This window comes from Marinactinospora rubrisoli (assembly GCF_042664915.1).
GTDB lineage: Bacteria > Actinomycetota > Actinomycetes > Streptosporangiales > Streptosporangiaceae > Marinitenerispora > Marinitenerispora rubrisoli.
The window spans coordinates 283,215-338,283 of record NZ_JBHTBH010000001.1; the positions used below are offsets into that span (position 1 = coordinate 283,215).

The following is a 55,069-nucleotide window of genomic DNA, read 5'->3' on the forward strand; positions in this document are numbered from 1 at the left end:
ACGGCGCACCGTAACCACTGCCCGAACTGCCTGTGGAGCCGGCATGTCGACGAGCGGGTCCCCGGTGACCGCGCTTCGGAGTGCGCGGCACGGATGGAACCCGTCTCGATCGCCGTCCGCAGTGACGGCGAGTGGTCGATCGTCCACCGGTGCACCGGATGCGGCGCGCTGAACGTCAACCGGATCGCCGGCGACGACAATCCGCTGCCGTTGCTCCGGCTGGCCGTTCGGCCGCTGGCCAATCCGCCGTTCCCGCTGGAACGGCTCGCCGCCTGGTAGCGGCGCCGGGTGGTGCTCCGGGCTCCGGCCCGTGGGCACCACCCCGCGCGTCCGGCCGGAAGGCCGGACGGGGCCCGCCGGACCTCGCCGCCCCCGCCGTGCTCAATCGCGCCGCAGGAACTCCACCAGCCCGGCCGTGACCCCGTCGGCGGCGCGGTCCCGCCACGCCTCGTCGGTGAGACGTTCCGCGTCGTCCGGGTCGCCCATGTTGCCGACCTCCAGGAACACCTTGGGGACCGTCGACTTGTTCAGACCGCCCAGGTCCGTGCGGACGTCGATGCCGTCGTCGCCCGCGTAGCCGGCCGGCGGCTGGCCGGCGTGCTCCGCGAAGTGGTCGCGGACCGCCTCGGCGAGCCGCATCGACGGTTCCACGATCTCCTCGGTGTAGCCGGGCACCTCGCCGGGCGCGATGACGTGGAAGCCGCGGTGCCCTGCGGGCGCGCCGTCGGCGTGCAGGGAGATGGCGGCATCCGCCTCGGCGTCGTTGCCGATCTCGGCGCGCTCGTCGACGCACGGCCCCACACCGGAGTCGTCGGTGCGGGTGAGGACCACCCGGGCCCCCTCGGTCTCCAGCCGGTCCTGAACACGCCGCGCCAGGTCCCAGGTGAACGCGTGCTCCGGGTAGCCGTCGGCCGTCTCGGCCCCCACGGTGTCGCAGGCCTTGCTCCCGGGTCCGGCGGGGACCTGGCGGTTGATCTCTTCGGACGCGTCGGCGTTCCCCCCGTTGTGGCCGGGATCGACGACGACCGTCAGCCCGGCGAGCGGCCCGGTGGGCGGCGCGTCGTCGGCCTGGGGGGACCGGGCGTCGTCACCGGGCGCGTCCGGTCCGGGGAGCGGCAGCGTGGCCGTGGCGCCCGGGACGGGGACGCCACCGAGGGAACCGGCGCATCCGGTGGCCAGCAGCACGACCGTCGCCATGGCGAACAGGCCGGCGCTCCGGGGGCGCCCCGGGCGGTCGGGGTCGTGGCCGCGCGTCATGTGGATGGCTCCCCCAAATAGGTCGGCCGGCGGAGGGACGGGTCGCCCCACAACCTACGGCACGCGCGCCGGTCATGACATTGCGGCAGGTGGGCCTGGTGCGGCGCGTGATGCCGGAAAGACCCGGAACTTCGGCGGTGTGGGGAAAGCCGCGGAATGCCGGAAGCGGTGAGTGGGAACAACCTGAGGCGGAGACGCGTCATATCTCAAAACGCGGCCCCCGTCCCATCGACACATGCCGAGGTGAAGAGAATGCGCAAGTCCAACCGCGTGGCCGCCGGCGCCGCGGCCTGGAAGGTCGTGCAGGACAGCAGCAAGCCCGGTCGGCCCGGTATCTGGGAGCGCGCGGCCGCGGTCCCCCGGCTGCTCGGCGCGCGTCTGCGCGGGCGTTACACGCAACTGTCGGCGTCCAAGGTCGCGCTGTTCGCCCTGGCGGCCGTCTACATCCTTTCGCCGATCGACCTCGTCCCCGAGTTCTTCGCCCCGATCCTCGGTCTCGCCGACGACGTCGGAGTCGCGGTCTGGCTCGCCGCCAGCCTGCTGACGGAGACCGAACGGTTCATGGAGTGGGAGGCGCGGGGGCCCGAGTACGTCCAGGGGAACGTGGTCTCCTGAGCGGAGCCGTCCCGGCCGGCGAAGTCCGGGGCGGACGACGGCGGACCGGGGCTGCTCGCCCCGGTCCGCCGCGCTGCTCCGGCGCGGTCGGACGGGTCCGCCGGCAGGGGACTCGCGATCGGGAACGGGATTCCGATGGCGCCGCCGACGGTCCGCCGCGGCTGTGCCACGGCTCCGGCCGCATCAGGGTGGTGGCCAGGACCGGGTCCGCGGCCCCACAGGGGGTGTTCCGCGGACGGAACCGGCGGGGATGATCCGGTGCCTCGGCGCTGGGAACGGCGCTGTCGGCGGCGGTCACGACTCCGGTCCGCGTGCTGGTCCTGTTCGTCTGCCTTGTCGTTGTCCGGCCCTCTCCCTCCGGACACCGGTACAAGCGCTGTCTTCGGCTCTGCCGGGCGAACCCCGGGCGGATCGTCGCCGACGACCCTGCCATCCCAGGGCGGGCAGGCGGTCCCCCCTGTCCTTTCCCCCCGGATACGGCACGAGCCTGGAGGGTTACTCCGCGCGCTGGTTGGGGATGCCGGCGAGCAGCGCGCGAACTTCGGTCTCCCGGTAGCGGCGGTGGCCACCCAGCGTCCGGATCGAGGTCAGCTTGCCCGCCTTCGCCCAGCGCGTGACGGTCTTGGGGTCCACGCGGAACATGGTGGCAACCTCGGCAGGGGTCAACAGGGGCTCCGCCTCGGGCGTGCGAGTTGACATGTGTACGGCCTCTCCTCCTGGATCTGTGTACCGATCCTGAGCCTTATCCTGGCACTTGGCCCGGATGTCCAATATTGCCCTCTAGGTCTATATTGGCATCACCCGAGGTGATTACGCGACCACTTAACGCGACTTTGTTGGATGGGGCATCTCAAAGTCGCCAATGCGGTGCGTCACGCTGAGTGATTCTAGCGACACGTTTAGTGGCATGTGGCGTATTCGGTCAAAACTTCGTTCTCCGGCCCTGTTTTTCGCGATCCGGCGGGCCGAAAGTGCTAGGGCACTGGGGGGCCGAAACGGGACCGGTGGGTCTGGCGAGGGGTGCTACGAGTACGTTTACCAGCTCTTTCGTGCATCCGACCACCCTGGGTGGCCGCGTCGTGGCTCACAGTCGGCGACCCTCGTCTGCCGGCGGAAACGGCGTAGTGGTGCGGGTTTCCGGTTACTGAGCGTGCGCTTGGCGCCGTGTGGCCTGTGCGGCGGCGAGAGTCATATCGGGTGGTATGCCCAATTTTGGCAATGTTGACGCCAAGTGCGTCACTCGTCCTGCGGTATCCCACGTGTACCCGATAGGGATTAAGAATCACGTCAACAGAAACCTGGTACACCAGGTTGCGCGCGGTGTGGCGTACGGCGGAACGTGACGGGTTCTCGCGTTCCCTCGCGGGTCGGCACAGGTCAGCGGTCCGGGCCGGGTGCGCTGCGAGATCGGTCACGCGGCCGGGCCGCCCGGTCGCACCGCGTCAGTTCGCGTGTTCGAGCGCCTGCACCGCGCGCCAACGCCGGGTCAAGCGGTGGTACATCGCCATCGCCAGTCCCTCCTGGCCGTTCTCCAGGCTGGTGACCGCCGCGGCGACCTCGGCGACCGACTCGTCCGCGCGTAGTCCGGCGTCATCGAGAAGGTGCACCAGGCCGCCGTAGTCCAGTTCGAGCAGCCCGCGCGGGTGGGCGACCGCGGACAGCCAGTCCTCCAGCTGCTCGGCCGCGGTCAGCAGCACGCCCTCGCCCACGGTTCCGCGGAGCACGGCGATCGCGCGGGCCAGCCGCCGGCGGGACTCCGCGACCTCGGCGACGTACAGCATCGCCCGGGTCGCCGCGTGCGGACCGGATTCGCCCCACTTACCGGCGGGAAGCGCCGGTCCGGTGGCCGTCCCCCACTGCGACGGGCCGGAGTCGTCGCGCGCCGCCGTCTGCCCCGGGGCCGCGTCGAGCACCAGGCAGCGCTCCGTCGGTGCGAAGGGGACGAACCAGCTCAGCGGGACGGTCCACGTGCTGGTGAGGATCCGGGTGCGCACCGGCTCGCCGCGCTCCTGCCAGCGCTCGAAACCGGACTCCGCGGCCCGAGCGACCGTCTCGGGGACGAACGCCGCGCTGAGATGGGCGGGCGTGGCGGTCCGGAACTCCCGGAAGGCCAGCCAGGAGCGCAGCCGGGTCTGCCACGGACAGATGTAGAGATCCCGGCCCATCCGGCGCACGTAGGCGTCTCCGCTCTCGTGCTCGGGGACCACGATCGGCGGTGTGGCGACGATCCGCCGGAGGCTCTCGGCGTGCTCCACGGCCACGGACTCCACCCGTCGCGGCCGGTCGGGGGAGTCCGCGTACGCCCGCCAGTAAGCCTGGTCCCGGCTCGAAAATGCGGCAATGGGCTGGTAGACGCGGAGATAGGCGGTGTAGGGCAGCACGCTCGCATCGTGGCACATATCGTGGCCGGTGGCACTCCACCGGTTGAACATGCGGCGGGTGGGAATGCTGCCTGGGGACGGACCGGGCCCACCGCGGTATGCGTCGCGGGCGCCCGCCGGTCCGTCGGCGTCCCGCCCCAGCGCGGCGGGCGCGGGCATACGGGGGTGTCAGGCTGCGGCGACGCGCCGACGAGGGCGCGCCGGAGCGGCACGTCCGCTTATCAGCGGGCGGCGTAGGCAGGTTGGTTCCAAACCGGGTACGGTTGTATCCGTACGTAAGCTGGCGCCTGTCGTCAGTGCGGTGACGGCCGTCAGCCCGGCATTGCGGTTTTGCTAGTGATCTGGGGTTTGGGAAAACCCAAATCGTTGAGGGGGTCGAGCCAATGGGGCGCGGCCGAGCCAAGGCCAAGCAGCAGAGGGTCGCCCGGCGGTTGAAGTACAAAGCCGGTGGTACCGACCTTGACCGGCTGCGGGCAGAGCTGGGTGTCGCTGAGGACAACGAGTCGTCCGAGGAGCCTGCGGGCGCGTCGGACGGCGCGTACGAAGACCCTTACGACGACCTGGTCGACCGTTATGCGGACTTTGCCGACAAGTACGCGGGCGGTAACGACGCCATGGGGGACACGGGGGACGACTCCGAGCGATCGGACCGTCTTCGCTAGCTTGTGGGGTTGAGCCGTCGGCGGCAGGGGGCATCCGCCTAACCGGGTCCGCGGACAACAGGCAGACATGGCCGGTGCGATCCACCCAGAGGGATCGGGCCGGCCCGTCTGTGTCCGCACCATGTCCGGTGTACCCGCCGTGCCGCTCACGGCGGGACGCGCGCCGGGGCGGCCGGGCAGATCAGGCATGGTCACCCGTGACACGCACCTCTCCGGTCCCCGATGTGACCGATCCCATGATCCACGCCGGCAGGCCGCGCTCAGTGAGCAGCGCCAGCGCGCGCTCCACCGAGTCCGGGGCGACGACCGCCACCATGCCCACCCCCATGTTGAAGGTGCCCTCCAGGTCGGCGCGGGACAGCTTCCCGTACTCGGCGAGGAAGCCGAACACCGGCGGCGGGGTCCAGGTCGAGCGCTCCAGGACGGCGTCCACGCTCTTCGGGAGCGACCGCGCCAGGTTGGCGGCCAGCCCGCCCCCGGTGATGTGGGCGAAAGCGTGCACCTCCACCTCGGCGGCCAGCGTCAGGCAGTCCTTGGCGTACACCCGGGTGGGGGTCAGCAGCACCTCGCCGAGCGGTCCGCCCAGTTCCGGTACCTCGCTCCGGAGGTCCAGCCCCGCACGGTCGACCACGTGCCGGATCAGTGAGTACCCGTTGGAGTGCGGTCCGGAGGAGGCCAGCCCGATGACGACGTCGCCCGGGCGGACCCGGTCCGGGCCGAGGATGGCGTCGGCCTCGACGATCCCCGTCCCGGCGCCGGCCAGGTCGTACTCGTCGGGGCGCATGGCTCCGGGGTGCTCCGCGGTCTCGCCGCCGATGAGGGCACAGCCCGCCTGCCGGCAGCCCTCGGCGATGCCGCCGACGATCTCGGCCACCCGCTCCGGGACGACCGAGCCGCAGGCGATGTAGTCGGTCATGAAGAGCGGCTCGGCCCCGCTCACGACGAGGTCGTCGACCACCATGCCCACCAGGTCGATGCCGATGGTGTCGTGCCGGTCGAGAGCCTGGGCGAGCATCACCTTGGTGCCCACCCCATCGGTCGAGGTGGCGAGCACGGGCGCGCGGTACTTGGCGGTGTCCAGCCGGAACAGCCCGGCGAAGCCGCTGGCGTCGGTCATGAGCTCGGGACGGCGGGTGCGCGCCACATGCTGCTTCATCAGGTCGACCGCACGCTCGCCGGCGGCGATGTCGACTCCGGCGGCGGCGTAGGCCGGTGTGGTGTTGGCACCCTCTGCCACGGAAAGAACCTCTCAAGCGGATCGTCGGCGCCACCGCGACCGAGACCGGTCGGCGGGGCGGGCCGCGGGACGCGCGGTCCGGCGGTGTGGGAAACGGTACGTGGGCGGGCCGTCAGCGCCGGGTCGCGGCGAGAGTGTCGCGCGGCGTCCCGCAGGGCTTCTCCAGCAGGTACTTGCCGCGGGAGTCCTCGTCGACGTCGATGGGGTAGACACCGTCGAAGCAGGCTCTGCACAGCCGGTTCTTGGGCACCTCGGTGGCGGCGACGAGTTCGTCCAGGCTGATGAAGCCCAGCGAGTCGGCGCCGATGGAGGCGCGGATCTCCTCGTTGGAGAGGTTGCCCGCGATGAGCTCCGCCCGGCTGGCGAAGTCGATGCCGTAGTAGCACGGCCACATGACCGGCGGGCTGGAGATGCGCACGTGCACCTCGGCGGCGCCCGCCTCGCGCAGCATCCGCACCAGCGCCCGCTGGGTGTTGCCGCGCACGATCGAGTCGTCGACGACGACCAGGCGCTTGCCCGCGATCACGTCGCGCAGCGGGTTCAGCTTGAGCCGGATGCCGAGCTGGCGCAGCGTCTGGCTGGGCTGGATGAAGGTCCGCCCGACGTAGGAGTTCTTGACCAGCCCCTGGGCGAACGGGATGCCGCTGCCCTCGGCGTACCCCACCGCCGCGGGGGTGCCGGACTCGGGGACGGGGATGACGATGTCGGCCTCGGCGGGGTGCTGGCGGGCGAGCCGGCGGCCGACCTCCACCCGGGTGCTGTTGACGTTGCGGCCGGCGATGGTGGTGTCGGGCCGGGCCAGGTACACGTACTCGAACAGGCAGCCCTTGGGCGCCGCCGCCGCGAACCGGCGGGTGCGCACACCGCGCTCGTCGATGGTGATCAGCTCGCCGGGCTCCACCTCGCGCACCACGGTGGCGCCCACGGTGTCCAGGGCGGCCGTCTCGCTGGCGACCACCCAGCCGTTGTCCAGGCGCCCCAGGACGAGCGGGCGGATGCCCTGCGGATCGCGGGCGGCGTAGAGGGTGCGCTCGTCCATGAAGACCAGTGAGAAGGCGCCGCGGACCTGGGGCAGCAGCCGGACGGCGGCCTCCTCGACGCTCTGGTCGGGGTCGGAGGCGAGCAGGCTGGTGAGGACCTCGGTGTCGGTGGTCGCGGTCAGCCGGCCGGGAGGCAGCATCGCGGCGAGTTCCGGGGTGTTGACCAGGTTGCCGTTGTGGCCGAGGGCGAGGCCGCCCTCGCGGGAGGAGTAGAACGTCGGCTGGGCGTTCTCCCACACGGGGGACCCGGTGGTGGAGTAGCGGCAGTGGCCGATGGCCAGGTGCCCCTTGAGGGAGTCCAGGGTCGCCTCGTTGAAGACCTGGGGGACCAGTCCCATGTCCTTGTAGACGACGATGCGTTCGCCGTCGCTGAGAGCGATACCGGCGGACTCCTGCCCCCGGTGCTGCAGGGCGTAGAGACCGAAGTAGGTGAGCTTGCTGACTTCTTCGCCGGGAGCCCAGACCCCGAACACTCCACAGGCGTCCTGCGGTCCGCGTTCGAGTGGATCGATGTCCATGCTGAGCCGGCCGTCGGGATGCGACACGCTCCCCAGCTTAGTGGCTGATCACCTGCGGCGTGTCAAGCGGGGCTCACCTCGCCTTGACCTGGCCCGGCTCCTCGCCAGAGCGGGAGCAGTGGGGCCAGATCGGCGCGCACCCCGCTGGCGGCGACCGAGCGCCCGGCCACCGCGTCCTCCCAGGTGCGGTCGCCGAGCGCGAGCGCCAGCCAGGTGAGCGGGTCGGTCTCGACCACGCCGGGCGGCGTCCCCCGGGTGTGCCGGGGGCCCTCCAGGCACTGCACGGCTCCGAACGGCGGGACGCGCACCTCCAGGCTGTGCCCGGGCGCGCGCCGGGCGAGCTCGTCCAGGGTGCCCCGCACCGCGGCGCGTACCGCGGCGCGCTCCGGGGAGAGGCCGCGGCGGGCGGCCTCCAGTACCGCCCCGGCGCAGGCGGTCAGCACCTGCACGGGCCGGTCGGGGCCGTTGTAGGCGGGTTCGCCGAGTGCGGCGAGCTGGTCGTCGAGAACGGTCCGGAGGGCGGCGTGCCGGCGCTGGGCCGCGGTCGGTTTCGGGGGCACGGATTCGAGATTAGGCCCGCACGCGGAGTCGCCGCCGCCGGACCGATTCGGCGCGCCGCGTCACGATCCCGAAACGATCGGCGAGCGGTGTCATGCCGGCGTTCCGAGCGGGCAGCGGGAGAACGGAGCCCCGGGCGGCCCGGCGGCCCCGGACCCGCGGCGGAGGGGCCGGGACGGCTCGCCCTGTCCGGGCGGAAAGGCGGAGGTGGCGGTGGGATTTCCGGCCCACGACGGGAGCGACGAATCGTGTGTTCTACTGTGATTTGTGTCCTGTTCATGTGCTCGGCGCCCCCACGGGCGACGGCAGGTGGCCGGTCGGCCGCTCCTTCCGGGCTGTCGCCCGTGGAATGGGGCGGTTAGGATGATTGCTCCACGACCTCGGCTTTTGCCAGTGGTCAAGGCATTGCGAGTGATCCCAAGTGAACAAGGAGTGACGCGCCCCCGCCCGAAGCAACGGGGGTGCCGTGAGGGTGCGCCCGGAGAGGGGCGCGGCCTCAGTGTCGGTTTTGCCGGGTTTACCCGGTTGGTGCCAATAGCATCCTCACGAACGAACACCGCACTTCGGGAGAGAGATGTGCGCCTGCGCCTGACTCCGCGTGATGACAGCTACTACGAGATGTTCGCGGACTCCGCGAACAACCTGGTCATAGCCGCCCGCCTGCTGGTCGAGCTGATCAGCGAAGGCGCCGATCGTGATGCCATCACCGAGAAGATGCGGGCCTGCGAGCACGCGGGCGACGAGCGCACCCACGCCATCATGCGGCGGCTCAACGAGAGTTTCGTGACGCCGTTCGACCGCGAGGACATCTACCGGCTGGCCTCGTGTCTGGACGACGTCATGGACTCCATGGAGGCGGCCGTCGACCTCATCGGCCTCTACCAGCTGGAGCGGCTGCCCAAGGGCATCATCGACCAGGTCGAGGTGCTGGAACGGGCCGCCGAGCTGACCGCCGAGGCCATGCCACGGCTGCGCTCGATGAAGGACCTCACCAGCTACTGGATCGAGATCAACCAGCTGGAGAACCAGGCCGACCAGCTCTACCGGCGGTTGCTCGCCCACCTGTTCAGCGGTGAGTACGACGCGCTCACCGTGCTCAAGCTCAAGGACGTGATCGAGGAACTGGAGACGGCCGCGGACGCGTTCGAGCACGTCGCCAACACCGTCGAGAGCATCGCGGTCAAGGAATCCTGACCGGACCCCCCACCGGAACCCCAGTCGATTGCCCCCCGAAACCGCAGCGCTGGCCACGGTCGTCGCCCTGGCACTGCTGTTCGCGTACACCAACGGCTTCCACGACGCGGCCAACTCCATCGCCACCGCCATCACGACCCGTGCGCTCGCGCCACGGGTCGCGGTCGTGATGGCGGCGGTCATGAACCTGGTCGGCGCCTTCCTCGGCGAGGGCGTGGCCCGCACCATCGGCGCGAACATCATCACCCCGCTTCCCGGCGGCCATGGGCTCGTGGTGCTGTCGGCCGCCCTGGTCGGCGCGATCGTGTGGAACATGTTCACCTGGTACCGCGGCATCCCGGCCTCGGCGTCGCAAGCGCTGGTCGGCGGGATGGTCGGGGCGGCCCTGGCCTCGGCGAGCTCCGTCGACTGGTCCGGCGTCGTGCGCGACTTCGTGGTGCCCATGGCGCTGTCCCCCCTCGCCGGCGGACTGCTCGGCTACCTGCTGATGCTCGCGATCCTCTGGACCTTCCGCAGGGCCAGCCCCAGCCGGGTGGGGCGCAAGTTCCGGATCGCGCAGAGCGTCTCGGCGGCGGCCATGGCGCTCGGAAACGGCCTCCAGGACGCGCAGAAGACCATGGGGGTGGTCGTGCTCGCACTGGTGACCACGGGCTACCAGAGCGGATACGAGGTGCCCCACTGGGTGGTGCTCGCGGCGGCCGTGGCGATGTCCCTGGGCACCGCCACCGGGGGGTGGCGCATCATGCGCACGCTCGGCCGCCGGGTCATCCACCTTGACCCGGCACGCGGGTTCGCCGCCGAGGCGACGGTGTCGGTGGTCACCTACGCCACGTCATTCATCTGGCAGGTCCCCATCTCCAGCACGCACACCATCACGGCCGCCATCATCGGCGTCGGGGCCACCCGTCGGCTGTCCGCGGTGCGCTGGGGCGTGGCCGGGGACATCGTGTCCATCTGGCTGCTCACCGTGCCCGGCAGCGCCGCGGTCGCGGCCGCGGTGTACCTGCTGTACCAGGCGTTCCCGCTGACACAGGCGGTGCTGGGGCCCTGACCGCACACGCTCCGGGAAACGGAGCGGGCGGTGCGCTGCCGCGCACCGCCCGCCGCGAAAAGGTCGCCCGCCGGACCGCACCGGGCCGGGCGGACGGTCGCGTCAGCCGAACCGGCCGGTGATGTAGTTCTCGGTCTCCTTCTTGTCGGGCTTGGTGAAGATCTTGTTCGTCTCGCCCATCTCGATCAGCCGGCCCGGCTTGCCGGTGCCGGCCAGGTTGAAGAACGCCGTCACGTCGCTGACCCGGGCCGCCTGCTGCATGTTGTGCGTCACGATGACGATCGTGTAGTTCTCCTTGAGCTGGGCGATGAGGTCCTCGATCGCCAGCGTGGAGATGGGGTCCAGCGCCGAGCAGGGCTCGTCCATCAGCAGCACGGCGGGCTCCACCGCGATGGCGCGCGCGATGCACAGCCGCTGTTGCTGGCCGCCGGACAGGCCGGCGCCGGGGCGGTTCAGCCGATCCTTGACCTCGTCCCACAGGTTGGCGCCGCGCAGCGACCGCTCCACGATCTCGTCGGCCTTCGCCTTGGGCATCCGCTGGTTGTTCAGCCGTGCTCCGGCGATCACGTTGTCGTAGATCGACATCGTGGGGAACGGGTTGGGACGCTGGAACACCATGCCGATCTCGCGGCGGACCGCCACGGGGTCCACCTCGGCGGCGTAGATGTCCTGGTCGTCGAGCATGACCTTGCCCTGGACACGGGCGCCGGGGGTGACCTCGTGCATGCGGTTCAGCGTGCGGAGGAAGGTCGACTTGCCGCAGCCGGAGGAGCCGATGAACGCGGTCACCGACCGGGGCTCGATGGTCATCGAAACGTCCTCCACGGCGAGGAAGTCGCCGTAGTAGACGTGCAGTCCGGAGACGTCGATGCGTTTGGACACGGTGGGTACCTCTGGATTTCGGGAAAGCGTGCGGTGAGCGGGACCGGGGTCAGCGTCCCAGCTTCGGGGCGAAGAACCGCGAGACCAGGCGGGCGAGCAGGAACAGCAGCATCACGACGAGGATGAGCGTGAGCGCCGCGGCCCAGGCCCGCTCGTAGTTGATGGCGCCGCCCATCCGGACCTGCGAGTAGATGAAGACCGGCAGGCTCATCATCTGGCCGTCGAACAGGTTCCAGTTGATGGCGACCGCGGAGGAGCCCGCCGTGAGGATGAGCGGAGCGGTCTCGCCGATCACGCGGGCCAGCGCCAGCATGACGCCCGTGGTGATCCCCGCGATCGCGGTCGGCAGCACGACCTTGACGATGGTCAGCCACTTGGGCACGCCGAGCGCGTAGGACGCCTCCCGCAGTTCGTTGGGCACCAGGCGGAGCATCTCCTCGCAGGAGCGCACCACGACCGGGATCATCAGGACGGACAGCGAGATCGCGCCGGCGGCGCCGTTGGTGTTGCCGGGGCCGAACAGCAGCATCCACAGCGCCACGACGAACAGGCCGGCGACGATGGACGGGATGCCCGTCATGACGTCGACGAAGAAGGTGATCGCCTGCTTGAGCCGCCCTCGGCCGTATTCGACGAGGTAGATGGCGGTCATCAGCCCGATGGGGATCGAGATGAGCGCCGCGAACCCGGTGATGGAGATCGTTCCGACGATCGCGTGGTACACGCCGCCGGCGTCCATGCTCGGGGTCACGCCGTTCATCGACACCGAGAGGAAGTACCCGTCGAGCCGCTGCAGGCCGTTGACCAGCACGGTCCACAGCAGGGAGATCAGCGGCACCATGGCCAGGCCGAAACAGGTGTACACGACCGCGGTGACCAGCCGGTCGGTGGCCCGGCGGCCGTTCTCGACGATCGCCGAGGCGACGGTGATCAGCACCGCGTAGGCGACCGTGGTGCACACGGCCAGCAGCGGCAGGCTGAAGGCGCCCGCGACGGTCAGGGCGCCGGCCGCGCCGGCCGCCAGCACGGCGAGCAGCACCGGCGGGACCCAGCGGGGCAGCGTCCCGCCGAACAGCCCGGCGTTGCGGAGGTGGGCGCCGGTGGGCGCCGGGGAGGCTTCGGTACCGGTGGCCATTTACGAGAACTCCTTGCGACGCGCGACGACGAACCGCGCGACCATGTTGACGACCAGGGTGATCGCGAAGAGCACCAGACCGGCCGCGATCAGCGCCGACACCCCGTAGCCGGTCGCCTCGGGGTACTGCAGCGCGATGTGCGCCGCGATCGTCTGGTTGCCGCTCTGCAGCAGGGCCCAGGAGATCACCAGGGACGGGGAGAGGATCATCGCGACCGCCATGGTCTCGCCCAGCGCGCGGCCGAGACCGAGCATGGCGCCGCCGATGATGCCGGGCCGCCCGAACGGCAGCACGGCCATCCGGATCATCTCCCAGCGGGTCGCGCCCAGCGCGAGGGCGGCCTCCCGGTGCGCCTGCGGCACCTGCTGGAAGACGTCCCGGGTCATCGCGGTGATGATCGGCAGGATCATCACCGCCAGCACCAGCCCGACGGTGAGCATGGTGCGGCCCGTCGTCGACACCGGCCCGGCGAACAGCGGGACGACGCCGAGGTACCGCTCCAGGAGCTGGTAGAAGGGCCCGAGCTGGCCCACCAGCCAGCCGATGCCCCACAGGCCGTAGACGACGCTGGGGATGGCCGCCAGCAGGTCGACCACGTACCCCAGGACCGCGGCGATGCGACGCGGCGCGTAGTAGACGATGAACAGCGCGATCCCGATGGCCACCGGTGTGGCGATCAGCAGGGCGATGGCCGCGGCCAGAACGGTTCCGAAGGCCAGCGCGGCCACACCGAACGCCGGCTCCTCCCGGACGTTGGCGGCCCATTCGCTCGTGGTGAAGAAGTTGGCGGTGTTCGCGCTCAGCGAGTCGAAGGACTGGCCGATGAGGAAGGCCGCGACACCCGCCAGGATCGCCAGGATCAGGACGCCTGATCCGCGCGCGGTGTTGGCGAAGACGACGTCGCCCATCCGGCGTTTGCCCGTGGGGATCCGGGCCGCCGTAGACGAGTCTGAGGTGGTCATGTGGGACTCCGGTCGAGATGGTTCACTGCTGCGCTCCCGGGCGGAGCGCTCTTCCGCGGTCGCGCTGACAGTCGATGACGGGGTCGGTTACATTCTGTGCTCTTCTGGGTACCGGCCCGTGTGCGCCGGGCCGTCGGGTACCGTATCCGAGCCCGTGGCGCCCGGGCGGGCCGCCCCCCGTCCGGTGCGCCGCCGTGAGGGGACGGCCGGTGACGGGAGACCCCGCGAAACGCCCCGAGGGGTAGGACCGTCCCCTTCCGGGATCGGTCCTACCCCTGCGTGGAACCGCCGGGCACCTGATCAGGCGCCGGCCGAGATCTGGTCGATGGTGCCCTGAAGCTGCTCGCGAAGCTCGGCCGAGATCGGGGCGGAGCCCGCCTCGTCCGCCGCGGCCTGCTGGCCGTCCTCGCTGATCAGGTAGCCGAGGAAGCTCTTGACCAGGTCGGCCTCGGCCTGGTCCTCGTAGCTCATGCAGGCCACCTCATAGCTGACGAGCACGATCGGGTACGCGCTGGAGTCATCGGTGGCGTAGTTCAGCTCGATGGCGTGGTCGTCGTCGTTGCCGGGAGCCGGCTCGGCGGTGTCGACGATCGCGGCCGCGGCCTCGGGGCTGTACTCGACGAACTCCTCGCCCACGCCGACCGCCGCGGTGCCGAGCTCACCGGCGTGCGAGGCGTCGACGTAGCCGATGGTGCCCTGGCCGCCCTCGACGGCGGAGACGACACCGGAGGAGCCCTGCGCGGCCTCCACGGGCTCGACCGGCCAGTCGCCGCTCGGCTCGTGCGGCCAGGCGTCGCCGGCGGCCTCGGCCAGGTAGGTGGTGAAGTTCTCGGTGGTGCCGGACTCGTCCGAACGGTTCACCGGGACGATGTCGGTCTCGGGGAGCTCGACGTCGGGGTTGTCGGCCGCGATGGCCTCGTCGTTCCAGGTGGTGATCTCACCGTTGAAGATGCCGGCGATCACTTCCGGGCTGAGGTTCAGCGACTCGACGCCGTCGAGGTTGAAGATGACGGCGATCGGGCTGATGTAGGTGGGGATGTTGATCGCGTTGGACCCGGTGCAGCGTTCGGTGGCCTGCTCCAGCTCCTCACCGGCGACCGCGCTGTCGGAGCCGGCGAAGGCCACCGCGCCGTCGAGGAACTGCGAGACGCCCGCGCCCGAGCCGACCGCGTCGTAGTTGACCGTGGTGCCTTCGCAGGCGCCGGTGTAGGCGGCCACCCACGCGTTCATGGCGTTCTCCTGCGAGCTGGCGCCGGCGCCGGCGAGCGTGCCGCCCCCGTCCACGCAGTTCACGTCCGTGGCGGCCGAAGCGCCACTCTCGCTCGGGTCCACGGCCTGGTCGCTGCCGCAGGCGGAAAGCGCCAGGGCGCCGGCAAGTGCCACTCCCGCGAACTGGCCATACCTAGAGAGCTTCACAGCCCTGGGGTCCTTCCTTTGGACTCTTACACCTTTGGGCGGGTCCGTTGCGTCCCCTGCCGAATGCGAAGGTAGGGAGGGCAGGTGACCAGCCGGACCAGCGAGAGTGAACGCAAGGTGAACGACATGCCGAGAGTCCCGGAATAACCGGCGGATGGCGGGCGGCGAACAGGTGAACCAGGTCTCATATGCGCAAAATGTCGGCTATGAACAGGTCTGATCGCGCACCAGGTGTGATCGGTCACGCTGCGTGCGGGGCGCGGCCTGCGGACCTGCGACGATGCCGCGCGGCCCGCGCGGATCAGCCCGCCGGGGCGTACATCACATCGGCGTCCCACAGGGTGAAACCGATCGACTCATAGAGCCGCACCGCCGCCCGGTTCGCCTCGTCCACGTACAGCAGCACCCACGGCAGTCCGCGGTCGCGCAGGTGGCGGACGCCCACCAGGGTGAGCGCGCGGCCCAGGCCGGAACCCTGCCAGTCCGGGTCCACCCCCACCACGTAGACCTCGCCCACCGGTTCGGTGTCGCTCAGCCCCGCGCCGTCGGCGTGCACCTTCGTCCAGTGGAAGCCGACCAGCGACCCGTCGGCGTCCTCGGCCACGAAGAACCCGGCCGGATCGAACCAGTCCTCCGCCACGCGCTGCCGGAGGTCCGCCAGGGTGACCCCGCCCTGCTCGGGGTGGCTCGCGAACGCGCGCGCATTCACCCGCAGCCACCGTTCCTCGTCCGCTCCCACCACGAACGTGCGGATCGTCAGCCGGTCCCCGGCGTCGCCCCGCAGCACCGGCTGCGGGAGCTGAACCGGCGCTCCCGAGGAGTCCCGCAGCGGCATCCGCATCTTGTACAGCCCGCGCACCTGCGCCCATCCGGCCGCCCGGGCCAGCGCCTGCGCGCCGGCCAGCCGGCCGTGCGCCCACACCCGCGTTCCGTGCGGCCCGGAGTCCTCGGTCAGCGAGCGCAGCAGCCGCGCGCCGTACCCGCGGCGGCGGTGGCCGGGCGCCACGACCAGTTCGGCGGAGCCGGGCCCGGCGGCCGGGTCCCCCCGCTCGGCGAAGGCGAATCCGGCGAGCGCGTCCGGCGCGGACCCGGGGCCCTCGTAGAGCAGGTGGAAGCGGACGCCGTCCGCCACGGAGCCGTGCCGCACCCGGAGCAGCGTCTGCTCGGACAGCGGATCGACGCCGTCCGAGGCCCGCGCCGCCGCCGCGAGCGAGAGGACCCCCTCGATCTCGCCGGCCGTCAGGCTCCCGGTGATGCGCACGTGGCTCATGGACCGAGTCTAGGACCCGGGTGTCCGCCCGCCGTGACCGGTGGCCGCGTCAGGAGCGGCGGCGGCGTCCCCGGTAGGGGCCGTCACCGGCCCGCACCCGCCGGGCGGGAGCGAGCGGCGCCGACAGCAGCAGGAGCAACAGCAGGAAGAGCAGCAGCGCACTGGGGGCGATGCCGCCGCGCCGTTCCTCCTCGGCGGCGGCGGGAGTTCCGGTGGGGTCGCCCGGCGTGACCATGGGGAGTTCGGCGAGCCCTTCCCCCGGGTCGACCTCCGGCAGGTCCGGGGCGCCCGTGGGCAGCTCCGACAGGTCGGCGCCGGGCGTGCCCGGGACGGTGGTGTCGACCTCTCCGCGCGGCGCGGAGGCGGCTCCGCCCGGCCGCACCGGGGACTCGGGCGGCGTGCGGGCGGCCTCCTCCGAAGAGGTGGACGTCGGCGTGGCGGTGTCGTCACCGGTACCGGCGCCGCCGTCGTCGGTGGGCTCGCCGGTGGGCGCGGGCTCGCGAGTCGGTTCGGAGGTCGGAGTGGGCGTCCCGGACGGTGGCGGATCGGAGGTCGGCGTCGGTTCCGGGGTGGGGGTGGGGGACTCCTGGCTCGGCGGGTCCGTGGGCGTGGGGTCGGGCGTCGGCGAGGGGGTGGGGTCAGGGCTCGGCTCGGGCTCGACCGTGACGACGAGCGGCTCCGGTTCCAGCTCCTCGGTGGGCTCGGCGCAGGCACCGTCCTCGCCCAGAGCGCCGTAGACCACCCAGCCGGTGAACTCCAGCTCGCCCGGCTCCTCGGCCGTGCCGGTCACCTCCACCCGCGCCGGGGCGTCCGCGGTCACCTCGGCCGGCGTCATGGGCACCGTGTCGAACCCGGGCGCGCCGCGGAGCTCTCCGGTGGCGCAGACGGGCTGGTCGTCCGGGGCCGTGACGGTGAGCGTCACGGTGAGCTCGTCGCCGGGCCGCACCGTCTCCGTCTCGGTGCTCAGGACCGCGGCCGGGGCGTCAGCGGCGGCGGCCACCGGAGCCAGGGCGACCAGCGCGGTGCCGGTGAAGGCCACACCCAGTGGCAGGACCGGTAGTACCGGGAATCCCAGCGGTCGGCCACTCGCGCCGCTCGCCATGGCGCAGTCCTCCTCAGCGGCAGTCTCGGGCGCTCCGTTCGCGATGACGGAGGGTGCGTCTGCTTCGTGGGGTCGGCCGGACGTCGGGAGCGCGCATCGGGGAGCCGCGGCGCGCCGCCGTCGGCGCGGCACGGCCGCCGTGCGAGTGGCGGCCGTGCGATGCCGATGCTGCAGTATCCTAGGCGCTCCGCTCCGTGAACACGAGGCCCCGGCGAGCGAAATCGCGACGACGGCCGCCGGTCCCGGCCGTGACACGGCGGTGACGGCGGTGGCACCGTGCCGCCGTCCGCGGCCGAACTCCCGCGCGGCTCGCTAGCGGCTCGGGACCGCGCGCTTCGCCTGAGCGGGCTGCTCACCGGCCGCCGGGCGGGCCGCCTCCTCGCTGGCCGCCTTGGACGCGGGGTCGGGGACGAACCGGTAACCGACGTTGCGCACCGTGCCGATGAGCGACTCGTACTCGGCGCCGAGCTTGGCGCGCAGCCGGCGCACGTGCACGTCGATGGTCCGCGTGCCGCCGAAGTAGTCGTACCCCCAGACCTCCTGGAGCAACTGGGCCCGGGTGAACACCCGCCCGGGGTGCTGCGCCAGGAACTTCAGCAGCTCGAACTCCTTGAAGGTGAGGTCCAGGATCCGGCCGCGCAGCCGTGCGATGTAGGTGGCCTCGTCGATGGTGAGGTCACCGCGACGGATCTCGTCGGGATCGTCGCCGGAGCTCTCGGCCTGGCCGATGGCCAGCCGCAGCCGCGCCTCGACCTCGGCCGGGCCGGCGGTGGTGAGCACGAAGTCGGTGACCTGCCAGTCCGAGGTGAGGGCCGCGACCCCGCCCTCGGTCAGGATCGGGATGAGCGGGCAGTCCAGGCCGGTGGTGCTGAGCAGCCGGCAGAAGTTGCGTACGGCGGCGAGGTCGGAACGCGCGTCCACCAGCACGGCGTCCACGGCCGCCCCGCCGCGGTCGCCACCGGACGTGAGCAGCGCGCTGGCCTCGGCGGGCGCGACGCGCACCGAGTGCAGCAGCAGACCGAGCGCGGGTAGGACCTGGTCGGACGGTTCGTTGGAGTTCGTCAGTAACAGCAGGTGGCTCATGCGTCTCTTCCCGTCACCCCGCGGTAGCGGCTGAAGCGGTCGGTTCGGAAGCGCCGTTGCCCCCGGTGAGAATCATCTGAATTAGCCTCCGAGAAATCCAAGGATAATCAATCGATGGTGAGCGGAACCATTCGGTACTGGGCTGCGGCCAAAGAAGCCGCAGGAGTGGCGGAAGAGACCTACACGGCGGCGAGTCTCGCCGAGGCGCTGGACGGCGTCCGGGAGCGGCACCGCGGCAACGAGCGGCTGCTGGCGGTGCTGCGCCGGTCGTCGTTCCTGGTCGACGAGCGTCCGGTCGGCAGACGGGCGCACGCGGAGGTGCCTCTCAGCGAGGGCGGCAGCATCGAGGTGCTGCCGCCCTTCGCCGGGGGCTGACCGGGCCCACGGGGCGGCCCGCAACGCCGCGCCGGGGCAGGAATCGGACGCGGCCCGGCGGAATCACGACGAAAAGAAAAGGGAGCGGTGGACGCAGTGTCCGGAACACCGGTGCACAGGATCGTGATGCTCGGGAAACCCGGCTGCCATCTCTGCGACGAGGCGCTCGGCGTCATCGAACGGGTGGCCGGCGACGTCGGCGTGTCCTACGAGGTGCGCGACATCACCACGGCCGCCCCGGAGGAACAGGAGGAGTACTGGGACAAGATCCCGGTCACGTTCGTCGACGGCGAGCGGCACGACTTCTGGCGCGTCAGTGAGCGGCGGCTGCGGGCGGCGCTGGCGTGACCCGGGGCGGAGGGCCCGCTCCGTGATGGCAGGAACGGGCGGTGTTCGCGCGGGTGAGCGGGCTGTTCACCGGACGCGGCCCCCACTTTGTGCGCGCATTCACAAGGGCGTAACCTTAGGGCCAAAATCCATGCGGCCGTGGCCGGCGAACCGGCGGTCCACTCCTGGCGGAGCGGACCGGCGCCCGCCCACCCGCACTGCCGACCGCTGCCCAGGAGCGCACGCCTGTGACCCGCCGTACCCCACGGCCCCGGGAGAGGGGAATCCCCGAGGCGACAGTCGCGAGGCTCCCGGTGTACCTGCGCGCGCTCCAGTCCCTCACTGAACGGGGAACGCTGACCGTCTCCTCCGGGGAACTCGCCTCCATCGCCGGGGTCAACTCCGCGAAGCTGCGCAAGGACCTGTCACATCTCGGGTCGTATGGGACGCGTGGTGTCGGGTACGACGTCGAGTACCTGATCTACCAGATCTCCCGTGAGCTTGGTCTCACCCAGGACTGGTCGGTGGCCATCGTGGGCGCCGGCAACCTGGGGCGGGCCCTGGCGAACTACGGGGGTTTCGGCACCCGCGGGTTCCGCATCGCGGCGCTCTTCGACGCCGATCCGGCGGTGGTGGGCGACGAGGTCGCGGGGCTCTCGGTGCGGCATATTGACACCCTGGAGGACGTTGTCTCGGTGGAGAAGGTCTCCATCGGCGTCATCGCCACTCCGGCCGCCGCCGCGCAAGGGGTGTGCGACCGCTTCGTGAGCGCCGGAGTCACCAGTGTGCTCAACTTCGCGCCGGTGGTGCTGAGTGTGCCGGACGGTGTGGATGTGCGTAAGGTCGATCTGTCGATCGAGCTCCAGATTCTGGCCTTCCACGAGCAGCGGAAGGCCGACGGCCACGAGGGGCCGGGGTGGATCGGAGCGTTGGAGGCGTGAGATGACCACCAGTCGGCACCGCGACCGCACGGGTCCTCCTCCCGTCGTACCAGGCGTCGCAGTGACGCGTGCTTTGGAGTGCAGATGAGTGTCCTCGCCGTTGGGCTGAGCCACCGCAGCTCGCCCGTGGCGCTATTGGAACGCGTCGCGCTGAGCGGCGAGGCGCGCCGTAAGGCCATGTCCGAGATGGCCGGGGCCGACGCGGTCAACGAGGTGATGATGGTCGCCACGTGCAACCGCGTCGAGATCTACGCCGACGTCGAGAAGTTCCACCCCGGTCTGGCGGCCATCTCCGAACTGCTCTCCTGGCACACCGGCGTGGCGCTGGCCGACCTCACCCGGCACCTGTACGTGCACTACGAGGAGCGCGCGGTCCAGCACCTGTTCTCCGTGGCATGCGGGCTGGACTCCATGGTCGTCGGCGAGGGCCAGATCCTCGGGCAGGTGCGCGCCGCCGTGAAGGAGGCGCAGGGGAACGGCACGCTCGGCCGGGTGCTCAACGACCTCGGCCAGCGCGCCCTGCGCGTCGGCAAGCGGGCGCACACCGAGACGCACCTCGACCACGCGGGCGCCGACATGGTCAGCCTCGGCCTGCTCGTCGCCGGCCGCCACCTTCCGGCCGCCTCCGGCCGTTCCGCCGCCCCCGCCGACCCCCGCTGCCCGCACGCCCCCGCCGGGCCGACCGGCGCCGACGAGGTCGCCGCGGCCCTCCCGCACCCCGAAACGCTCGCCGGTCAGCGCGTGCTGGTGCTCGGCGCCGGGTCCATGAGCGCGCTGTCGGCCAACACGGTCGCCCGGCAGGGCGCCAGCTCCGTCGTGGTCGCCAACCGCACCTTCGAGCGCGCCGCGCGGCTGGCCGAGTGCCTCACCGAGGCCTACGAGCCGCTGCGCAGCCGCGCCGTGGCCTTCGAACACGCGGCCGGCGAGCTGGCCGAGGCCGACCTCGTCATCTCCTGTACCGGGGCGCAGGGCCTCGTGCTGACCAGGGACGACGTGGCCGCTGCGGCCGAACGCCGCGGTGGGCGGCCGCTCGTGCTGCTCGACCTCGCGCTGCCCCGGGACGTCGACCCCGCCGTCCGTGACCTCCCAGGCGTCGCGCTGGTCGACATCGAGGACCTGCGGCAGGCCAGCGCCGAGGGCGCGGGCGAGGCCGCCGGCACCACCGCCGACATCGCCGCCGTCCGCGAGATCGTGACGGAGGAGGTCGCCGAGTACCAGGCCGTGCGCCGCGCCGAACTCGTCGCCCCGACCGTGGTCGCGCTGCGCAGCAAGGCGCAGACCGTGGTCGACACCGAGCTGTCCCGGCTGCACGGGCGGCTGCCCGGCCTCGACGACCGGGCGCGCGGCGAGATCGACCACGCCGTGCGGCGGGTCGTCGACAAGCTGCTGCACCAGCCGACCGTCCGGGTGAAGCAGCTCGCCTCCGCGCCCAACGGCGGCACCTACGAGGCCGCGCTGCGCGAGCTGTTCGACCTCGATCCGCACAAGCCGGACGCGGTCACCCGGGTCGACCCCGCGTCCGCCGAGGAGGGCTGACCATGAGCTCCGCGACCGCCCGTCTCGGAACGCGGCGCAGCAACATGGCCACGACGCAGTCGCGCGCGGTGGCCGACCTCATCACCGCGCGCACCGGGGTCCCGATCGAACTCGTGCCCATCACCAGCTTCGGCGACGTCACGCGCGCCCACCTCACCCAGCTGGGCGGTACCGGGGTGTTCGTCAGCGCCCTGCGTGACGAACTCGCCGCGGGGCGGATCGAGTTCGCCGTGCATTCCCTCAAGGACCTGCCGACCGCGCCCGCCGAGGGCCTCGCCCTCGCGGCGGTCCCCGAGCGCGATGACCCGCGCGACGCGCTGTGCGCCCGCGACGGCCTGAAATTCGCCGACCTCCCGGCCGGCGCCCGGATCGGCACCGGATCGCCACGCCGGGCCGCGCAGCTCGCCGTGCTCCGCCGCGACCTCGTGTTCGTGCCCATCCGTGGTAACGCCGAGACCCGCCTGGCCAAGGTGTCCGCGGGCGAGGTGGACGCCGTGGTGCTCGCCTACGCGGGTCTCGGCCGGATCGGCCGGCTCGACGACGTCACCGACGTGTTCGAGCCCGAGCAGGTGCTGCCGGCGCCCGGTCAGGGGGCGCTCGCCGTGGAGTGCCGTGCCGCCGACGCCGACGGCCCGCTGCGGTACCTCGCGGCCGTCGACCACGCCGAGACCCGGATCTCCGTCACCGCCGAGCGCACGGTCCTGGCCGAGCTGGAGGCCGGCTGCGCCGCGCCGGTCGGGGCGCACGCCGAGTGCCACGACGGCCGGCTGCGGCTGCGCGCCGCGGTCGTGGCCGTCGACGGCAGCGAATCCGTGCGCGGCGAGCGCGCCGTGGACCTGCCCGAGCCACCGGGCGCGGCCGTCGAGGCGGCCGCGGAGCTGGGGCGTGCGCTCGCCCGGGAAATGATCGCACGGGGGGCCGACCGCATCGTGGCCGCCGCCGCGCGGGCCTGAGAGCGACCGCCGGCGCCCGTCCCGCGCCGAACAAGGGGACGCCGGCAGGAAGAGGAGCGAGAGTACGTGAACCCGCAGAGTGAGAACCGCGAGCCGCGGCCTGACACCCCGACCGCGCGCGCCGGTCACGTGACCCTGCTGGGGGCCGGACCGGGCGACGCGGAGCTTCTGACGCTGCGGGGCGCCGCGCTGCTCGCCAAGGCCGACGTGGTCTTCACCGTCCGCGAGCCCGGACCGGAACTCGCCAAGCACCGCGCCGGGCTGCTGCGGCACTGCCGGCCCGGCGTCACGGTGGTCGACCCCGCCGAGTGCGGCGAGGACGTCGACACCGTGGTGCTCGCCTACGCCCGCGACGGCAACCGCGTGGTGCGGATGTACAGCGGCGACCCGCTGCTGGGCTGCCGCGGCGCGCACCTGGCCGACGCCTGCCGCGCGGCCGGTGTCGAGTTCGAGATCGTCCCCGGCCTGTCGTCGATCTCCGCGGTCCCCGCCTACGCCGGGGTGCCGCTGCTGCCCCCGGGGATCGGCGAGCTGCGCGTGGTCAACGCCCGGGACCCCGAGCCCGACTGGGACCGGCTCGCCGAGGGCGACGCGACGCTGGCCGTCATGTTCCCCGACCTCGCCGGTGAGGGAGACCCGCGGCACGGCTTCGACCGGGTCTGCAAGTCGCTGATCGCCGGTGGCCGGCCGGACGACACGCCCGTCGCGGTCACCCGCATGGGCAGCACCACCGAGCAGACGACGGTCGTCTCCACGCTGGCCCGGCTCACCGCGGACCTCAAGGCCGCCGACGCCAAGGGCAACAACGTCACCACTCCGGCGCTGCTCATCGTCGGTGAGGGGGTGCGCGAGCAGCCGCGGCTCTCCTGGTTCGAGACCCGGCCGCTGTTCGGCTGGCGGGTGCTGGTGCCGCGCACCAAGGAGCAGGCCGCCAGCCTCTCGGAACAACTGCGCGGGTACGGCGCGGTGCCCGAGGAGGTGCCGACCATCTCGGTGGAGCCGCCGCGCACGCCGCAGCAGATGGAACGCGCGGTGCGCGGCCTCGTCACCGGCCGCTACCAGTGGGTGGCGTTCACGTCGGTGAACGCGGTCAAGGCCATCCGCGAGCGGTTCGAGGAGTACGGGCTGGACGCCCGCGCGTTCGCCGGGGTGAAGGTCGCCGCCGTGGGCGAGCAGACCGCCGCCGCGCTGCGCGAGTTCGGGATCCAGCCGGATCTCACCCCGCCGGTCGAGCGGCAGTCCGGCGCCGGGCTGGTCGAGGTCTGGCCGCCCTACGACGCGGAACTGGACCCGATCGAGCGCGTGCTGCTGCCGCGCGCCGACATCGCCACCGAGACGCTCGCCGCCGGGCTGGCCGACCTGGGGTGGGAGGTGGACGACGTCACGGCCTACCGCACCGTGCGGGCCGCGCCGCCGCCGGCCCCCATTCGCGAGGCCATCAAGGGCGGCGGCTTCGACGCCGTGCTCTTCACGTCCTCGTCCACGGTCCGCAACCTCGTCGGGATCGCCGGCAAGCCGCACAACACCACTGTGATCGCGGTGATCGGGCCGGAGACCGCCAAGACCGCCGAGGAGTTCGGGCTGCGCGTCGACGTCGTCGCCCCGAAAACCTCGGTTTCCGCCCTCGCGGCGGCGCTTTCGGAGTACGGTGCCGCTCAGCGGGCCGCCGCCATCGAGGCGGGCAAGCCCGTCCTGCGGCCGAGCCAGAAGCGCCGCGGTCGGCGCCGCAAGACCCTCTGACCGGTCGCCGCGGCGGATGGACCGGCGACGGACACGGGCACTGCCGCAGCACCGGGACGAGCGCCCGTGAACGCCGACGGCGATCGCGGGTACGGAACCAGGAGCAGGAGGAGGGCGCGCGCCCTCGTCAGAACCCGACCGGCGGACCCGGCCGGAGCACACCGCACCCCGGTGCGGCGACCGGACCGGGACGCCGCGCCGATTCGCCGCACCGATCCGGTCCGGCCGCCGCACACGGCCGGGCCGTCCGAGCAGGGAGTGAACCCGCCATGACCGCGCGATTCCCCGTGGCCCGCCCGCGCCGGCTGCGTCGCACGCCGGCTCTGCGACGGCTGGTGGCCGAGACCCGGGTCCGTCCGGAGGATCTCATCCTGCCGATGTTCGTCAAGGAGGGCATCGACGCCCCCCGGCCGGTCGCCTCCATGCCCGGCGTGGTGCAGCACACCCGCGAGAGCCTGCGCAAGGCGGCGCACGAGGCGGCCGAGGTGGGCGTCGGCGCGCTGATGCTGTTCGGCATCCCGGAGTTCAAGGACGAGCGGGGCTCCGCGGCCGACGACCCGGCCGGTATCGTGCAGCAGGCGCTGCGGGACCTGAGCGGCGACCTCGGTGACGACATCGTCCTCATGGCCGACCTGTGCCTGGACGAGTTCACCTCGCACGGGCACTGCGGCCTGCTCACGCCCAGCGGCACGGTCGACAACGACGCCACCCTGGAGCGTTACGCGTCCATCGCCGTGGCCCAGGCCGCGGCCGGTGTCCACGTGGTCGCGCCCAGCGGGATGATGGACGGCCAGGTGGCGGCGATCCGCGCCGGGCTGGACGAGGCCGGCTACACCGAGATCCCGATCCTCGCCTACGCCGCGAAGTACGCCTCCGCCTTCTACGGGCCGTTCCGGGACGCCGCCGAGGGAGCGCCGAAGTTCGGCGACCGGACCGGCTACCAGCAGGACCCGGCGAACGTGCGGGAGGCGCTGCGCGAGGTGGAGCTCGACATCTCCGAGGGCGCCGACATGATCATGGTGAAACCCGGGCTGGCCTATCTCGACGTGGTCGCCAAGGTCGCCGAGATGGTCCGGGTGCCGGTGTCGGCCTACCAGGTCAGCGGCGAGTACGCCATGGTCGAGGCGGCGGCGCGTAACGGCTGGCTGGACCGGGAGCGCGCGATCCTGGAGACCCTCACCTCCTTCCGCCGGGCAGGGGCCCAGCAGATCCTCACCTACTGGGCCGCCGAGGCCGCACGGCTGCTGCGGTAGCCGGGAAGAGCGCTTCCCGGTCGGGCCTCGGGCCGAAGGTCGGGACGGGCGCGGACCACAGACCGACCGCTGACCACCGATCCCGACTGGAGGGCGACCATGGCCGACGTGCTGAGCAGGCGGAAACGCCGCCGGCAGGCTCCCAGCGGCATGCTCGACGCCGCGCTGGACTACGCCGCGCTGGGCTGGCCGGTCTGCCGGGGCGCCCGGCCGGACCGGTACGGTCCCCGGGCGTGCCTGTGCGACCGGCTGGGCTGTCCGGCCCCCGGAGCACATCCGTTGTCGGCCGCGTGGGGGCTGGAGGCCACGACCGACCCCGACACCGTGGCGCGCTGGTGGACGGCCAGCCCCGAGGCGAACATCATCCTGCCCACCGGCCGGGTGTTCGACGTGTTCGACGTACCGGCCGGCGCGGGCGTCATGGCCCTGGCGCGCATGGGGCGGTCGGGCGTCTCGGCGGGCCCGGTCGCCGTGCTCGACGCGGAGCGCTACCTGTTCTTCGTGGCCACCCGCGGCGCACCGGAGGACGAGGACGAGTGGTGGTCCTGCCGCCTGGACTGCGTCCCCGAGACCATCGACGAGACCCCGGGGCTGCGCTGGCACTGCCGGGACAGCTACGTCCTCGCGCCGCCGTCCCTGCTGCCGTCCGGCAACCAGGCGGCATGGATCCGCGGGCCCAGAGACGGCGCACGCACGGTCGGCCTCCCGGACCCCATCGTGGTGCTCGACATCCTCGCCGACGCCTGCGAGGAGTTCGCGCCGCGGGCCCGCTAGTGTTCCGGGTCGCGGGGCCGGCCCGGCCGTTCCTCGCCGGAGAGGGAGTCCAAGCCGCCGTCGATATAGCGGTCGCGCCATGTGCGCACCGTCCGCGGCCGGATACCCGGTCCCCGGGCGGCCCGCGCATCGGATCCGCCATCGCGGCAGCGCGGGACGATTCGCGCGCACCGCGCCATGAACCGCGCCGATATCCGTCGTCGGGCGATCCGCTCACGTGCGCAACGGTCGTTGTCACTGATCATCAATGGCCGTCTCACGAGGCCGGGCTGTGCCATGCGGGCATCGCGTCCTGATCACCGTCGAATCAACGACTCAGGACACTGGATCGCTGATCGGTGTTCGCCGAACCGGCTGTGGGCATGGTGAAGGGCGCCGACGATCGGTGCGTGACGATGAGCCGGTACGCCGTTCGCACCGCGCCGCACGTCCGTCCGGACGACCGCGTCCCGCCTTCGCCCGGCCGATCCGCGCGCTCAGCGCCGTGTCCCGGCACGGCCGGCTGAACGGTGCCCCCGTCAAGCGGTCGCCGAACGCTCGTGATCGCCGCCGACATGCCCCCGTCCACGATCCAGGCCGCCTCCCGCCTGGCGGCGACGAGTACCGCCCCACGCCGGAGTGCGGGGCCGACCACCGGGAGCACTACTTCGTCGAGGAGCCGACGTTCGCCGGACGCCCATCAGGCCGGCCCCAGCGGCCGGTCGCTGACGACGATCCCGTCCTCGTCGCCGTACAGCCAGGCGCCCGGAGTGAACACCGTGTTCCCGAAGACCACCGGCACATCCCGCACGCCCGCGCCGGTCTTGGCGGACTTGCGCGGGTTGGACCCCAGCGCCTTGACACCGAGGTCGAGACCGGCCAGCGCGGCGACGTCGCGGACCGCGCCGTGGATCACCACGCCCGCCCACCCGTTCCGGACCGCCGCCGCGGCGATCAGGTCGCCCATCAGCGCCGTGCGCAGCGAGCCGCCGCCGTCCACCACCAGCACCCGGCCGTCGCCCGGGGTGTTGAGCACCTCCTTCACCAGCGCGTTGTCCTCATGGCAGCGGATCGTCGCGATCGGCCCGTGGAACCGGGAACGCCCGCCGTACCGCCGGAACTGGGTCTCGCAACTGGTCAGCGCGTCGCCGTGGGCGTCGACGAGATCGGCGGTGGCGAAACCCCGCTCCGCGGCCGCTCGGATCTCTTCCCGCTCTGCCGCCGCTCGGGCCGATCCCCGCTCCGCGGCCGCTCGGATCTCTTCCCGCTCTGCCGCCGCTCGGATCTCTTCCCGCTCCGCGGCCGCTCGGATCTCTTCCCGCTCCGCGGCCGCTCGGGCCGGACCTTCGTGCTCCTCCTGCATGGCTCCTCCGTGACCGGGGCCGCTCTGTGGTGTGCGGACCCAACCTAGCCACCGGCCGCGGGCACGCCCGGGCCGGGCACCGGGTCGCCGGCGCGGCTGCCAGACTGGTCGCGTGGGTACTCATCAGATTTCGCAGCAGCTGTTCGAGCGTGCCGGCGCCGTCGTGCCCGGCGGGGTGAACTCTCCGGTCCGGGCGTTCGGCGCGGTGGGAGGGACGCCGCCGTTCATGGTGTCCGGCAAGGGGGCCTACCTCACCGACGTCGACGGCAACGGCTACGTCGACCTCGTCTGCTCGTGGGGACCGCTGATCCTCGGGCACGCGCACCCCGCCGTGGTCGAGGCGCTGGCCGAGGCCGCCGGCGCGGGCACCTCCTACGGCGCGCCCACCCCCGGGGAGGTGGAGCTGGCCGAGGAGATCGTGGCCCGCACCCCCGTGCGAAAGGTCCGGCTGGTCAATTCCGGAACGGAGGCGACCATGTCGGCGATCCGGCTGGCCCGCGGCGCGACCGGCCGCGGCAAGGTGGTGAAGTTCGCCGGAAACTACCACGGGCACGTCGACGCGCTGCTGGCCGCCGCCGGGTCCGGCGTGGCGACGTTCGGCCTCCCCGACTCGCCCGGCGTCACCGGCGCCAGCGCCGCCGACACCATCGTGCTGCCGTACAACGACATCGCCGCCGTCGAGCGGGTGTTCGCGGAGGCCGGGGCGGAGATCGCCTGCGTCATCGCCGAGGCGTGCCCGGCGAACATGGGCGTGGTGCCCCCCAAGAACGACTTCAACGCCCGGCTGCGCGAGATCACCGCCCGGCACGGCGCGCTGCTGGTGCTGGACGAGGTGCTGACCGGGTTCCGGGTCAGCCCGTCCGGCTGGTTCGGGCTTGAGGGAGTGGAGCCCGACCTCATGACCTTCGGCAAGGTGATGGGCGGCGGGCTGCCGGCGGCGGCGTTCGGCGGCCGGGCCGACCTCATGGACCAGCTCGCCCCGGCCGGGCCCGTCTACCAGGCCGGCACGCTCTCGGGCAATCCGCTGGCCACCGCGGCGGGGCTGGCCACCTTGCGCAACGCGACCCCCGAGGTCTACGCGCACATCGACCGCGCCGCCGGGCTGGTCGCCGACGCGGTCGCCGCCGAGCTGACCGCCGCGGGCGTCCCGCACCGGGTGCAGCGCGGTGGCAGCCTGTTCACGGTGTTCTTCACCGACGCCGAGGTGACCGACTTCGACGGCGCCCGCGCGCAGAACACCGCCCGGTTCGCGGCGTTCTTCCACGCCATGCTGGACCAGGGCGTGTACCTCCCGGCGGCGGCGTTCGAGGCGTGGTTCTTCTCGGCGGCCCATGACGACGCGGCACTGGACCGGGTGATCTCCGCGCTGCCGCGCGCGGCGCGTGCCGCCGCCGCAGTGGATTGACGGCGGCACGGGCGGTCAGGGGGGGGGGCGGACCCGGGTCCGCCCCCCCTGACCGCCGCGCAGAAGAGCTGTACGGTGGTCTGGGATTCGATTAAGCGGATCTTTAGACTCGTGCCATGTTGGATCTCGACCGGCTCCGGGCACTGAACGCGGTCGCCGAGTACGGATCGGTGAGCGCCGCCGCCGACGTTCTCGGGATCACCACCTCCGCCGTCTCCCAGCAGATCGCCAAGCTGGAACGGGAGACCGCCTCCCGGCTCCTGGAACGCAGCGGCCGGGGCGTCCGGCTGACCGACGCCGCCCACCTGCTGGTGCGGCACGCCGAGCGCATCCTCGCCCTGGTCGCCGAGGCCGAGGCCGATCTGGAGGCGCAGCGCGGCAGCGTCGTCGGGCGGCTCCGCGTCGCGGCGTTCCCCACGGCCGCGCGCGGCATCATGCCCCGGGTGCTCGGCGACGTCGCCGAGCGGCACCCGCAGCTGACCACCCGGCTCTTCGAGGCCGATCCCAAGGTCGCGCTGCCGCAGGTGCAGCGCGGGGAGTTCGACCTCGCCATCGTGCACGACTGGCAGGGCTCGCCACTGCCGATCCCCGACGGCCTGGAGAAGGCTCCGTTGCTGGACGACCCGGCCGAGGTCGTGCTGCCGGCGGGGCACCCGCTGGCCGGCTCGTCCTCCGTGGAGCTGACCACCCTGGCCGAGGAGTCGTGGATCTGCGCGCCGCCCGGCGACATCTGCCAGGTCTGGCTGACCCAGCGGCTGCGGCAGAGCGGGGTCGAGCCCAGGATCGAGCACGATGTCGCGGAGTACCCCACCCAGCTCGCCATGGTCGCCGCCGGACTCGGCATCGCCATCCTGCCCCGGCTCGGCCGCGGCATCCTGCCGCCCGCCGTGGTGACCGTCCCGGTCCGGCCGGTGCTCGTCCGCCATCTCTACGTGGTGTGGCGCGCCGAGGCCGCGCGGCGGCCGGCCGTCCAGGCGGTGGTGGCGGCGATGCGCACGGCGGTCGCTAACGTTGAAGAGCCGCAGATGGCGAGCCCGCCGTCGGCGGAGTCCGCCATCGACAGCGCGAAGTGAACCGAAGGGAAACGGTCCCGCACGATGTCCACGACCACCGTCGTCCACCTGCTCCGGCATGGCGAAGTGCACAATCCCCAGGGGATCCTGTACGGGAGGCTGCCCGACTTCCACCTGAGTGAGCGAGGGCATGAGATGGCCGAGCGGGCCGCCGTCTGGCTCTCCGGGCGCGACGTCGCCGCGCTGTACTCCTCGCCGCTGGAGCGGGCCCAGGAGACCGCCGAACCGGTCGCCGAGCGGTTCGGGCTGTCGATCCGGCTGGACGACCGGCTGACCGAGGCGGGCAACAGCTTCCAGGGCACCGCGTTCTCGGCACGCTCGATCCGCAACCCGCGGATCTGGCACCGGCTGTACAACCCGTTCCAGCCGTCGTGGGGTGAGCCGTACACCGCGATCGTGGCCCGCATGGTCGACGTCATCAAGCTCGTCCGCAAGGAGGCGTGGGGCCGCGAGGCCGTCTGCGTCAGCCACCAGCTGCCCATCTGGATGGCGCGCCGCGCGGCCGAGGGCCAGCGGCTCTGGCACCGCCCGGACCGCCGGCGCTGCAACCTGGCGAGCGTCACCACGCTGACCTTCGAGGACCACCGGCTGGTCAGCGTCGGCTACAGCGAGCCCGCCGCCGAGCTGTACCCCGCCGGCCCCGTGATGCCCGGGGCGTGACCGTGGACCGGCGCCCCGTGCCCACACCGGCGCCGGTCGATTGTCCGAGGCGGTAGGCTAGCTCCTTGGGTGCCGCGTCTCCTGGCGCGCGTATCCCCGGTGTCGCGCCGCGTCCCGTCCGGTGACGCGCCGCCGCACTCCTCGACGGTCACCCGCGTCCGCAGCACGCGTGTGCCGTCGTTTCTCCTTTGCTCGTCGAGAGGTGATCCCATGGGTTCCGTCATCAAGAAGCGCCGCAAGCGGATGGCGAAGAAGAAGCACCGCAAGCTGCTCAAGAAGACCCGCATCGCGCGCCGCAACAAGAAGTAGCGACGCGGGTCCGCCTCTCCGCGGAGCATCACGGCCGGTCCGTGGTCGACGCGGAGAATCACTTCTTCTCCCCCGCCCCACCTCCGATCCGCCTTAGGGAGGCGTGTCCAATGGGCCGCAAGGGCAGCACGGGCCGGGTCATACTCGTCACGGGAGTGTCCCGCCAGCTCGGCGCGCGGGTGCTGACCGCGCTGCAGGCCGCCCCCGGCGTCGAGCGAGTGATCGGGGTCGACTCCGCCGTCCCCCGATCCGGGCTGGGCGGCGCCCGGTTCGTGCGCGCCGATCCGCGCGACGCCGGCGTCGCCGAGGTGATCGAGGAGTCCGGCGCCGACACGGTGCTGCACATGGGTCTGGTGGCGTCGCCGCCGAACGCCGACCTGCCGGAGGCCATGCGGGAGAACCACGTCCTCGGCGCCATGCAGGTGCTGGCGGGCTGCCAGCGCTCCGCCACGGTCCGGCGCCTGGTCGTCCGCTCCACGGCCGCGGTCTACGGCGAGCGGCCGTACGACCCGGAACCGTGCACGGAGGACGCGCCGGATCCGATGCCGCGGTTCCGCCGGGCCGGGTTCGCCAGGGACGCCGCCGAGGTGGAGCGGCACGTGCGCGGCCTGGAACGGCGGCGGCCCGACCTCTCCGTCGCCGTGCTGCGGTTCGCCAACCTCATCGGGCCGTCGGTGCGGACCCCGCTGACCAGCTACTTCGGTCTGAAGATCGTGCCCACCGTGATGGGGTACGACCCCAGGATGCAGTTCATCCACGAGGACGACGGTGTCGAGGTCGTCCGGCGCATGGCCCTCGATCGGGGTGTTCGCGGTGTCTTCAACGTAGCCGCACCCGGCGCGATGCCGCTCTCCCAGTGCCTGCGCCGCGCCGGACGCCCGGAGATGCCGGTCCCGGCGCGCGGCCTGAGCCTGGTGGGCAGCCTCGCCCGGCGCGCCAAGCTCGACTACTCGCCGCACCAGCTGCGGGCGCTCTGCTACGGCCGCGTGCTCGATGTCGAGAAGCTGCGGCGCGCACTGGACTGGTCGCCGGTCTACACCTCGCAGGAGGCGTTCGACGCCTTCGTCGCCGAGAGCCGCTACACCACCGCCGTGCCGGCGCGCATCTTCGGCAGGGTCACCCACCGCGTCCGGGCGGCGGTCGGCCGCTGACCGGGGTCCCGCCCGAACCAGCGGTGCCGGAGCAGGCACCGCCTCCTTCCACGCCCGCGGACACCGCGGAGCCGTCGGGCGCCGCCGCGCCCGACCGGGTGGCCGACGCTCTGGACTTCTTCCGGCGCCGGCTGGAGGGCGGAAGCCAGGCGGACGAGTTCGGGTTCGATCCCGAGCTCACCGACCACGCCCTGCTGCCCCTCATGCGGCTCTTCTACGACCACTGGTTCCAGATCGAGCTGCGCGGGCTCGACAACGTCCCCGCTACCGGCCGGGCGCTGCTGGTGGCCAACCACTCCGGGGTGCTGCCCTTCGACGCCCTCATGCTCCAGGTGGCCCTGCGCGACCACCACCCGGCCGGCCGGCGGCTGCGCATGCTGGTCGCCGATCTGGTCCTCGACGTCCCGCTGCTCTCCGGCCTGGCCCGGCGGGCCGGGCACACCCTCGCGGCACCGGCCGACGCCGAGCGGCTGCTCCGCAACGAGGAACTGGTGGGCGTGTTCCCGGAGGGTTTCAAGGGCATCGGCAAGCCGTTCGCCGAGCGGTACCGCCTGCAGCGGTTCGGGCGGGGCGGCTACGTCGCCACCGCGCTGCGCACCCGCGCGCCCATCGTGCCGTGCTCGATCGTGGGCGCCGAGGAGATCTACCCCAAGGTGGGCGATCTGCCGGCCCTCGCGCGGCTGCTCCGGCTGCCCTACTTTCCGGTCACGCCGGCCTTCCCGCTGCTCGGCCCGCTCGGTCTCGTCCCCCTGCCGACCAGGTGGATCATCGAGTTCGGCGTCCCGCTGCCGACCGCCCACCTCGCGGACGAGGCCGCCGACGACCCGGCGGCCATCGAGGCCATCAGCGGCGAGGTGCGCGGCACCATCCAGAGCACCCTCGACCGCTTGGTCGTGGAACGCGGCGACCCGTTCCGCCGGTAGTCCGGTCAGGCCGGGCCCGCCGCCGCCCGGGACCGTGCGGCGGTGGGGAGCCGCAGCAGGACGATGCCGTACCCGACGACCCAGACCACCCACATCAGCCAGCCGGTGAGACCGAGCAGCCCGAGGGGGCCGCCGTGCTCGACGACCAGCGGAGCGAGGGTGGCCGAGGCGAACAGCAGCAGGGCGGACAGCAGCCCGAGGCCGCCGTGCCACGGCCGGAGCAGACCCGCGCGCAGCCCGCCGGCCGACAGACCGAGCAGCGCCAGCGCCAGGAAGGTGCCGTTGAGGGTGAACAGCGTGTCGTGCAGCGCCCAGAGCACCGGGGCCGCCATGGCCTCCTGCGTCAGGGCGAGCCGGACGGCCGCGACCGCCGCGAAGGTGGTGTTCTGCAGCAGCAGGCCCGCGAAGCCGACCAAGGACCACGCTTCGCCCCGGTCGCGTTCGGAGGGGCGCAGCGCGCCGACCGCGGCGGCGCCGAACACGGTGGCGAGCACCCAGGCGGCTGGGGTGAGCGCGGACCCGAGACCGACGATGCCGCCGTGGGAGCCGAAGAAGGCGGCAGCCTCGGCCGGATCCGCGCCCGTGTGCGGCAGTCCGGCCGGGACCATCAGCACGTTGGCGAGGACGATCGCGGTGGCGAATCCGATGGCCGCGACGCCGCCGGTTCTGGAGAACCGCACAGCGGCCACGTCTCGTTGGTTGAGGCAAGTCATATTCAATATAACTAGCATAAAATGAAAAGGGGGAGCAGGTGACCACCGAGTCCGGCCGGCGCCGCTACGACTCAATGCGCCGGGGAGAGCAGGCGCGGCGAACCCGCGCGGAGATCGCGCACGCCGCCCGCCGGCTGTTCGTCTCCCGCGGCTGGGCCGCGACGACCGTGCGCGACGTGGCACGCGAGGCGGGGGTCTCGGTGCCGACTGTCTACGCGGCGTACCGCAACAAGGCGGGGCTGGCACGGGCGCTGGCCGACGCGGCGGACCTCTCCGCCGACGCGCCGCGGATGCTCGCGGAGCTGGAGGCCCCGGGCGCGGACCCGGCGCGGCAGCTCGCGGCGATGGCCGGGTACGACCGGCGGCTGTTCGAACGCGCCGGCGACGTCATCCTGCTGCTGCGCGAGGCGGGGCGGACCGAGCCCGAACTCGCGACCGCCTACCCGGACGGCCGCGCGCGCGGCGACGAGACCCGGCGCCGGGTGTTCGCGTCATGGCCGGCCGGAGTGCTGCGGGAGGACCTGGACGCGGCCACCGCCGTCGACGTCTACGCCGCGTTGTGCAACGTCGACGTCTACACCACCCTCACCGTCGAGCGCGGGTGGCCCGCCGACCGGGTCGAGCGGTGGTGGAGCGCCGCGCTGGTCCGGGAACTGCTGGCCTGACGTCCGCTCCGCCTCCGGCGGCACCCACCGGGGGTGGGCCCGGGCGCGGCCGCGCACCGGATCAGTGACGGCGCCGCCGGGCCATGCCCACCGCGACGCCGCCCATCAGCGCGCCCAGCAGGGCGGCCGGAACCCCCACCCGCAGCGCTCTGCGGTGGCGGCGGAACTCGTGCACCGGCCAGCCGTGCGTCTCGGCGTACGCCTGCAGGTCGTCGTCGGGGTTGACCGCGTTGGGGTGGCCGACGATCGACAACAGCGGGAGGTCGTTGTAGGAGTCGCTGTAGGCGGTGCACGCCGACAGGTTCAGCCCCTCGCGCTCGGCGAGCGCGCGCACCGCCTCGGCCTTCGCCGGACCGTGCAGCAGGTCGCCGACGAGCCGGCCGGTGTAGACGCCCTCGACCGACTCGGCCACGGTGCCCAGCGCGCCGCTCAGGCCCAGACGGCGCCGGATGATGTCGGCGAGCTCCACCGGGGTCGCGGTGACCAGCCAGACGCGCTGGCCCGCCGTCAGATGCCGGTTCACCAGCGTCCGGGCGCCCTCCCAGATGCGGTCGGCCATCGTCTCGTCGTAGATCTCCTCGCACAACGCGATGAGTTCGGAGACGTTGTGCCCGGCGACGAACGCGAGCGCCGACTCCCGCGCCGCGTTGATGTGGTCGGGCTGCTCGCTGCCGGTCACCCGGAAGACCAGCTGCGCCCACGCGAACCGCGCCAGGTCGCGCGTGGTGAACAGGTCCCGGGCCGCGAGGCCGCGGGCGAAGTGGTAGATCGACGCGCCGCGCATGAGGGTGTTGTCGACGTCGAAGAAGGCGGCGGACGCCCCCGGCGCCGCAGCCGAATCGGTACGCCGCTCGGCGACGGCCGCGGCCGCCTCTCCGGTGAGCGCGGCGCGGCCGTCGTCGCGACGTTGGAGATGGCCCCGCATGGTCCCGAGCCTACGTCCCCGCCACGACACCGAATGCGCGCCGGATCAGCGGCACGATGGCTCGTGAGGTAACTCACACCAAGATCGCGCATCGTGCCACGTGCAGCGAGATCGCCGGAGGGCGAGGTCCCCAATTAGCGGCCGGATGCGCGTTCTGGGGCGAAAGTACAGCATCATTAGCGGGATGGTGGAGGTAGGACTGGCATTCGTCGTCGCGTTGGTGGCCTGGAGCGCCACCGCGGCGTTGACCGCGCGCTATTACCGCCACCCGCGGCTCCACATGGCGGCGTGGGTGGCGTCCGGCATCGGTGTCGCGATCGCGCTGAGCGCCGCCTTCCCCGGCGCGCTGCTCGACTTCTCCGGCGTCACCTTCCGGATCTTCCAGATCGGCGTCGGGCTCTTCGGCCCGCTGCTCGTCGGCTGGGGCGCCGTGGAGTACGTGATGCGTGCGCCGCGGGCACGGTTCGGCGCGCGGCTGGTCGCCACCACCCTGTCGATCGTCCCGCTCGTCGTGCTGAGTCTGGACCGGCTGCGCGGCCGGTACGACAACGGCTACCCGCCCGCCGGCGACCATTACGACGTCATCCCCATGACGCTGCTGGCCATCGTGCACATCGCCGTGGTGGTCGCACTCGTCGCCTGCGCGGTGGTGGCCGCCCGCCGGATGGGCGAGCGTCCGCGGCTGTCCCGGCACGAGCTGGTGGTGCTGGGGCTGCTCGCCGCTGCGGCGCTGCTGCTGATCCTGGTCAGCAGGTTCGGGCTCGGGATCCTGGGCCAGCTCGTGATGGTCGGCGCACTGGCCTGCCTGTGGGTGGCGGCGTCGCGGGCCGCCGACCCGCCGCGCGAACGACGCTCCCGGCGCCGTGGCGGGCGCCGTGCCGGGGGACCCGATGCCGACCAGGACGAGGACGACCGGGCCTGGGACGACGACTACGACGACCGCCATGACCCGGAGGAGGATGACGTGCGGCGCAAGCGCCGGAAGGCCGATTCGGGCCGTTCCGACTACGACGACTACGAGGACCAGGACGGTTACGACGACTACGGCCCGGGCGGCGGAGTCTCGGCGAAGCCGTCGCGGCTGTGCGGCATCATCACCATCTACACGCTGGCCGAGGGCCACGCCGACGCGTTCGACGACTGCGCCGACGAGGTGGTGGAAGAGGTCAGCCGGCATGAGCCGGATACCCTGCTGTTCGCCTGCCACACGGTCCCCAGCGCGCCGTCCCAGCGGATCGTCTACGCCATGTACCGTGATCAGCTCGCTTACGAGGAGCACCAGCAGCAGCCGCACGTGATCGCGTTCGCCCGCCGCCGTGCCCCGCACGTCGTGGCGACCAACGTGATCGAGCTGTCGCTGTCCGGGGCCTCGGCCACGGAGAACCTGGCCATGATGCTGATGCCGCGCTGAGCTCCGGCCCCGGCACGGGGCGACTGTTCACCGGCCGCTCTCTCAGAGTTCGCTGAGAAACCTGCCCGAAAAACGGGTAAAGCGCGGGTTTGAAGTACGCTTCCTAGGTGTTTCGGGCCTCGTCGCCAGGTCGGCCCAGTGGCGGTGCCGCCGCGGCCCGCAAGGTACCCCTGCCGAGAGAGCCGGCAGTGTCAACGGGAGTGTGCTGGAACCCCCCATGCGAAAATTTCTGGTTTTCCTGATCTTGCTGCTGGTCCTCGTGGTCGCCGCGGATCGCGGCCTGCACTACGCGCTGGAGCGGGAGATCGCCAACCAGGCGGCGCAGCAGTACGAGATGACCACGGAGCCCGAGGTCACGATCGGCGGCTTCCCGTTCCTCAACCAGGTCGCGGCCGGCAGCTACAGCGAGGTCCACATCGTCACCGGCGCCCTCACGGTGAACGAGGTCCAGCTGGAGCGGGTGGACGCGACGTTGCGCGACGTCCGGGCGCCCATCGGTGAGCTGCTCACCACCCCCTCGATCACCGCGGGCTCCGTGGAGGCCACGGTGATGCTCCCGTACAGCGAGCTGCAGAAACGGCTTCCGGAGGGCATCGTCATCGAGACCGACAACGGCGCGCCGCGCATCGCCGGCGACCTCGCCGTCAGCGGCTTCAGCGTGCCGGTGCAGAGCGATCTGGAGGTCGCCGTCGACGGCGACACCGTGACCGTGACTCCCACCAACGTGCAGGTCGGCGAGTCCCAGATCGACATCAGCGCGGTGGTGACGGACCGGCTCTCCGTGGCTCTCCAGCTGCCGCAGCTGCCCTTCGACGTCCGCGTCACGGAGGTCGAGGCGCTGCCGAACGGCGTGCAGCTCACCGGCGAGGGCACCGACGTCCCGCTCGCGGGCGTGGCGCCGTAAGCCTCCCGTGGCGGTGAACGGGGAGGGCGATCTCCCGTGGCGGTGAACGGGGAGGGTGGTCTCCCGTGGCGGAACGGGCGGTGGGCCTCCCGTGGCGGGTGAACGGGAAGGGCGGCGTCCGTGACGACGGACCGGGATGAGGGGATGGTGTCGCCGTGGCTCCGGAACAGATGGCCGGTGGCGCCGCGGCGGCCGTCGTGCTGTTGCTCGGCACCGTTCTCGCCCTCGCGCTGCGCCGCAGCTCCGGCCGGTTCCGCGCGGCGCGGGGACCCGGCGCGGTGAGCGGCCCGGTGGAGGGCACCGGGCCGGAGGCTCCACGGCTGACGGCCGAGGAGGTCGGCGCGGAACTGGGGGAGCGCGCCACCCTGGTGCAGTTCTCGTCCGCGTTCTGCCAGCCCTGCCGGGCCACCCGGCGCGTCCTCGCCGAGGTCGGCGCGATGGTGGAGGGCGTGGCGCATGTCGAGATCGACACCGAGTCGAATCTCGACCTCGTCCGCCGGCTGAACATTCTGCGCACGCCCACCGTTCTCGTCCTGGACTCTCACGGTGTGGTCAGCACCCGCGCCAGTGGGCAGCCCCGCCGGGCCGACGTCATCGCGGCACTGGGCCGGGCCATCGGGTAGCGGCCAAGGGCGTTCCCCACTCATCCGATCGAGATGATCGATCTTGTGAAGCAGCGCACCCGTGACATCGCGTACGCCAGCCCGTAACATCATCAGCGTGACCTTCCTGACAGACGCGCTCCTCACGAAGCGCCGCGCGGTCGATTTCTGCCGCGTGACCACCGCGCGCTGTCGCTCCCGCGGCTAGCGCGGACCCGCGGCTCCGGCCGGTACCGGAGCGGGGTGACCGCCAGCGTTCCCGTCGCCGTCCCCCACGTTCCGCCCACGCAGCCGGGAAGCACACCATGAAGGTCGACCCCAGAGGGCAGCGCTTCGCCGCTGCCATCACCACCGTCGTACTCGTCGCCGTCCTCGTGAGCGCGAGTGCGTGGCTGCTCGCCGTGCAGACGGCGGTGTTCGCGGTCGGGGCGGTCGCCGGCGTGCGCTACTCGCCCTATGGCCTGCTGTACGCGCGGTTCGTGCGTCCGCGACTGGCGCCGCCCCGTGAGCTGGAGGACGCCGCTCCGCCGCGGTTCGCGCAGGCCGTCGGGCTGGTGTTCGGCCTCGTGGGGCTGATCGGTTACCTCTTCGTGGGCGCTTGGCTGGGCATCGCCGCCACCGCCGCCGCGCTGCTCGCCGCCTTCCTCAACGCGGCCTTCGGGTTCTGCCTCGGATGCGAGATGTACCTCGGCATCCGCCGGGTGCTCCCGTCCAGCCGGGCCGCCTGACCGCCGACTCCCGGCGTCGCGGCAGGCCGCGGCGCCACCGGGCCATCACAGCACCGCACAACCGCACAGGCACATCGAATCAAGGAGGTTCCCCATGAGCCGCTCCGACGTCCTCGTGGACGCCGACTGGGTGGAGGCTCACCTGGACGACGCGAACGTGGTCCTGGTCGAGGTGGACGAGGACACCTCGGCCTACGACAAGGGCCACATCCGCAACGCCGTCAAGATCGACTGGAAGAAGGACCTCCAGGACCCGGTCCGGCGCGACTTCATCGACAAGGAGGGCTTCGAGAAGCTGCTCTCCGAGCGCGGCATCGCCAACGACCACACCGTCGTCCTGTACGGCGGCAACAACAACTGGTTCGCGGCCTACGCCTACTGGTACTTCAAGCTGTACGGCCACCAGGACGTGAAGCTCCTGGACGGTGGCCGCAAGAAGTGGGAGCTGGACTCCCGCGAGCTGGTGGAGGCCGTGCCCGAGCGCGCGGCGACCCAGTACACCGCGAAGGACCAGGACACCGCGATCCGTGCCTTCCGGGACGAGGTCGTGGCGGCCATCGGCACGAAGGACCTCGTGGACGTGCGCTCGCCCGACGAGTTCGTCGGCAAGCTGCTCGCCCCGGCGCACCTGCCGCAGGAGACCTCGCAGCGGCCCGGCCACATCCCGACCGCGCGCAACATCCCGTGGGCCAAGACCGCCAACGAGGACGGCACCTTCAAGAGCGAGGAGGAGCTGCGCGAGCTGTACACCGAGGCCGGGGTCGACCTGGAGAAGGACATCATCGCCTACTGCCGGATCGGGGAGCGCTCGTCGCACACCTGGTTCGCGCTGCACGAGCTGCTCGGCCTGCCCAACGTCAAGAACTACGACGGTTCGTGGACCGAGTACGGCTCGCTGGTGGGCGTGCCCGTCGAGCTGGGGGAGGCCAAGTGAGCAACGACGGTTGCGGCGCGCCGGTCGGCGGCGTGGCGCTGGCGGACGTGCAGGCCGGTGACCAGGCGGTCATCCAGGGCGTGGTGACCCGGGACGGCGCGCCGCTCAGCGGCGCCTACGCCCGGCTGCTGAACGCCTCGGGCGACTTCGTCGGCGAGGTCGCCACCGGATCGGAGGGCACCTTCCGGTTCTTCGCGGCCGACGGCCGGTGGACGGTGCGGGTGCTCGCCTCGAAGGGGTACACCGGGGAGTTCCCGGTGACCGCGGAGACCGGCAAGGTGGTCGATCTGCGGGTGAGCGCCTAGCCAGCGGCGCGTGCGTACAGCGACGCCGGCGGCTGCGGGGGATCGGCTCCCGTGGGCCGTCGGCGTTCTGCTACTCGTACGAGGCTATTCGCCGCCGATGTGGTCGAGCCAGGCGCCGTCCGAGACGAGCCACCGCGGCACAATGGAGAGACGACACGGCGCGTCGGTGCGGAACACGTCGTCGCCGAACACCCGGGCGGCTGCACGGTAGGTGCCGCCGTCCAGCCGCAGTTCCAGGATGCTCGGTTTCTCCAGTGACGGGTCGATGATCCAGTAGGACGGCACCCCGAATTCCGCGTATTCGGCGCGCTTGGCGAAGCGGTCCCGATCGCGGCATTCCGGGGAAAGGACCTCGACGGCCAGCAGCGGCGGACGCGTGAGGTAGGGGTGTTCACCCGCGTCCGCGCGGATCACGGCGAGGTCGGGGATGCGGTGATGGTCGCGGTCGCCCTTGAGGTTCATGCCCAAGCCCTGCAGGATCATGAAACCGGCGCGCACCAGAGCGGGACCGAGGTGGATCGCGAGCCGTCCCTCGACGAGGGTGTGGACGTAGACAGGGGCCGGCGACACGTCAAGCCGCCCGTCGACCAGCTCGTAGCGGTTCCCGTCGTCCGGCATCCGCTCCAGGTCGTCCACGGTCAGCGGCCGGTACCAGGGCGCTGTCTCGCGCATGCTCATGACCGTCATCATGCCGTGTCGCCCCCGGCCCCCACCGCCGCGACCAGCGCTACCCCACCATTTCCGGCAAAGCCGTGACAAGGCGGCTACGTCCTGACAGCATGCTCGTACTTCTGAAGTTCCGTCATTCCCGGCTCCCCAGCGCTTCGGGATTCCAGCCAGCCGAGATCTCAGGGCGAACGCCGGTCCGGTCCATCGCCCGATGACCGGGCGGGAGGTGCGGTGGCCGACACGTCCTCGGGTGCCCCGAAAGACGCTGACGAGGCGCATCTCGGTCACCTCGGGTGGCGGCACGCGACCCCGGTCGCCGATCCCGGGCCGGCGCCGCGGCGGCCCACGCCGCCCGAACAGCAGCGGCTGAGCCCGGACTGGACCGCGGCGCAGCGGCGGATGGAAGCCGACCTCAACCGCCCGCTCCTCGTGACGCTGGCGGTGCTGGCCGCGATCGCCGCACTGCTGCTCACCTGCGGCGCGGCGGCCCTGCTGCCCGGAGTGCTCACGCTCGCCGGATGCCTGGCGTGCGCGGTGGTCGCGCTGCCGGCCCTGGTCGCGCTCGTGCAGAGCGGGCAGGCGGTCCGGGAACGCGTGGCCGAGGAGCGGCGCCGCCTGGAGAACGAGCGGGCCGAGCGCGCCGAGCGGCTGCGTCAGCGGCAGGAGGAGCACGCCCGGCGGTACGCCGATTGGCAGGAGCGCAGGCGCGCGTACGAGGATCAGCCCCGGTGGTACGGGGTCGAGGTGCCCGACGGGGTGGGCACCGTGGTGGTGGGCGGCGGCACCGATGCCGGATGGTCGGCGCTGCTGACCACGGTCGGCGCGGCGCGGCTGCGCGGGGGCGCCGACCTCACGGTGCTCGACCTGTCCGGCCGAGCGGTCGGCGGCGAGCTCGTCGCCCTGGCCCGGCGGTGCGGTGTGCTGCCCCGGCTGTGGGTGCTGCCCGCCGACCTGCCCCGCGTGAACCTCGGCGGCAACCTCGACGCCCGGCGCCGGGCCGCCGTGTTCGCCGCCGTCGTGCACGCCCTGGACCCCCGGGCCGACCGCGCGGCCGACGGTGCGCTGCTGCACGGCCTGCTGGACGCGCTCGGCCCGGAGCCGGTCCCCGCCGCCGGGCTGGTCGCCGCCCTGCGGGCGGTCGCGGTCCCTGAGACCGGGACGACGGAGCGGGCCGCGCGGGCGCTCGGCGCGGAGTCGGCGGCGCGGGTGCGCGCCCGGTTCGGCACCGGCGGCGACGTGGCGGAGCGGGCCTGGCGGCTGCAGCGGCACCTCACGGCGTTCGAGGGGCTGGGCGCCCGCTCGGCGGACGAGCCGTACGCCCAGATCAAGATCATCGCGACGGACCGGTCGTCCGGCGGCCGCGCCGGACGCGCCTACGGCAGCTACGCGGCGGCCGCCCTTCGGGAACTGCTGGAGATGCGCGCCGAAAGCGGCGCGGCGCCGCGGCCCTGGGCGCACACGATCGCCGTCTGCGGCGCCGGTGCGCTGCCGCCCGCCGAACTCGACCGCCTCGCCGCGGCCGCGGCGGACACCGGCACCGGACTCGTCCTGCTGTTCCGCGGTGTGGACGCCGACGTGCGGGAGCGCATGGGCCGCCCCGGCTGCCTGCCGGTGCTGCTGCGTCAGCCCGACGAGGAGTCCGCGCGCCGCGCGGCCGGTCTCGCGGGAGGTGGCCGGGTCGCGGTGCACCCGCTCACCGACGCCGTCGCCGGAGCGCTGGACGGCGAGATCGCCGACAGCTACGTCCCCGATCCGGCGACCGCTCCCACGACCGGGCTGCCCACGCGGCACGCGGCCCGGTCGATCCGCGCGTCCGACCTCGCCCGGCACGCGGGAGCGGCCACCGGGTACGGCCGGGCGACCCTGCGGGCGGCCGGCCTCGCCGCCGCGCCGTCCGCCGCCTCGCGGGCCGTACGGCTCGACGCCGACGGCCTGCGGAGCCTGCCGGACACCGCCATGGTCCTCGGCGGAGCGGACGGCCCGGTGCTGGCCGACGCCAACCCGGGTTTGCTGGCGCTGCCCGCCGCGACGCTGCACCCGGCCGGGGATCCGGCCGCGGCACGGGCGCCCGAGCCCGCCGGACCGCCCGAGCCGCGGGCCGGAGCGGGCGCCGCGAACGTCGGCCCGCCGCCGGAACGCCTGGACTGGCGGCGCCGCGACGGTGCATGACGGCTCCGTTTCCCGGCGGTTTCCGGTGGTGCCGCAGGTCCGTTGAGGAGGCCGGGGGCAATAGGCTATGGGGAAATCGCCGGGCCTGTCCGGTGGGTGCCGTCCACGGCGGGCGGCGGCCGCACGCGCCGCTCGCGCCCCCGACCTCCGCGGGCCGGCACCGCTCACCCGAGACCGGGAGGCGCCGCGGTGGGACGCGTGCCCACCGGAGAGGCCCGGCCTGCTACTTCCCAGCGAATTGTGGAGATCATGAGCGAACTTCCCCTGCGTGCCCAGTTGGCCGCCGCACTGGGTAAGGGCGCGGCCTCGTTGTCCCGGGCCACCGGACGCGGCGACGGCTCGGTCATCGGCGGCCGCGTCGCGCTCAAGGTCGAGCCGGAACTGCTCGCCAAACTCGCGCGCGGCCGCCGCCTGACCCTGGTCAGCGCGACGAACGGCAAGACCACCACCACCCGGCTCATCGCCGCGGCGCTGCGCGAACTCGGCGAGATCGCCACCAACGAGCACGGCGCCAACATGCCCACCGGCCACATCACCGCGCTGTCCAACAGCCCCGACGCGCGCAACGGCGTGCTGGAGGTGGACGAGAAGTACCTGCCGCAGGTGCTGCGCGAGACCAACGCCGCCGTCGTGGTGCTGATGAACCTGAGCCGCGACCAGATGGACCGCGCCTCCGAGATCAACCTGCTCGCGAAGAAGTGGCGCGAGGCGCTGCAGAAGAGCGAGACGCACGTCATCGCCAACGCCGACGACCCGCTGGTCGCGTGGGCGGGCCTCGGCGCGCGGTACGCCACCTGGGTGTCGGCCGGGCAGCGCTGGAAGGAGGACTCCTGGTGCTGTCCCGAGTGCGGCGGTCACCTCAAGCGCGACCCCGACCCGCACTGGGAGTGCCCGGAGTGCGGCCTGCGCCGCCCGGAGGGGACCTGGGCCGTGGACAACGCCACCGACGCCGTCGTCGACCCCAACGGCCAGCGCCTGCCGCTGCAGCTCAACCTGCCCGGTGACGCCAACCGGGCCAACGCCGCCATCGCGCTCGCCACCGCCGCGGCCTACGGCATCCACCCCAAGCAGTCGGTCCCGCGGCTCCGCGAGATCCACTCGGTCGCCGGGCGCTACACGTCCGTGGTGACCAACGGCGTGGAGGTCCGGCTGCTGCTGGCCAAGAACCCCGCCGGGTGGCTGGAGTCGTTCGCGGTGCTCGACCCGCCGCGGGTGCCGGTCATCCTCTCGGTCAACGCCCAGATCCCGGATGGCAAGGACACTTCCTGGCTGTGGGACGTCGACTACACCGTGCTCCGGGACCGCCGGGTGTTCGTCATGGGAGAGCGCCGCACCGACCTCGCGCTGCGGCTGGAGACCGACGAGGTCCCCTTCCAGATCGCCGACAGCGTGGAGCAGGTCGTCGCCGGGCTCAGGTCCGAGCAGCCCGACCTCACCAAGGTCGACGTCATCGCCAACTACACCGCCTTTCAGCAGATCCGCACGGCCTACGGCCGCGTCCAGTAGGAGGGGACGACCACCATGAGCGACACGAGCAGCAGGCTGCGGATCGTCTGGATCTACCCCGACCTCCTCAGCACCTACGGCGACCGCGGCAACGTGCTCATCCTGCGCCGCCGCGCCGAACTGCGCGGCATCGGCACCGAGATCGTCCACGTGCACTCCAGCGACCCGGTGCCGGCCGAGGGCGACATCTACCTGCTCGGCGGCGGCGAGGACCGCCCGCAGATCCTCGCGGCCGAACGGCTGCGCGCCGACGGCGGCCTCCGCCGCGCCGCCGAGCGCGGCGCCGCCGTGTTCGCCGTCTGCGCCGGCTACCAGATCATCGGCGAGAGCTACGGCGACGACGCCGACAACCCGCTGCCGGGCGTCGGCATCCTCGACATCCGCAGCGGGCGCGGCGAGACCCGCGCCGTGGGGGAGATCGTCGCCGACGTCGACCCGAACCTCGGCGTCGGGCGCATCACCGGCTTCGAGAACCACCAGGGCCGTACCGCGATCGGCCCCAGCGCCGTGCCGCTGTCCCGCACCGTGAAGGGGATCGGCAACGACGGCCAGACGGAGGGCGCCTACCAGGGGCAGATCCTCGGCACCTACCTGCACGGCCCGGCGCTGCCGCGCAACCCCGAACTGGCCGACCTGCTGCTGCGCTGGCGGGTGGGCGCCATCCCGCCGCTGCCGCCGTCGTGGGGCGAGCGGCTGCACGAGGAGCGCCTCGCGGCGGTGCTCTGACCGCGCGCCGGCCCGGAAACCAGGCGGGCGAGACCCGATCACGACGGCGGGGCCACCGGTCGACGGACCGGTGGCCCCGCCGTCGCGTCGGCGCAGTGTCCGGCGCGCCCTCCCCGGACTCAGCGGAACAGGCCGTACACCAGCACTCCCATGGCGAGCAGCACCACGGCGAGCGCGCCGCCGAAGAACAGCCGCTGACTGGTCCAGTCGCCCCGGGTGATCTCGCGTTCGGACCGGGTGGAGAGCAGGAACGGGCCCTGCTCCGGGCGGCGCATCGCCAGGGTCTCGCCCTCGGCGGTCACCCGGCCGAACGCGAACAGCCGCTGGCCCGGACGCACCACCCACTCCCGGTAGGTGTAGCCCGTGGTCCCACTGCCGTCGGTGAGAATCTCGCGGGCCAGATGCAGCGCCTGCGCCTTGGCACCGTTGGGAGCGCCGCGCCGCGCCGGCTCGTACCGCTCGTGGCTGCGCACCGGACGGTCCACGTCCGCGCCGTCCGGGTGGAACGTGACCCGGCCGGTGTCATCGCGCAGCAGCAGCGGCTCGAACGAGGTGTTGCTCTCCACCGTTTCGGAACGGTTGCGCGTGCGGTGATTGCCCTTGCTGTCACGGACCCGCTGCCGATAGTGCCGCACCACCTCGGTGCGGTACCAGACGCACGCCTCATCTGAGAACGGCGCGGTCAGCCGCCCCGCCGGTCCGGGTTCGGCGGTTCCGGTCACCTCGGCGAGCAGTCCGCCGGTGCGCGCCGTCGAATCCGCGAGCTGGGCCGCGGTCAGCGTGGGGGTGTCCAGCAGCGCCAGCCGGCGGGTGCGGGCCTGCCAGCCCGGGAAGGCCAGTGCCACGGCGATCACCGTCAGGACCAGCGCCGTGACGATGGGATGCTCGGTCACGAACTCCATGGGGCCTCCTCACAGGCCGGGGGAACGCTTGGGACGCCCGTCCGCCCGGTCTCCGCACTTGCGAGGGCAGGGACGGGGCCGGCGGCCGCTGGCGGAGCGCCCACCGAGTACTGGGATGCGGCGCGCCCCGAGGAGGTTCCCGGCTCTGGTCATGCCAGCAGCGCCGCCAGCACGACCAGCAGCAGAGCCACCCCGGCGAGGGCGGGCGCCAGGGCCAGGCGCCAGACCTGGGTGGACCACTCCCGCCGCGTCAGCTCCTGCCGCGACCGGGTGGACAGCAGGAAGGCTCCCCGCGCCGGCTTCCGCATCGCCAGCGCAGGCCCCTCGAAGGTGGCTTGGCCTAGAGCCGGCAGCGGCTGTCCCGGAGGGACCAGCCACTCCTGAAAGGTGTAGCCGCCAGCGGTCGGCAGCGTCCCCGGGGGCAGCCACGCCGCCATGTCGGCGCGGACGGGGGCTCCTGGTCCAGTGCCGGCCCGGTAGCTGAGTTCCGGGGCGTCCACGTCCATGCCGTCCAGGTGGAACACCACCGGCCCGGAGGCGTCGCGCAGCACGATGGGACGCGGGGAGCGCCGCTGCGCGGCCATCTCGGTGCGTCGCGCGGCGGGGGAACCGTCTCCCGCCGAGGTGCGGACGTTCCGCAGCACCTGCACGCGGTACCACACGCACGGGCGTCCGGAGAACGGTGCGGTCAAGGGGGCGCCGAATCCTTCGGCCCGGCCGATATGTGCGGCGGCCACGACGCCCGACCGATGGACGGCGGTGGCGAGCTGCGCGGAGGTCAGCGCGGGGAGGCTCAGCAGCGCGTGCCTGCGAGTGCGTGCCTGCCAGCCCACGTACCCCAGAAGGGCGGCGATCGCCGTCAAGAGCCCGGAGACGATCACCGCCACGAGTACACCCACCATCGCGGCACCTTCCCACGGTGCGCCGGCCTGACGTGCCGACGTCGTATGTCCGGGAAGGACGCGCGGTCGCGGGGCGCGGTTGCGCGATGGCCGCAGGCGGCCACGCGCCGCCCGCACCGACGGGGTCAGCGCGGCCGGCGGCGGAGGTCGATCTGCACGTTGGCCCCGGTGTCGGGGCTGACGATGACCTCCTGCGCGGCGGCGATCCCGTCGGCGAGGAGATCGGCGTCGATGGGGATGGTCCGCTTCACCAGGCCCAGCGCGATCGGGCCGAGTTCATGGTGGCGCGCCGACGAGCCGACGAAGCCCACCTGGCGGCCGGCCAGCTCCACCGCCGCGCCGCGCGCGGGCAGCCGCTCCACGGTGCCGTCGAGGTGCAGCAGCACCAGGCGGCGGGGCGGACGGCCCAGGTTGTGGACGCGGGCGACCGTCTCCTGGCCCGGGTAGCAGCCCTTCTCCAGGTGCACGGCCGGCCCGATCCATCCCATCTCGTGCGGGATCGCACGGTGGTCGGTGTCGAGGCCGAGGCGGGGCCGGTGCGCGGCGATCCGCCGCGCCTCGTAGGCCCACAGGCCGGCCGGCCGGACCCCGGCGTCGGTCAGCCGGTCGGCGACGCGCACCAGCGCGTCGGCCGGGAGGAACAGGTCGATCTCATCGTCGGTGCGGCGTACCGGTACGCCGGTGAGGTCGTCGCTCACCGCGGACAGCGCGGCCTCCCGATCGGGGCCGGCCACGGTGAGCACGGCGCGCTCCGCGGTGAGGTCGGCGACCTCCACCCGGAGCAGGAAGCGCATCGACTCCAGGTAACGGGCCAGCTCGGACGCGCCGCCCGGCTCGACGTGCGCCCATACCGCCTCGCCGTCCTCGACGAGCGACAGGTGGTGCTGGACGTGCCCGTTGGTGTCCATGAGCAGCGCCTCGGTGGCCGACCCGGGCGCGAGCCCCTCCAGGTACTGGCTGGTGAGGCTGTGCAGCCAGCCCAGCCGGTCGGGGCCGGACACCCGCACCACGCCGCGGTCGCTCCGGTCGACCCACGCGGCCGCCAGGTCCAGCGCCCGTTGCTCCTGGGCGGGCTCCCCGTAGTGGGCGGCGATGTCGGCGTCCGGCGGCTCGGCGGCGACGGCGCCGGGACGCTGTAGCAGCGGCGAAGTCATACCACCGAGCCTACGCGCTGACCCCGGCTCTTCCGCCGCGGAGGCCGCGCCTGTCGTTCACTCGCCACGGAGCGCCTGCCCGCCACCCGCCGTCACCGCCGGGGTCCCGCAGGAACGGCACGCGCCGAACACCGTGAGGTGCCGGACGTCCGCCTCGAACCCCAGGTCGGACCGCAGCGCGGCGACCAGCCCCGCCGCGACGTCCAGTGGCACGTCGGAGACCTCTCCGCACCCGCGGCACACGACGTGCAGGTGGTCGGCCTCCTCGGCCAGGTGGTAGGCCGGGGAGCCCTGTCCCAGGTGGGTGTGGGTGACCAGGCCGATGCGTTCCAGCAGGTCGAGGGTGCGGTACACCGTGGACAGGTTCACCTCGGAGGCGGTCCGCCGCACGCGGGCGCAAATGGCGTCGGGCGTGGCGTGCTCCAGTTCGCCCACGGCCTCCAGCACGAGCTGCCGCTGGGGGGTCACGCGGTAGCCGCGGGACCGCAGCTCCTCCCGCCAGGTTCGCACCATGTCCCGAGTGTATGGGGCTGGTGGAGAGCCGAGCGGCCGGACGAACCCGCCGGAAAAAAACATTTGCCGTGCCCGCGCGGGCGGACGTAACGTCGGAGGCACGCGAGAAAGGAGGTGGTCCGACAGTGCACAGCATGAGGACTAGCGAGGTGTCCGCCCGCTAGGGCGATACCGACAGGTTCGCCCCGGCGAATCCACTGTGGACACCCAGACCCCCGAGCGGCCGGCCTGGTCCAGCCGGCCCCGTCGTGCCCCGCACGGCGGAAGTCACGCTCGGGGGTCCGTCCATGCCCGGGACCGCCCGGGTTCCCGCCGCCGCGCCGGGCTCAGCGGACCCGCTTGAGCTGCGCCGACATGTAGGGCTGCAGGTCGTGGCCGTCGGCGGCGAGATCCCACGCGTAGCCGAGCGTCTCCCGGTTCTCCCCGAACAGCCCGTACAGCCGGTGCCCGGCCGCGACACCCCTGCCGGTCTCCGTCCGCAGCACCGCGTCGGTGGACAGCTCCACCCTGCTGGCGAAGATGTTGCCGAGGTACACCTCGGTGAACCCCTCCGGGTGCGAGATCAGCACCTCCACGTGCACGGTGCCGGCGCCCTCTGGGGCCGCCGCCTCCGCCGCGCCCTCCTCGGCGCGCGGCCGCACCCGCCAGTACCCGGACTCGGAGGTGACGAAGTCACCGACCGAACCGTCCTCCCGGACCCGCCAGACCCGGCTGCGGTAGGTCAGGTACGGTCCGCCGTCGTGCTCGAACTCCACCTCCTGGCCGAACTGGAACTCGGGCAGACCCGGGTACCCGGCGACGCCGACCCCCTCCCAGCGTCCGAGCAGGAACGACAGTCTCTCCAGATCGGGATGCACCTCTTGCCGCATAGTCCTTGAGAATAGGGCCTGAGCGCGGACGTCCGGTCCGTCCCGCGGTGCCCGGCGTCCGGTGGCCCGGCCGCCGGCAGGTCGCTGAGCTGCCCGTTCCGGTGGCCGCCGCCAGAGTTCGCCGGGGTGCCGCCCGCGGACATCCGGTGTTCGCGGATCCGTCGACCGCGCCGGGTATCACTGTGCGCACCCAAGCGGACGGCGGCGGCCGGGGAGCGACGCATGACGGATCTCACCGCGGAACCTGGTAAAGAGGATCCAAACTCCGCGCCAACGGACGATCATGGATAGCCGATGGCGTACGACGACGGAAAAGAGGCGGCCTTCATGCTGGTGTTCGGGATAGCCCTCCTTCTCGGCGCGGCGATCCTGACACCGTTGGCCGTCGTCGCGATGCGGCGGTGGCTGCGGCAGCGGGCGATCGCGGAGATCCGGCCGCGGGCGGTGGCCACCTGCGCCGGCCAGCCGCTCACCGTCACCGGGGTCGCCGCCCCGGGCCCCGAGGGCGCCATCGAGTCGCGGCTGGCCGGCGCGGACTGCGTCTGGCACGGCCACGAGGTGCTGCGGCACTACTGGCAGTGGCGCAACCGCGAGGACACCGGGGAGCGCGAGCGGGTGCGCGGCTGCGACTCGATCGCCGACCACGGCTCCGCCGAGCCGTTCGGCGTCGTGCCGGCCGCCGTCCCGGCCGCGCGGGACGGGCTCCCGGTGCTCGTCGACCCGCGGGACGCCCAGATCGAGGATGCCGACATGTGCCTGCAGCGGGTGGTCGGCCGGCCGCAGCGCGGGGTGCCCGCCCCCGCCGACGACCTGCTCGCGCGGGTGAAGGGGCGTATCTCCGGTATCTTCCGCGGCGAGACCATCGAGTTCGAGTACCGCGAGTGGGTGATCCGGCCCGGCGACCCGGTGCTCGTCGAGGGCCACGTGGAGCTGCGGGACGGCCATCCGGTGCTCACCGCGCCGCCCGGCGGCCGGCTGCGGATCCGGCACATGGCCCCGGACGCGGCGCAGGAGCCGCCCCGCGCGACCGACGCGCTGCTGCTCAGCGGCGGCGCGGTCGCGACCGCCTGCGTCGGCCTGCTGCTCACGCTCGCGGGCGCCTGACGGCGGCGCTTCGCGGCCCGGCGTCCCCGGCTACGCTGGCCCCATGAATCGCGCGTTGGTGATCAAGGCGACGGCGGGGCACGATGACCCGGAGCGCTGCAACCAGGCGTTCACGGTCGCGGCGGCGGCCGTCGCGAGCGGCGTGCCCGTCTCGCTGTGGCTCACGGGTGAGGCGACCTGGTTCGCGGTTCCCGGCCGCGCCGCGGACTTCGCGCTGCCGCACGCGGCGCCGCTACCCGATCTGCTGGCCGCGGTGCTCGCCGCCGGGCGGATCACGGTCTGCACCCAGTGCGCGGCCCGCCGCGAGCTCACCGAGGCCGACCTGATCGACGGCATCCGCATCGCCGGGGCGCCGTCCTTCGTCGAGGAGATCACCCGGGAGGGCGCCCAGGCGCTCGTGTACTGAGGCCGGACACCCGGGCCGCGGCCGTCCGTCCGTCTTCCGTGCGCCGTCAGACCTCCAGCAGGACGGTGAACGGCCCCTCGTTGGTCAGCGCCACCGACATCTGCGCCCCGAAGACCCCCGTCTCGACGTGCGCGCCCAGGTCACGCAGCGCCTTGACCACGGCGTCCACCAGGGGCTCGGCCACCGGGCCGGGGGCGGCGGCCTGCCAGGTCGGCCGGCGCCCCTTGCGGGCGTCGCCGTACAGCGTGAACTGGCTCACCACCAGCAGCGGGGCCCCGATGTCGGAGCAGGAGCGCTCGTCTTCGAGCATTCGCACCGTCCAGAGCTTGCCGGCCAGTCGGCGGGCCGTCTCCTCGGTGTCCTCGTGCGTCACCCCGACCAGCGCCAGCAGGCCCGGCCCGTCGATGGCGCCCACCACCTCGCCGTCCACGGTGACCGAGGCGTGACTCACTCGCTGTACGACCGCTCGCATTCTCGCGTCCGACCTCTCGTCCAATGTTGCGGTTCGGTACCTCTGGTCGCGCTCGCCGGTTCGCTTCCCTCCGCCGCCGGCTCCGGACGGGCTTCGCCATGGGGGTGCCGACGGCTCCGGACGCTCACCGGCTCGCCGCTGGGTGTTTCTGGTCGCGCTCGCCGGTTCGCTTCCCTCCGCCGCCGGCTCCGGACGGGCTTCGCCACGGGGGTGCCGACGGCTCCGGACGCTCACCGGCTCGCCGCTGGGTGTTTCTGGTCGCGCTCGCCGGTTCGCTTCCCTCCGCCGCCGGCACCGGACGGGCTCCGCCACGGGGGTGCCGACGGCTCCGGACGCTCACCGGCTCGCCGCTGGGTGTTTCTGGTCGCGCTCGCCGGTTCGCTTCCCTCCGCCGCCGGCACCGGACGGGCTCCGCCGAGTGGGGTGCCGACGGCTCCGGACGCTCACCGGCTCGCCGCTCCGGCGTCATCCCAGGGTACGGAACTGCCGAGTGTTGGAGATGACGCCCGACAGCGTCAGGGTGAACGTCCGGATCGAGTCGGCGAAGTCGTCCAGCCGCCACTCGTCCGGTCCGTGGTACCAGGGCAGATCGTCCCCGTCGAGTTCGGCCGATCCCGCCGTGGCGAGGATCTGCGCCCAGCGCTCCACCGTGTCGAAGATGATCGCGTAGGGCAGGTAGCGCGAGAACAGCGGCACCCGCTGGCTCTCCGGCACGTCGTCGGCATCCGCCCGGTGCAGGTAGGCGCGGAAGCCGAGGGTGTGCGCGAACACCGCGCTGCCCAGGCGGGTCTTGGCGGGCATGTACTGCGCGCCCACGGTCACCGCCGCTCCGGCGATGACCACCGCGAGCCCGGTGAACGCCGCGTGCGTGTACATCGCGAGCAGCACGGTGAGCAGCACGCCCAGCGCGGTCAGCACGATGCCCATGACGGTCCACTGATTGCGTTCGACGTTGGGCCGCCGGGCGAACCATCGCATGCGGACCATGTCGCGGTACAGCTCCTCGCGCACGTCGTCCAGCCGGGTCGCGAAGGTGTCGCCGAGTTCGGACAGCCGCACCTCGTCCCGGTTGTGGAAGAGCGCCTCCAGCAGCAGCCGCTCGTACCGCCGCGGCTCGTCGTCGCGGGGCGGCGGCTGGCGGACCAGCCGCCAGTCGACCGAGGTGAAGGACTCGTGCGGCAGCTCCTCGATGACGAGATGCCCCTTGACCGCCAGGTCCACCACGGTGGCGGTGATGTCCACGACGTCGGCCTGTTCGTCGATGAGGGTGCCGATCTGCCCGGGATGCACGCCGTTCGGCGGGTGGAAGCGGAGCACGCCGTCCTCGGTCCCGGCGATCGGGGCGTGGTCGCCCAGCGCCGCCTCGGTGCGCAGGGCGCGCTCGTCGCGGCCCCGTACCCGGATCAGGACGATCAGCCCGCCGATGAGGACCACGAGCAGCAGCCCGAAGACGCCGGAGGTCGCCGGTGTGATCGAGAACGCCGAGGACAGCGACCAGGTGCGCTCCAGGAGCGGGTCCCCCGGCGCGGTGTCCGGCGGGTAGCCGACCACGATGCTCAGCGTCTGGCCCACCTCAAGGTCGGCCTGCAGGAACCGGGCGACCAGCGCCTGGTGGCCGCCCATGTCCGAGGAGGTGCAGTAGATGGAGCTGCGCGGCTCACCGGCGGCGCACGACAGCGCCAGGGGCGGCAGTGGGGCGTCGACCTCGACCGTGGTGGAGGCCACCGGGGCGCTGTAACCGCCGACCGCGACCCATTCCAGTTCCAGCTGCCTGCCGATCCGGCTGGTCGTCCCGCTCACCTCGTAACTCAGGATCACCGTCTCCGCGCCGGCCGGCTCCATGGTGACGTCGAGCGTGTCGGCGCCGGCGGCGGTGCGCACCTCCACCGGATCGCCGTCCCCGTCCCGCGCCGTCACGCCGGTGACCTCGTACAGCCGGTCGTGGTCGGTGTCGTAGGGCTGGCGGGTCACGAAGGTGCGGGTGAACTCCTCGGGCACACCCCCGCTGAAGGTGAGGACCTCCGTGGCGCGTACCGTCCCGTTCGGGTCCAGGACGAGGGAGATGTGGTTGCTGTTCGCGTCCTCGTCACCGGTGGACGGCACGCTGGCGTGGGTCTCCGGCTCCGCCGCCCCGTCGCCGCCGACCCCTTGGTGCGCCACGTGCGCGGCGGCCGCACCGGGTAGCGCGGCGAGCAGGCTGAGACCGGCCGTGACGACCACGGCCGAGCGCGCGAAACGAACCCCCCACATGGCGTGAGAGCTTATCTGTTCGATGAGTACGGCCTGATTACGGATCGGCGCTCGAAAGCCTGCTGTAACCGCATACCCGTCATAATCGAAAAGTTGACCCGTTTACGGGGAAGTTCAGAATGTGTCATGACGGGGGAGGTGAGGCGACCCCATGGCGGAACGGGGTGGCGTCACGCGTGCGACCGGGCGGGGGCCTGGTCAAACGTTCTATGAATTGCCGGGGTACGCCCGCCAACCGCGACAGCGGCTGGGCGTCGGGGTGCTTTCCGTCCTCGCCACCGGACTGGCGGCGGTGGGTTTTGCCGGATTCGTGAGCATCTCCGCGGTTCTCGACGACGGGGATCATCGGGCGGACGGGGCCGGAGCGGACGGGGTGCGGCCGGCCCAGGCGGGTCTGCGGGAGCCGGCCGAGGGGGACGATGTGCCCTCCGAGCCCCCGAGGACGGAGGGGGACGTCCTGGGCGACAACCCGCTGTACCAGAGCGGCGAAATGGCGCGGGTGGACTGCCCGGCGCCGCGGCTGGACGCCTACGACGACGCTTCCATGGAGGCGTTCCTGCACAAGATCACCGACTGCCTCGACCAGGGCTGGCGGGAGCAGTTCGGCGACACCGGCATGGCGTTCGAGGCGCCCAACCGGATCTACTGGTACGCCTCGGGGCAGAGCCCCTGCGGCAGGTACCCCGTCGAGGGCACCGCCGCGTTCTACTGCCGCGCCAACAAGGGCCTCTACCTCGGCGTGGACGACATCGTCGCCAGCTCGGCCGACTCCGGCGAGCCGGAGACCTACACGTTCCTGCTCAGCCACGAGTACGCGCACCACGTGCAGGGCGAGGCCGGAATCCTCGACTACTACCACGCGGCGCGCGGCACGGCCGGCGACGCCGAGGAGCGGGCGGCCTGGACGCGGCGCAGTGAACTCCAGGCCAACTGCCTGGGCGGCGCGTTCGTCGGGGCGATCGCGGACAGCTTCCCCATCGGCGGGGACGAACATGCGAATATCCTCGAAGACGCCGAACGCCGGAGCGACTACGACGCCGAGCAGCGAACCCACGGATCTCCGGCCAATGGCCGAATGTGGACGGAGCACGGCATGGACCGCCGGGACCCCGCG

Annotated in this window: 57 protein-coding genes (2 of these 57 only partly in view); 32 read left to right on the top strand and 25 right to left on the bottom strand. The window is 72.7% G+C overall.

The features are described from left to right. On the top strand, positions 1-279 hold the 3' portion of the coding sequence (locus ACFQRF_RS01300) for an RNHCP domain-containing protein (protein ID WP_379868131.1). It extends 96 nt beyond the left edge of the window; the window shows 279 of its 375 coding nt (coding positions 97-375); its start codon lies beyond the left edge, outside the window; the stop codon is at positions 277-279. A gap of 102 nt (positions 280-381) precedes the next feature. On the opposite strand, the gene ACFQRF_RS01305 is transcribed toward ACFQRF_RS01300, so the two are convergent. Beyond that, positions 382-1,257, bottom strand: a complete 876-nt coding sequence (locus ACFQRF_RS01305) for an N-acetylmuramoyl-L-alanine amidase (RefSeq protein ID WP_379868132.1) — start codon at positions 1,255-1,257, stop codon at positions 382-384. Positions 1,258-1,509: 252 nt separating this feature from the next. Here ACFQRF_RS01305 and ACFQRF_RS01310 point away from each other — a divergent pair, with 252 nt between their 5' ends. After that, complete coding sequence (locus ACFQRF_RS01310; RefSeq protein ID WP_379868133.1) at positions 1,510-1,872, top strand: YkvA family protein; 363 nt, start codon at positions 1,510-1,512, stop codon at positions 1,870-1,872. A 495-nt stretch (positions 1,873-2,367) separates the two neighbouring features. Here the strand turns inward: ACFQRF_RS01310 and bldC are convergent, their stop codons facing one another. Both bldC and ACFQRF_RS01320 read right to left on the bottom strand, forming a co-directional pair. Then, positions 2,368-2,571, bottom strand: a complete 204-nt coding sequence (gene bldC, locus ACFQRF_RS01315) for a developmental transcriptional regulator BldC (RefSeq protein WP_067965399.1) — start codon at positions 2,569-2,571, stop codon at positions 2,368-2,370. Positions 2,572-3,314: 743 nt separating this feature from the next. Continuing rightward, positions 3,315-4,253 (bottom strand): DUF8083 family protein, encoded by a 939-nt coding sequence (locus ACFQRF_RS01320; RefSeq protein ID WP_379868134.1) that lies wholly within the window; start codon positions 4,251-4,253, stop codon positions 3,315-3,317. 383 nt (positions 4,254-4,636) lie between these two features. On the opposite strand from ACFQRF_RS01320, the gene ACFQRF_RS01325 reads away from it, so the two are divergent. After that, positions 4,637-4,915, top strand: a complete 279-nt coding sequence (locus tag ACFQRF_RS01325; protein ID WP_379868135.1) for a DUF3073 domain-containing protein — start codon at positions 4,637-4,639, stop codon at positions 4,913-4,915. Positions 4,916-5,096: 181 nt separating this feature from the next. Here the strand turns inward: ACFQRF_RS01325 and purM are convergent, their stop codons facing one another. The 3 genes from purM to ACFQRF_RS01340 form a co-directional block, all read right to left on the bottom strand. Further along, positions 5,097-6,152 carry a phosphoribosylformylglycinamidine cyclo-ligase gene (gene purM, locus ACFQRF_RS01330; protein WP_379868136.1) on the bottom strand — a complete coding sequence of 352 codons (1,056 nt, stop codon included), beginning with the start codon at positions 6,150-6,152 and terminating at the stop codon, positions 5,097-5,099. Positions 6,153-6,264: 112 nt separating this feature from the next. Beyond that, on the bottom strand, positions 6,265-7,710 hold the full coding sequence (gene purF, locus ACFQRF_RS01335) for an amidophosphoribosyltransferase (protein ID WP_379868991.1): 1,446 nt from the start codon (positions 7,708-7,710) through the stop codon (positions 6,265-6,267). A gap of 62 nt (positions 7,711-7,772) precedes the next feature. Further along, positions 7,773-8,270, bottom strand: coding sequence for a sterol carrier family protein (locus ACFQRF_RS01340; protein WP_379868137.1), 498 nt, complete (start codon positions 8,268-8,270; stop codon positions 7,773-7,775). Positions 8,271-8,844: 574 nt separating this feature from the next. On the opposite strand from ACFQRF_RS01340, the gene ACFQRF_RS01345 reads away from it, so the two are divergent. Together ACFQRF_RS01345 and ACFQRF_RS01350 are read left to right on the top strand one after the other, a co-directional pair. Then, the gene (locus tag ACFQRF_RS01345; protein ID WP_379868138.1) at positions 8,845-9,462 is read left to right on the top strand and encodes a DUF47 domain-containing protein; all 618 of its coding nucleotides are present in this window, start codon (positions 8,845-8,847) and stop codon (positions 9,460-9,462) included. A gap of 28 nt (positions 9,463-9,490) precedes the next feature. Next, positions 9,491-10,513, top strand: coding sequence for an inorganic phosphate transporter (locus tag ACFQRF_RS01350; RefSeq protein WP_379868139.1), 1,023 nt, complete (start codon positions 9,491-9,493; stop codon positions 10,511-10,513). A gap of 102 nt (positions 10,514-10,615) precedes the next feature. Here ACFQRF_RS01350 and pstB read toward each other — a convergent pair whose 3' ends face one another. The 7 genes from pstB to ACFQRF_RS01385 form a co-directional block, all read right to left on the bottom strand. After that, positions 10,616-11,395, bottom strand: a complete 780-nt coding sequence (gene pstB / locus ACFQRF_RS01355) for a phosphate ABC transporter ATP-binding protein PstB (RefSeq protein ID WP_379868140.1) — start codon at positions 11,393-11,395, stop codon at positions 10,616-10,618. Positions 11,396-11,444: 49 nt separating this feature from the next. Further along, a complete protein-coding gene (pstA, locus tag ACFQRF_RS01360; protein ID WP_379868141.1) occupies positions 11,445-12,530 on the bottom strand; it encodes a phosphate ABC transporter permease PstA in 1,086 nt (361 codons plus the stop codon). Beyond that, positions 12,531-13,493, bottom strand: coding sequence for a phosphate ABC transporter permease subunit PstC (gene pstC, locus ACFQRF_RS01365; RefSeq protein ID WP_379868142.1), 963 nt, complete (start codon positions 13,491-13,493; stop codon positions 12,531-12,533). 300 nt (positions 13,494-13,793) lie between these two features. After that, positions 13,794-14,909 (bottom strand): phosphate ABC transporter substrate-binding protein PstS, encoded by a 1,116-nt coding sequence (gene pstS / locus ACFQRF_RS01370; RefSeq protein ID WP_379868143.1) that lies wholly within the window; start codon positions 14,907-14,909, stop codon positions 13,794-13,796. 301 nt (positions 14,910-15,210) lie between these two features. After that, positions 15,211-16,179 (bottom strand): mycothiol synthase, encoded by a 969-nt coding sequence (gene mshD / locus ACFQRF_RS01375; protein ID WP_379868144.1) that lies wholly within the window; start codon positions 16,177-16,179, stop codon positions 15,211-15,213. A 49-nt stretch (positions 16,180-16,228) separates the two neighbouring features. Beyond that, entirely contained in the window at positions 16,229-17,281 is a 1,053-nt protein-coding gene (locus ACFQRF_RS01380) for a hypothetical protein (protein ID WP_379868145.1), read from the bottom strand. 312 nt (positions 17,282-17,593) lie between these two features. Then, a complete protein-coding gene (locus ACFQRF_RS01385) occupies positions 17,594-18,364 on the bottom strand; it encodes a winged helix family transcriptional regulator (protein WP_379868146.1) in 771 nt (256 codons plus the stop codon). 114 nt (positions 18,365-18,478) lie between these two features. Between ACFQRF_RS01385 and ACFQRF_RS01390 the strand changes: the two genes are divergently transcribed. From ACFQRF_RS01390 to ACFQRF_RS01425, 8 genes are all read left to right on the top strand, one after another. Continuing rightward, positions 18,479-18,739, top strand: a complete 261-nt coding sequence (locus ACFQRF_RS01390) for a MoaD/ThiS family protein (RefSeq protein WP_379868147.1) — start codon at positions 18,479-18,481, stop codon at positions 18,737-18,739. 126 nt (positions 18,740-18,865) lie between these two features. Next, positions 18,866-19,087 carry a glutaredoxin family protein gene (locus ACFQRF_RS01395; RefSeq protein ID WP_379868148.1) on the top strand — a complete coding sequence of 74 codons (222 nt, stop codon included), beginning with the start codon at positions 18,866-18,868 and terminating at the stop codon, positions 19,085-19,087. A gap of 227 nt (positions 19,088-19,314) precedes the next feature. Further along, on the top strand, positions 19,315-20,007 hold the full coding sequence (locus ACFQRF_RS01400) for a redox-sensing transcriptional repressor Rex (protein WP_379868149.1): 693 nt from the start codon (positions 19,315-19,317) through the stop codon (positions 20,005-20,007). 84 nt (positions 20,008-20,091) lie between these two features. Continuing rightward, a complete protein-coding gene (locus ACFQRF_RS01405; RefSeq protein ID WP_379868150.1) occupies positions 20,092-21,543 on the top strand; it encodes a glutamyl-tRNA reductase in 1,452 nt (483 codons plus the stop codon). Between the two features lie 2 nt (positions 21,544-21,545). Next, entirely contained in the window at positions 21,546-22,496 is a 951-nt protein-coding gene (hemC, locus tag ACFQRF_RS01410; protein WP_379868151.1) for a hydroxymethylbilane synthase, read from the top strand. Positions 22,497-22,562: 66 nt separating this feature from the next. Further along, positions 22,563-24,236: a bifunctional uroporphyrinogen-III C-methyltransferase/uroporphyrinogen-III synthase gene (locus ACFQRF_RS01415; RefSeq protein ID WP_379868152.1), complete on the top strand. Its 1,674-nt coding sequence runs from the start codon at positions 22,563-22,565 to the stop codon at positions 24,234-24,236. Positions 24,237-24,505: 269 nt separating this feature from the next. Next, on the top strand, positions 24,506-25,489 hold the full coding sequence (hemB, locus tag ACFQRF_RS01420) for a porphobilinogen synthase (RefSeq protein WP_379868153.1): 984 nt from the start codon (positions 24,506-24,508) through the stop codon (positions 25,487-25,489). Positions 25,490-25,588: 99 nt separating this feature from the next. Continuing rightward, on the top strand, positions 25,589-26,263 hold the full coding sequence (locus ACFQRF_RS01425; RefSeq protein WP_379868154.1) for a bifunctional DNA primase/polymerase: 675 nt from the start codon (positions 25,589-25,591) through the stop codon (positions 26,261-26,263). Here ACFQRF_RS01425 and ACFQRF_RS01430 read toward each other — a convergent pair. Both ACFQRF_RS01430 and rraA read right to left on the bottom strand, forming a co-directional pair. Beyond that, the gene (locus ACFQRF_RS01430; protein WP_379868155.1) at positions 26,260-26,541 is read right to left on the bottom strand and encodes a helix-turn-helix domain-containing protein; all 282 of its coding nucleotides are present in this window, start codon (positions 26,539-26,541) and stop codon (positions 26,260-26,262) included. The two genes, ACFQRF_RS01425 and ACFQRF_RS01430, sit on opposite strands and share 4 nt — an antisense overlap. Before the next feature lie 401 nt (positions 26,542-26,942). Beyond that, a complete protein-coding gene (rraA, locus tag ACFQRF_RS01435; RefSeq protein ID WP_379868992.1) occupies positions 26,943-27,446 on the bottom strand; it encodes a ribonuclease E activity regulator RraA in 504 nt (167 codons plus the stop codon). Positions 27,447-27,717: 271 nt separating this feature from the next. Here rraA and hemL point away from each other — a divergent pair, with 271 nt between their 5' ends. The 6 genes from hemL to ACFQRF_RS01465 all read left to right on the top strand — a co-directional run bounded on the left by hemL (position 27,718) and on the right by ACFQRF_RS01465 (position 33,126). Continuing rightward, the gene (gene hemL / locus ACFQRF_RS01440; RefSeq protein ID WP_379868156.1) at positions 27,718-29,010 is read left to right on the top strand and encodes a glutamate-1-semialdehyde 2,1-aminomutase; all 1,293 of its coding nucleotides are present in this window, start codon (positions 27,718-27,720) and stop codon (positions 29,008-29,010) included. Between the two features lie 116 nt (positions 29,011-29,126). Next, on the top strand, positions 29,127-30,083 hold the full coding sequence (locus ACFQRF_RS01445) for a LysR family transcriptional regulator (RefSeq protein WP_379868157.1): 957 nt from the start codon (positions 29,127-29,129) through the stop codon (positions 30,081-30,083). 24 nt (positions 30,084-30,107) lie between these two features. After that, the gene (locus ACFQRF_RS01450; protein ID WP_379868158.1) at positions 30,108-30,743 is read left to right on the top strand and encodes a histidine phosphatase family protein; all 636 of its coding nucleotides are present in this window, start codon (positions 30,108-30,110) and stop codon (positions 30,741-30,743) included. 210 nt (positions 30,744-30,953) lie between these two features. After that, the gene (locus tag ACFQRF_RS01455) at positions 30,954-31,052 is read left to right on the top strand and encodes a 30S ribosomal protein bS22 (protein WP_078760640.1); all 99 of its coding nucleotides are present in this window, start codon (positions 30,954-30,956) and stop codon (positions 31,050-31,052) included. A gap of 110 nt (positions 31,053-31,162) precedes the next feature. Beyond that, positions 31,163-32,203: an NAD-dependent epimerase/dehydratase family protein gene (locus ACFQRF_RS01460; protein WP_379868159.1), complete on the top strand. Its 1,041-nt coding sequence runs from the start codon at positions 31,163-31,165 to the stop codon at positions 32,201-32,203. A gap of 23 nt (positions 32,204-32,226) precedes the next feature. After that, complete coding sequence (locus ACFQRF_RS01465; protein WP_379868160.1) at positions 32,227-33,126, top strand: lysophospholipid acyltransferase family protein; 900 nt, start codon at positions 32,227-32,229, stop codon at positions 33,124-33,126. Positions 33,127-33,131: 5 nt separating this feature from the next. Here ACFQRF_RS01465 and ACFQRF_RS01470 read toward each other — a convergent pair whose 3' ends face one another. Further along, positions 33,132-33,806: a hypothetical protein gene (locus ACFQRF_RS01470; RefSeq protein WP_379868161.1), complete on the bottom strand. Its 675-nt coding sequence runs from the start codon at positions 33,804-33,806 to the stop codon at positions 33,132-33,134. A gap of 71 nt (positions 33,807-33,877) precedes the next feature. Between ACFQRF_RS01470 and ACFQRF_RS01475 the strand changes: the two genes are divergently transcribed. After that, complete coding sequence (locus ACFQRF_RS01475) at positions 33,878-34,504, top strand: TetR/AcrR family transcriptional regulator (protein WP_379868162.1); 627 nt, start codon at positions 33,878-33,880, stop codon at positions 34,502-34,504. Positions 34,505-34,565: 61 nt separating this feature from the next. Here the strand turns inward: ACFQRF_RS01475 and ACFQRF_RS01480 are convergent, their stop codons facing one another. Continuing rightward, positions 34,566-35,429, bottom strand: coding sequence for an HAD family hydrolase (locus ACFQRF_RS01480; protein WP_379868163.1), 864 nt, complete (start codon positions 35,427-35,429; stop codon positions 34,566-34,568). Between the two features lie 184 nt (positions 35,430-35,613). Between ACFQRF_RS01480 and ACFQRF_RS01485 the strand changes: the two genes are divergently transcribed. The 6 genes from ACFQRF_RS01485 (at position 35,614) to ACFQRF_RS01510 (ending at position 40,313) form a co-directional block, all read left to right on the top strand. Then, complete coding sequence (locus ACFQRF_RS01485; protein WP_379868164.1) at positions 35,614-36,840, top strand: putative quinol monooxygenase; 1,227 nt, start codon at positions 35,614-35,616, stop codon at positions 36,838-36,840. Between the two features lie 217 nt (positions 36,841-37,057). Beyond that, positions 37,058-37,744 (top strand): LmeA family phospholipid-binding protein, encoded by a 687-nt coding sequence (locus ACFQRF_RS01490; protein WP_379868165.1) that lies wholly within the window; start codon positions 37,058-37,060, stop codon positions 37,742-37,744. 155 nt (positions 37,745-37,899) lie between these two features. Continuing rightward, positions 37,900-38,367 (top strand): TlpA family protein disulfide reductase, encoded by a 468-nt coding sequence (locus ACFQRF_RS01495; RefSeq protein WP_379868166.1) that lies wholly within the window; start codon positions 37,900-37,902, stop codon positions 38,365-38,367. Positions 38,368-38,651: 284 nt separating this feature from the next. Beyond that, positions 38,652-39,074, top strand: coding sequence for a DUF4395 domain-containing protein (locus ACFQRF_RS01500; RefSeq protein WP_379868167.1), 423 nt, complete (start codon positions 38,652-38,654; stop codon positions 39,072-39,074). A 94-nt stretch (positions 39,075-39,168) separates the two neighbouring features. Then, a complete protein-coding gene (locus tag ACFQRF_RS01505; protein WP_379868168.1) occupies positions 39,169-40,008 on the top strand; it encodes a sulfurtransferase in 840 nt (279 codons plus the stop codon). Continuing rightward, positions 40,005-40,313 carry a DUF1416 domain-containing protein gene (locus ACFQRF_RS01510; RefSeq protein WP_379868169.1) on the top strand — a complete coding sequence of 103 codons (309 nt, stop codon included), beginning with the start codon at positions 40,005-40,007 and terminating at the stop codon, positions 40,311-40,313. Before ACFQRF_RS01505 ends, ACFQRF_RS01510 begins: the two co-directional genes overlap by 4 nt. Positions 40,314-40,397: 84 nt before the next feature. Here the strand turns inward: ACFQRF_RS01510 and ACFQRF_RS01515 are convergent, their stop codons facing one another. Continuing rightward, positions 40,398-40,991, bottom strand: coding sequence for a Uma2 family endonuclease (locus ACFQRF_RS01515; RefSeq protein WP_379868170.1), 594 nt, complete (start codon positions 40,989-40,991; stop codon positions 40,398-40,400). Between the two features lie 222 nt (positions 40,992-41,213). Between ACFQRF_RS01515 and ACFQRF_RS01520 the strand changes: the two genes are divergently transcribed. From ACFQRF_RS01520 to ACFQRF_RS01530, 3 genes are all read left to right on the top strand, one after another. Further along, positions 41,214-43,151: a hypothetical protein gene (locus ACFQRF_RS01520; RefSeq protein ID WP_379868171.1), complete on the top strand. Its 1,938-nt coding sequence runs from the start codon at positions 41,214-41,216 to the stop codon at positions 43,149-43,151. Positions 43,152-43,400: 249 nt separating this feature from the next. After that, positions 43,401-44,657, top strand: coding sequence for a MurT ligase domain-containing protein (locus tag ACFQRF_RS01525; protein ID WP_379868172.1), 1,257 nt, complete (start codon positions 43,401-43,403; stop codon positions 44,655-44,657). Positions 44,658-44,672: 15 nt separating this feature from the next. Beyond that, positions 44,673-45,383, top strand: coding sequence for a type 1 glutamine amidotransferase (locus tag ACFQRF_RS01530; protein WP_379868173.1), 711 nt, complete (start codon positions 44,673-44,675; stop codon positions 45,381-45,383). A 119-nt stretch (positions 45,384-45,502) separates the two neighbouring features. Here ACFQRF_RS01530 and ACFQRF_RS01535 read toward each other — a convergent pair whose 3' ends face one another. The 5 genes from ACFQRF_RS01535 to ACFQRF_RS01555 all read right to left on the bottom strand — a co-directional run bounded on the left by ACFQRF_RS01535 (position 45,503) and on the right by ACFQRF_RS01555 (position 49,723). Further along, complete coding sequence (locus ACFQRF_RS01535; protein WP_379868174.1) at positions 45,503-46,285, bottom strand: GIDE domain-containing protein; 783 nt, start codon at positions 46,283-46,285, stop codon at positions 45,503-45,505. A 149-nt stretch (positions 46,286-46,434) separates the two neighbouring features. Beyond that, on the bottom strand, positions 46,435-47,187 hold the full coding sequence (locus tag ACFQRF_RS01540; RefSeq protein WP_379868175.1) for a GIDE domain-containing protein: 753 nt from the start codon (positions 47,185-47,187) through the stop codon (positions 46,435-46,437). Between the two features lie 125 nt (positions 47,188-47,312). Beyond that, complete coding sequence (ygfZ, locus tag ACFQRF_RS01545) at positions 47,313-48,341, bottom strand: CAF17-like 4Fe-4S cluster assembly/insertion protein YgfZ (protein ID WP_379868176.1); 1,029 nt, start codon at positions 48,339-48,341, stop codon at positions 47,313-47,315. A 57-nt stretch (positions 48,342-48,398) separates the two neighbouring features. Then, positions 48,399-48,854: a Fur family transcriptional regulator gene (locus ACFQRF_RS01550; RefSeq protein WP_379868177.1), complete on the bottom strand. Its 456-nt coding sequence runs from the start codon at positions 48,852-48,854 to the stop codon at positions 48,399-48,401. Positions 48,855-49,180: 326 nt separating this feature from the next. Further along, the gene (locus tag ACFQRF_RS01555; protein WP_379868178.1) at positions 49,181-49,723 is read right to left on the bottom strand and encodes a nitrobindin family protein; all 543 of its coding nucleotides are present in this window, start codon (positions 49,721-49,723) and stop codon (positions 49,181-49,183) included. 294 nt (positions 49,724-50,017) lie between these two features. Between ACFQRF_RS01555 and ACFQRF_RS01560 the strand changes: the two genes are divergently transcribed. Next, on the top strand, positions 50,018-50,827 hold the full coding sequence (locus ACFQRF_RS01560) for a GIDE domain-containing protein (RefSeq protein ID WP_379868179.1): 810 nt from the start codon (positions 50,018-50,020) through the stop codon (positions 50,825-50,827). A 43-nt stretch (positions 50,828-50,870) separates the two neighbouring features. Next, on the top strand, positions 50,871-51,233 hold the full coding sequence (locus ACFQRF_RS01565) for a DsrE family protein (RefSeq protein WP_379868180.1): 363 nt from the start codon (positions 50,871-50,873) through the stop codon (positions 51,231-51,233). Between the two features lie 46 nt (positions 51,234-51,279). Here the strand turns inward: ACFQRF_RS01565 and dtd are convergent, their stop codons facing one another. After that, positions 51,280-51,705: a D-aminoacyl-tRNA deacylase gene (gene dtd / locus ACFQRF_RS01570; protein WP_379868181.1), complete on the bottom strand. Its 426-nt coding sequence runs from the start codon at positions 51,703-51,705 to the stop codon at positions 51,280-51,282. A 465-nt stretch (positions 51,706-52,170) separates the two neighbouring features. Further along, positions 52,171-53,955 (bottom strand): DUF2207 domain-containing protein, encoded by a 1,785-nt coding sequence (locus tag ACFQRF_RS01575; protein WP_379868182.1) that lies wholly within the window; start codon positions 53,953-53,955, stop codon positions 52,171-52,173. Between the two features lie 310 nt (positions 53,956-54,265). Here ACFQRF_RS01575 and ACFQRF_RS01580 point away from each other — a divergent pair, with 310 nt between their 5' ends. Then, positions 54,266-55,069, top strand: the 5' portion of a protein-coding gene (locus ACFQRF_RS01580) for a neutral zinc metallopeptidase (RefSeq protein ID WP_379868183.1). Its footprint extends 42 nt past the window's final position; only the first 804 of its 846 coding nucleotides appear in the window; the start codon lies at positions 54,266-54,268; the stop codon falls past the right edge of the window.

What these genes read in the sequence shown, in the direction of transcription:
- ACFQRF_RS01305 (WP_379868132.1), bottom strand. Translation starts at nt 1,257, where the DNA reads ATGACGCGCGGCCACGACCCCGACCGCCCGGGGCGCCCCCGGAGCGCC.
- ACFQRF_RS01310 (WP_379868133.1), top strand. Translation starts at nt 1,510, where the DNA reads ATGCGCAAGTCCAACCGCGTGGCCGCCGGCGCCGCGGCCTGGAAGGTC.
- bldC (WP_067965399.1), bottom strand. Translation starts at nt 2,571, where the DNA reads ATGTCAACTCGCACGCCCGAGGCGGAGCCCCTGTTGACCCCTGCCGAG.
- ACFQRF_RS01325 (WP_379868135.1), top strand. Translation starts at nt 4,637, where the DNA reads ATGGGGCGCGGCCGAGCCAAGGCCAAGCAGCAGAGGGTCGCCCGGCGG.
- purF (WP_379868991.1), bottom strand. Translation starts at nt 7,710, where the DNA reads ATGGACATCGATCCACTCGAACGCGGACCGCAGGACGCCTGTGGAGTG.
- pstA (WP_379868141.1), bottom strand. Translation starts at nt 12,530, where the DNA reads ATGGCCACCGGTACCGAAGCCTCCCCGGCGCCCACCGGCGCCCACCTC.
- pstC (WP_379868142.1), bottom strand. Translation starts at nt 13,493, where the DNA reads ATGACCACCTCAGACTCGTCTACGGCGGCCCGGATCCCCACGGGCAAA.
- mshD (WP_379868144.1), bottom strand. Translation starts at nt 16,179, where the DNA reads ATGAGCCACGTGCGCATCACCGGGAGCCTGACGGCCGGCGAGATCGAG.
- ACFQRF_RS01380 (WP_379868145.1), bottom strand. Translation starts at nt 17,281, where the DNA reads ATGGCGAGCGGCGCGAGTGGCCGACCGCTGGGATTCCCGGTACTACCG.
- ACFQRF_RS01385 (WP_379868146.1), bottom strand. Translation starts at nt 18,364, where the DNA reads ATGAGCCACCTGCTGTTACTGACGAACTCCAACGAACCGTCCGACCAG.
- ACFQRF_RS01390 (WP_379868147.1), top strand. Translation starts at nt 18,479, where the DNA reads ATGGTGAGCGGAACCATTCGGTACTGGGCTGCGGCCAAAGAAGCCGCA.
- ACFQRF_RS01395 (WP_379868148.1), top strand. Translation starts at nt 18,866, where the DNA reads ATGCTCGGGAAACCCGGCTGCCATCTCTGCGACGAGGCGCTCGGCGTC.
- ACFQRF_RS01405 (WP_379868150.1), top strand. Translation starts at nt 20,092, where the DNA reads ATGAGTGTCCTCGCCGTTGGGCTGAGCCACCGCAGCTCGCCCGTGGCG.
- hemC (WP_379868151.1), top strand. Translation starts at nt 21,546, where the DNA reads ATGAGCTCCGCGACCGCCCGTCTCGGAACGCGGCGCAGCAACATGGCC.
- hemB (WP_379868153.1), top strand. Translation starts at nt 24,506, where the DNA reads ATGACCGCGCGATTCCCCGTGGCCCGCCCGCGCCGGCTGCGTCGCACG.
- ACFQRF_RS01425 (WP_379868154.1), top strand. Translation starts at nt 25,589, where the DNA reads ATGGCCGACGTGCTGAGCAGGCGGAAACGCCGCCGGCAGGCTCCCAGC.
- ACFQRF_RS01430 (WP_379868155.1), bottom strand. Translation starts at nt 26,541, where the DNA reads ATGGCACAGCCCGGCCTCGTGAGACGGCCATTGATGATCAGTGACAAC.
- ACFQRF_RS01445 (WP_379868157.1), top strand. Translation starts at nt 29,127, where the DNA reads ATGTTGGATCTCGACCGGCTCCGGGCACTGAACGCGGTCGCCGAGTAC.
- ACFQRF_RS01450 (WP_379868158.1), top strand. Translation starts at nt 30,108, where the DNA reads ATGTCCACGACCACCGTCGTCCACCTGCTCCGGCATGGCGAAGTGCAC.
- ACFQRF_RS01455 (WP_078760640.1), top strand. Translation starts at nt 30,954, where the DNA reads ATGGGTTCCGTCATCAAGAAGCGCCGCAAGCGGATGGCGAAGAAGAAG.
- ACFQRF_RS01460 (WP_379868159.1), top strand. Translation starts at nt 31,163, where the DNA reads ATGGGCCGCAAGGGCAGCACGGGCCGGGTCATACTCGTCACGGGAGTG.
- ACFQRF_RS01480 (WP_379868163.1), bottom strand. Translation starts at nt 35,429, where the DNA reads ATGCGGGGCCATCTCCAACGTCGCGACGACGGCCGCGCCGCGCTCACC.
- ACFQRF_RS01485 (WP_379868164.1), top strand. Translation starts at nt 35,614, where the DNA reads ATGGTGGAGGTAGGACTGGCATTCGTCGTCGCGTTGGTGGCCTGGAGC.
- ACFQRF_RS01490 (WP_379868165.1), top strand. Translation starts at nt 37,058, where the DNA reads ATGCGAAAATTTCTGGTTTTCCTGATCTTGCTGCTGGTCCTCGTGGTC.
- ACFQRF_RS01500 (WP_379868167.1), top strand. Translation starts at nt 38,652, where the DNA reads ATGAAGGTCGACCCCAGAGGGCAGCGCTTCGCCGCTGCCATCACCACC.
- ACFQRF_RS01505 (WP_379868168.1), top strand. Translation starts at nt 39,169, where the DNA reads ATGAGCCGCTCCGACGTCCTCGTGGACGCCGACTGGGTGGAGGCTCAC.
- ACFQRF_RS01515 (WP_379868170.1), bottom strand. Translation starts at nt 40,991, where the DNA reads ATGAGCATGCGCGAGACAGCGCCCTGGTACCGGCCGCTGACCGTGGAC.
- ACFQRF_RS01525 (WP_379868172.1), top strand. Translation starts at nt 43,401, where the DNA reads ATGAGCGAACTTCCCCTGCGTGCCCAGTTGGCCGCCGCACTGGGTAAG.
- ACFQRF_RS01530 (WP_379868173.1), top strand. Translation starts at nt 44,673, where the DNA reads ATGAGCGACACGAGCAGCAGGCTGCGGATCGTCTGGATCTACCCCGAC.
- ACFQRF_RS01535 (WP_379868174.1), bottom strand. Translation starts at nt 46,285, where the DNA reads ATGGAGTTCGTGACCGAGCATCCCATCGTCACGGCGCTGGTCCTGACG.
- ACFQRF_RS01540 (WP_379868175.1), bottom strand. Translation starts at nt 47,187, where the DNA reads ATGGTGGGTGTACTCGTGGCGGTGATCGTCTCCGGGCTCTTGACGGCG.
- ygfZ (WP_379868176.1), bottom strand. Translation starts at nt 48,341, where the DNA reads ATGACTTCGCCGCTGCTACAGCGTCCCGGCGCCGTCGCCGCCGAGCCG.
- ACFQRF_RS01550 (WP_379868177.1), bottom strand. Translation starts at nt 48,854, where the DNA reads ATGGTGCGAACCTGGCGGGAGGAGCTGCGGTCCCGCGGCTACCGCGTG.
- ACFQRF_RS01555 (WP_379868178.1), bottom strand. Translation starts at nt 49,723, where the DNA reads ATGCGGCAAGAGGTGCATCCCGATCTGGAGAGACTGTCGTTCCTGCTC.
- ACFQRF_RS01560 (WP_379868179.1), top strand. Translation starts at nt 50,018, where the DNA reads ATGGCGTACGACGACGGAAAAGAGGCGGCCTTCATGCTGGTGTTCGGG.
- ACFQRF_RS01565 (WP_379868180.1), top strand. Translation starts at nt 50,871, where the DNA reads ATGAATCGCGCGTTGGTGATCAAGGCGACGGCGGGGCACGATGACCCG.
- dtd (WP_379868181.1), bottom strand. Translation starts at nt 51,705, where the DNA reads ATGCGAGCGGTCGTACAGCGAGTGAGTCACGCCTCGGTCACCGTGGAC.
- ACFQRF_RS01575 (WP_379868182.1), bottom strand. Translation starts at nt 53,955, where the DNA reads ATGTGGGGGGTTCGTTTCGCGCGCTCGGCCGTGGTCGTCACGGCCGGT.